Source organism: Vibrio aestuarianus (genome assembly GCF_028858425.1).
In the GTDB taxonomy this organism is placed as follows: domain Bacteria; phylum Pseudomonadota; class Gammaproteobacteria; order Enterobacterales; family Vibrionaceae; genus Vibrio; species Vibrio aestuarianus.
In genome coordinates this window covers 690,752-748,422 of the sequence record NZ_JAKNYQ010000001.1, presented here as the reverse complement: position 1 = coordinate 748,422, position 57,671 = coordinate 690,752, and the positions used below count along the sequence as shown (strand labels likewise).

Sequence of the window (57,671 nt, the reverse complement as noted above, 5' to 3'; positions counted from 1 at the left end):
TTCGATTATCATCAACGAGTGCCCACACAGATTGATAGGTTTATATTGTTAAAGAGCGTTCTTCATTTGGTTGCCGTGGCTTCCTTGGAAGAGGCGGCCATTCTAGCGAGATAATTTTTTGTGTCAAACACTTTTTTAAATTATTTCGTCTTACCGATTTGACCTTCTGATTGACTGGCTAGTGGGGCTTGAACCCTTACTGGCTGTGCCGTGTCAGTGAGGCGGCATTATAGGGAGATAAAATATGATGGCAACTTATTTCTTTATAAAATTGCCTACCCAGCACTCAAGCGAACAAAAAGCCAACAAATCACTTGTTTTTGCTCAATTAACCACCAGAAAGTACTCATCCAACACTAGTTAAGCCAGCTTCAAATTCGAAATTAGTCATCACTGTCAAAGAAATATGAAATCCGAGAACGAGGATTTAAATATTCCCGTATTTTGTCAGGCAGTTTATGAGGCAAAATCGCATTAACGATTTTCAAATCCCTATCCGCCAAATCGATGATTGGGGCTTGCGTTCTAGGTACCGAAGGATCATAGATCAAGACATTTGGATATAGTAAATGCCGGGCATTCACGGAAATAACCAATCCAACCATATTATTGGATAGCTGCACTACAGTTCCGGGCGGAAAAACCCCCATAAACTTGATCAGAATGTTGAGGTTTTCGTTGCTGTAGAGGTGTTTACAATGTTTATACATATAAGAAAGAGCAATGTATGGGATTTTTTGTTCAGCAACAATGCTAGGATGGCAAAGATTATCAAAGGCATTGGCTACCGTAATAACTTGTGACAACTCATCAATATCTGCTTCTTTTAAACCGAGTGGATAACCGCTGCCATCGTTTAACTCATGATGCTGCTCTATCACTTTTTTTGCGCTGTCAGGAAAACTCTCAATATGGCTCGCTATCTCTAAGCCATATTTAGTATGCAACTTAAGATAGTTTAGCTCGGGTTCAGTCAGCTTTGTTTTCTTTCTTACGATAGCGGTTGGAACTTTAATTTTCCCCATATCATGGAACAAAGCTGCGAATGCCAATTCCTTGATTTTTTGAGCATCGTAACCTTTGGCTTTACCAATCAGCATGGCAATGACAGAAACATTCAATGAATGGAAGTAGATATCTTCAAACTCACTTTTGCCATTCATTAGATGTAAAGTGACGTTATCCTCACTTAAAAGTTTATCAACAATGTCCTCAACCAAAAGAGAAGCTTCATCTACTGCATCTTCTGGACGATTACGAATTTTATTCATCACAGCTCGCATGCGAGCCAATGAACGTTCAAATTCTTTCTCGCAATTTAAAATGCGACGTCGATAAGCATTGAGCTTTTCAATTCGTTTTTGCTTCTCTTCCCACAGTTTCTTAGCTTCACTATCAACATAAGAGGGTTCTTCACCCACCTCTTCTGGTTGGCTATTAACTGGTAATGGCTGTGTATCACTTTGAGCGGGATTAATATAGACGTGCTGAATACCCAAATGCTTAATCAATTGAATTTGCTCTTGAGACTTAATTTTAAAGCTATTGAAGAGGAAGGGGTGTTCATTCCATTTAACTGGCAACCTAATATGTAAGCCAGGTTGCAGTCTATCTACAGTAATTTTTATGCTTGCCACAATCTACACAACACCTTAAGTCAAATGGTTATAACATTTAAAAAAGAAGATACTTACACGCTCATCAGCTACATGTTAAGTCTCAACCCATCATTTGTGTATATAAATGTGGTAGCTAAACGCAACAATATAAAATGAGAAACGAGAAGTGGACCCCAATGGTTGAACACACAAGCTCATTTATTAAGTGGTTGACCCAGCTCATGCTGCGTATCTTTGCCTACCGAAGTAGGCCTCATCAGGAGTGAGGTGATGCCGACAACTTTAATAGACATATTAGTTACTCCTGATCTCACTGGTTGCACCATAAGTTTGGTACAACGACGCTAGAAGGGAGGTGCGTCCATCACATCAAAGCCAAAGAGAGTCCACAATGTGACTCTCTTTTTTGTGTATGTTGTGGTTAGATGCTACTTAAAGCCGAACTTACCATTACCGTTCTTCCACTCTGACTTCGGTGGAATCGCTTCAATCGTGTCCCAATGCTCTACAATCTTGCCATTGTCGACACGGAATAAGTCATAGAACGCGACGTGTTGATTCATGAATTGACCTTCACTCACTGATAACATGAAGTTCCCTTCACCGATAATCACATGGTTCTTGCTGTATACCATCGGCATGCCGGCTTCCGCTAGTTGCTTAAGTGCAACACCCAAACCACTCAAGCCGTCGGCCACTGCAACGTTGTGTTGGATGTAGTCACTGTCTTTATCACCGATGAACTTACTGATCTGAGACATGTCCCCTTTCATCAGAATGGTTTGTACAAAATCAGAGACGATCGCTTTGTTCTCATCCGTTTTGTTTACATCTGTGATTTCTGTTGCACCGTCAAATTGAGTGCGACCACTTGGATTAGGTTTCGCCACATCTTGTAAGTTATCCCAGTGTTCGACGATCAAACCATCTTCAAAACGGAAAATATCAAAGCCCGCTTTTGGTCCGAAAAAATCGTATTCCGTGTGCAATGCCACGTATTCGCCATCTTGAATGGTGCGAATCACTTTCGCTTTAGCACTGCCTTCTGGCAGCATCTTCATTACTTCACCAAAGCCTGCTAAACCATCTGCAACCGCAAGATTATGCTGAATGTACTTATTTGGATTGATGTATGAAATCGCGTTTTGGTCACCAGTTTCAATGCTTGAGATAACCGCGACGGCTTTATCACGATTCGACAATTCCTCGGCATTCACGGCGAAAGAAGCGCTAGCAAAAACAGTGGATGCGATAACAGAGCTAGCGAAAAAGTGAGTCAATTTGTTCATATTATTTTCCTCTTATTGGCTTGAGAACAATAATAGGAATGAATCAAAGACTCGTCTGTGTGGATGTGCGTCGAAAAATGGTCAATATCGAACATTAATACAAAAAGGCGTTCATACTCAACATCATAACTGTGGTTCAGCGTACTGCTTCTGGAATTGGCTTGGTGTCATATTGGTTTGATTTTTAAAGTATCGAACAAAATTACTCGCATCTTGAAAACCAAAGTCAAAAGCTAACTGTTGCGTCGTAACGTTACTCACCACCAAGCGACGCTTTATCTCTATCGTGACAAACGCATCGATCATTTGTTTCGCGGTTAAGTTCGTTGCCAGCTTGCAGATAACATTTAACGTTTTGTACGTTGACCCCATCTGCCCGGCATACCAGTTCGCATCACGGATATGTTCATAATTGGCTTGGAGCAAATCAAAGAAACGCGCAAGCTTGTAGCTCTGCTCTTTGGTTAACTTATCGTGCCGCTCCTCAGGGCGAAGGCGATGCAACATTAAAGCGAAAGAAGAGAAAAGATACATGACGATCAACGGGTCGGAATGCTGACTTTCAATTTCCTTGATAACCTCACCAATAAGCAGTTTGGCACTCTGGCACGTAGCTTCGTCTAAGCTCAATAGTGGCGAACGAGCTTGGTTTAAATGCGTTGGCGTGTAATTAGGTAAACGCATGTTGGCATGCACTTGGTCTAAAAACGCTTGGGTGAAAATGATCACTTTACCGCAGGGCTTGTTGGACAAATCGAAAGCTTGCACCTGCTCACGACGAACAAAGAGGATGCTACCAGATTCAAACGGATACTGCTTAAAATCCACCATGTGCACGCCACTGCCTTTTTCGATGTAAACCATCATAAAGAAGGTAATGCGATGCGGTTTTTGAGGTGAATGGCTTTTGTACTCTTGGCCATGCAAGCTTTCTAGATCGAAGATTTCAATCTCTGCTTGATTCGATTTCTTATGGTCAAAGTCTACGGTTGGTATTTGCATTAACCCTCCACTCGTTACTACTTATATTTTGGTCAATTTCAGCAGGAATGCGAATCGAACTGTATCACATCGCGCAACCAAGGTAGCGTTTGAGGTGGTGAATGTCTGTCTAATCTCCCTAAACCAACATGCTGCTTAAAATAACCGAGTCCATAACACAACTTGGCTCTTAAAACACAAAGGCAAGCCGAAGCCTGCCTTTATTCATTTATCTATGCAATGAGAGTCTAAGACGTCTTTTTACCCTCGTTCGCTTTTGCATTACTCGCATTTTGCTCGGTGGCAACCACATCATCAAACTCAGATAGTCGTGCTAAGAATGCAGGTTTGTCTTTGTTTGGAATCGAACTCGCCAACGGTAAATCTGACCTGTCGGATAGTCAGATAAGAACAGGTACAACGACTTTTCACAAACAAGCTTGACTGAATCGGACTTAGAAAAAACAAAGACTTTATCAACAACAGAAGCGTTAATTTTTTCTAGCTCCTTCAGTCCTACATTTTCAGCATCGACGAAAATCATCTTCATAGTTGGTCAAGCTCCATTTGTTCACCACTATAAAGAAGATTACACAGTTGCATATCGATATCAACTTGGAGTTAATTCATCTGTGTGATTGATTGTAGATGTATTACCCCAACGCGCTTACTACACACACCACAAAACCTCCTATCTCAAACCGACTTTTCGACTATCCATCAAAACGATCAGTTGTTCCATAAAGGCAAAGCTAAAACCTCATAGCACCGTAAATTCACCATGGTCGTACCATGGTTCTTCTCGCTCGAAGCCCTTGGTAATACTGGCTTGTGCGACGACTGCTTTTTGCATTTATTGGATTTACTGGGATTGCCTTGCGCACAGAATCGTCATGCGATGAACCATATATGAACCATGGGAGAAATTTTAAGGAGGATAAAGAGAGCTTATTGGAGCGAAAAAAGATGTGATAACAGAAAAGGAAAACTGAGGTAAGCACCTGAAAAGTCGAACATTTAAAAGCGCTTAAAACGACGAAAGGCCGCTATAAAAGCGACCTTTCTATGTATGGTACCGGTGGGCGGACTTGAACCGCCACGCCCGAAGGCAACGGATTTTGAATCCGTCGTGTATACCAATTTCACCACACCGGCATCTTGGGGCTTCGCCCTTTGATGTTTGGCATTATACGTAAGAAACGCAGAGGTGCAACAGCAAAATATTGAAATACAAATCGTTTGCCGATATTTTAGCCACAAATATTAAAGCTGTGCGTTTGTTCTCTTTTCAGCGCAACTTTGAGTCTATATGCTTGCTGCAATTTTGGAAAACTCGAAAGACCTATGAACGTTATGAGTAGTAAATCCTCCCTCCCCCCTGCTGGTTTAATGCGCCGCTTTGGTGCACTTTTTTATGATGCACTAATTATCATTGCACTTGAGATGATGGCAGCAGGCATTGTAATCGCGATATTAGAAGCCCTCGTGGCTTTCGGTGCAATGAGTTACGGCCCATATGATGATGTCAGCGATTTGCTGACCCATCATCCTATATGGAGCTATGTTTACACTTTCTATTTAGCCGCTGTTTGGGTTTATTTCTTTGTCTTTTTCTGGACAAGAGCTGGGCAAACTTTAGGTATGAGAGCTTGGAGATTGTTGATCGTCAATGACGATGACACGCAAATTAGTGCCACTCAAGCCTTAATACGCTTATTTACCTCTGGCTTTGGATTATCAAACTTAACAGTACCGTTTGATCACGAAAAACGAGGGTTTCAGGATATATGGGCTAAAACGAAAGTTGTGGTACTTCCTAAAGTTAATTGAAGCACACCAAGTAAGCAGATAAAAAAAGGAAGAGCACATGCTCTTCCTTTTTCTTTATCTATAACTTTCTTCTCAACAACATTACGGCTATCACAAGAAATACAACACTTGGAGCAATTGCTCCCAATGCGGGGGGAAGCCCGTATACGATGCTAAGTGGTCCAAAAAATTCACTGGATATATAAAACGTAAACCCAGCAATCACCCCTGACAGTATTCTTGCCCCCATAGTGACACTACGTAATGGACCGAAAATAAATGAAAGTGCCATCAGCATCATCACTGCAATAGAAAACGGTTGAGTGATCTTACGCCACAACGCCAAATCATAACGAGATGAGTCCTGCTCAGAAGCTTTTAGATAAGAGACATAATCATATAACCCACTTAAAGAGAGTTCTTCAGGTTTAACGGTTACAACCGCTAACTTATCGGGAGCAAGCGATGTCGTCCATTGATACTCTGGCAATTGCTGCTTAGAAATGACAATTTCATCGCGCATATCGGTAATTTGAACATCTTTCATTATCCATTGATTATCTTTGTCATAATCGGCTTCTTTGGCAAAAAAGATGTTCTGTAATTTCTTATTGTTATCAAAGCGCCACATGTTCAATCCATAGAGCTTATCGTTATCTATTTTGCCAATAAAAATAAAATCGTTCGCATCACGAGCCCAAACACCACTTCGTACCGAAACGATACTGCCACCTGAAATCGCAAAAGAGCGAGAGTCTCGAGCTAACTTCTGAGCTTGAGGTGCCCCCCATTGCCCAAGAACAGTAATTATGATCATCAACGGAACGGCTGTTTTCAAAACAGAGAAGCCGATATCAAGTTTTGACACTCCTGCCGCCTGCATCACGACCAATTCGGAGCTTGCCGCCAGCATCCCTAAGCCGATCAAGGCTCCAAGTAAGGCCGCCATCGGGAAAAACATCTCAATATCACGGGGGACACTCAAAATAACAAAGAACAGCGCTTGCAACAGGTCAAACCCGCCTTTACCTACGTGTCTCAAATTATCAACAAATTTGATAATGCCCGATAAACCAACAAAAACAATCAGCACTAAAGAGGTGGTTACAATGATAGTGCGGCCAATATATAAATCTAAAATCTTAAACACGACTTATACCACCCTCTTCTGTCTGAGCTTATCTTTAAAGCGCCTCACTGGCACACTATCTAGTGTATTCACCAAAATTGCAGCAATAAGTAATGCGGCATTAATTGGCCACATACCAATAACGCTAGAAAGTGAACCATCTTCAATCGCTGATTTTGTGGCACTGAGCGTCAGGAAGTAGGCAAGATAAATTAAAATCGCAGGTCCCATTTTTGCAAAACGACCTTGACGAGGATTTACGGCAGAAAGTGGCACAACCAACATCGTTAGCAGCGGAATACAAACAACAAGCGAAATTCGCCATTGTAGTTCCGCTTGCGCTTTTGTATTTGAGCTCGAGACTAACTTTAACGTAGGCAAAGCTTCCCAATCACGACCTTTAGGTTTTACTTCACGTTGCCCGATAAGCCCTTCGTATTCATCAAATTCCGTAATCATATAGTCAATACGAGTCGGCACCCCCTCATAGCGAGTTCCCTCATACATAGTAATCATTTGACGACCATCACTCAGTTCTTTGACGTCGCCTGAATTCGAAAACATCACACTTGGTAAAATAGAATCACGTGGAGCCAGTTGAGCAACAAACACGTTGTACAGCTTCTTATTTTCAACACTATCGATAAATACAACAGAAGAGCCGTCAGGGGTACGTTGGAACTGACCTTGTTGTAATAAATCAACGCTGTTTTCCGCTGCTAGTTGTTCTATCAATTGAGCGTACTTATCTTGGCTCCATGGTGCCAACCAAAACGCATTAAATGCAGCAGTACCCGCGGTAATAACAGCAAGATATAATGCCCCCTGAATCAAGAACTTATTGCCAATTCCGGTGGCATTCATCACGGTAATTTCGCTTTCCGCGTATAAACGACCAAAAGTCAGTAATATGCCGATATAAAGGCTTAAAGGCAGCATTAATAGCCCCATCGCAGGCATTTTTAACGCCACAATAGAGAAAATCATCCGGGCAGGAATTTCACCAGCAGAAGCATCAGCCAAAACTTCTATAAATTTTTGGCTCAGAAACACTAAAAAAAGCACAAAAAAGATCGCAAATTGGCTCTTGAGTGTCTCGCGGATCAAATATCTAACAATAATCACGCTGAAATTACCTATACAAAACTTGTTTTTTTGATTGAATCACTATAATTTCCCGTTGAACCTTTTATTTTTAAAATTTTCACTAACTGTTAGCCCGTTCAATTAATAGTAGATCCAAACATGGATTCAACAACTAAGAGCGCATTATCTAACATTTAGTTCTATTTGTCTTCAGGATGTAGGAGTACGCATGGAGTTCAGTGTAAAAAGTGGCAGTCCAGAGAAACAACGTAGCGCATGTATCGTTGTGGGAGTGTTCGAACCACGCCGCCTTTCTCCAGTAGCAGAGCAGCTTGATAAAATCAGCGATGGCTATATTAGTTCACTACTTCGTCGTGGTGATCTCGAGGGTAAACCAGGCCAGATGCTACTGCTGCATCAAGTACCAGGTGTTCTTTCTGAGCGCGTTTTACTGGTTGGTTGTGGTAAAGAACGTGAATTAGGCGAACGTCAATACAAAGAAATCATTCAAAAAACTATTAGCACACTTAATGAAACGGGTTCAATGGAAGCTGTCTGTTTCCTCACGGAACTGCACGTCAAAGGCCGTGATACTTACTGGAAAGTACGCCAAGCCGTTGAAGCAACGAAAGATGGCCTATACACCTTTGACCAATTTAAGAGTGCAAAACCAGAAACTCGTCGTCCACTGCGTAAATTGGTCTTTAATGTACCAACTCGCCGTGAGCTTAACTTAGGCGAACGTGCCATTTCGCACGGTCTAGCTATCGCTTCTGGTGTGAAAGCATCTAAAGATCTTGGCAATATGCCACCAAATATTGCTAACCCAGCCTATCTTGCTTCTCAAGCTCGTCGCTTAGCTGACGATTACGAGACAGTATCAACCAAAATTATTGGTGAAGAAGAGATGGAAAAACTAGGTATGAGCTCATACCTAGCGGTTGGTCGTGGTTCAAAAAATGAATCGATGATGTCGGTCATTGAGTACAAAGGCAACCCAGACCCAGATGCGAAACCAATCGTATTGGTGGGTAAAGGTCTAACGTTCGATTCAGGCGGCATTTCATTGAAACCAGGCGAAGGCATGGATGAAATGAAGTATGACATGTGTGGCGCGGCTTCTGTCTTTGGTGCAATGAAAGCACTCGCGAAATTAAACCTACCATTAAATGTTGTGGGTATATTGGCTGGCTGTGAAAATATGCCAGGCAGCAATGCTTACCGCCCAGGTGATATTCTTACTACTATGTCAGGCCAAACCGTTGAGGTACTCAATACCGATGCCGAAGGTCGCCTAGTGCTTTGTGATGCACTCACTTACGTTGAGCGTTTTGAACCCGATTGCGTAGTCGACGTAGCAACGCTGACTGGTGCTTGCGTCATCGCACTAGGTCATCATATCAGTGGTGTCATTTCAAACCACAACCCGTTAGCACACGAACTGGTTAACGCTTCAGAGCAAGCAAGCGATCGCGCATGGCGTCTACCTATGGCAGACGAATACCATGAACAGCTGAAAAGTCCATTTGCCGATATGGCAAATATCGGTGGTCGCCCTGGTGGTACGATTACCGCTGGTTGTTTCTTATCTAAATTTGCTAAGAAATATAATTGGGCGCACTTGGACATCGCTGGTACAGCGTGGAAGTCAGGTGCGGCTAAAGGCTCAACGGGTCGCCCGGTCTCATTGCTCGTCCAATTCTTATTGAATCGCAGTGGCCAAGAGGCTGAGGAATAAACCTCAAAATTTGAAAAGGGCCGCAAGGCCCTTTTTTGTTGATGAGTAACTGATCATTAGGCAATAAAATGCAACGAGCTACTTTTTACATTGTGAATGAAAATAGTCCTCAGGCTCAGCTGGAGGGGTTCGAACAATACGTCTTGTTCCTTACTCATCACTTTGCCAAACAAGGCGCTAAAGTGTATTTGCATTGCCATGATAAAACTCATGCTGAACAATTTGCAGAACACCTGTGGCAAGTATTACCAGAAAATTTCGTCGCGCATAATCTAGTCGGAGAAGGCCCTAAATACTCAACCAATATTGAAATTGGCTATCAAGGGGTAAAACCCAATTGGAATCGCCAACTGGTAATAAATGTGGCGGATAATCATACAACCTTTGCGAACGCCTTTACAGAGGTGGTAGACTTCGTCCCCTGCGAAGAAAAAGCAAAGCAACTGGCTCGCGAAAGGTATAAAATCTACCGACAAGCTGGCTATCAGCTGCAAACAATCGAGATCCAACATCCATAAGTTAAACCTTATAGTTAAGGCGATCTTAAACAAGATTCTTCACTTATAAAGTTTGACTAAGATTAATCATTCACAGTACCCATTTAAGAGCACTATGGAAAAGACATATAACCCAACAGCAATCGAACAAGCTCTGTATCAGACTTGGGAAGAGAACGGCTACTTTAAGCCTCACGGTGACACATCAAAAGAAGCGTACAGCATCATGATCCCGCCACCGAACGTCACTGGTAGCCTTCATATGGGTCACGCATTCCAAGACACCATTATGGATACTTTGATCCGCTGTGAGCGTATGAAAGGCAAAAATACCTTATGGCAAGTGGGTACAGACCACGCCGGTATTGCTACTCAAATGGTGGTTGAACGTAAAATTGCCGCAGAAGAAGGCAAAACCAAGCATGACTACGGTCGTGAGGCGTTCATCGACAAAATCTGGGAATGGAAAGGCGAATCTGGCGGTACCATCACCAAACAGCTACGTCGTCTAGGTGCATCTGTAGACTGGGATCGCGAGCGCTTCACAATGGATGAAGGTCTTTCAAATGCGGTTCAAGAAGTCTTCGTTCGTCTTTATGAAGATGATTTAATTTACCGTGGTAAGCGTCTTGTTAACTGGGATCCAAAATTGCACACTGCGATTTCTGATCTCGAAGTTGAAAACAAAGATAAAAAAGGCCACATGTGGCACTTCCGCTACCCATTAGCGGATGGCGTAAAAACAGCCGATGGTAAAGATTACATTGTCGTTGCAACCACACGTCCTGAAACCATGCTTGGTGATACTGGCGTAGCGGTAAACCCAGAAGATCCTCGTTATCAAGCACTGATTGGTAAAGAGATCATCCTGCCTATCGTTGATCGTCGCATCAAAATTGTCGGTGACGAACATGCTGATATGGAAAAGGGCACGGGTTGTGTGAAGATCACTCCAGCTCACGACTTTAACGACTATGAAGTTGGTAAACGCCACCAACTACCAATGATCAATATCCTAACTTTTGATGCCAACATCCGTGACGCAGCAGAAGTTTTCACCACCAATGGTGAAGCAAGCGATGCATACAGCAGCGAGCTCCCAGCCAAGTATCAGGGGATGGAGCGTTTTGCTGCGCGTAAAGCTATCGTTGCTGAATTTGAAGAGCTTGGTCTGCTTGATGAAATTAAAGATCACGACCTAACGGTTCCTTATGGCGACCGTGGTGGTGTGGTTATCGAACCAATGCTAACCGACCAATGGTATGTGCGCACAGCACCACTAGCGGAAGTCGCAACCAAAGCTGTTGAAGATGGTGAAATCCAATTCGTACCAAAACAGTACGAAAACATGTACTTCTCTTGGATGCGTGATGTTCAAGACTGGTGTATCTCTCGTCAACTTTGGTGGGGTCACCGCATTCCTGCATGGTACGACAACAATGGTAATGTGTATGTTGGCCGTACTGAAGAAGAAGTTCGCGCTAAACACAACCTTGCCCCAGTGATTGTACTAAACCAAGACAATGACGTACTCGATACCTGGTTCTCGTCAGCACTTTGGACATTTGGTACCCAAGGTTGGCCAGAAAATACTGACGCATTAAAAACATTCCACCCATCAGACGTCCTTGTTACTGGTTTCGACATCATCTTCTTCTGGGTTGCTCGTATGATCATGATGACCATGCACTTCTGTAAAGATGAGAACGGCAAACCACAAGTTCCATTCAAAACCGTTTACGTTACCGGCCTTATCCGTGATGAAAACGGCGACAAAATGTCGAAATCAAAAGGTAATGTGCTTGATCCTATCGATATGATCGATGGTATTGACCTTGAATCTTTAGTTGAAAAACGTTGTGGCAACATGATGCAGCCTCAGCTCGCCGCTAAGATCGAGAAAAACACACGTAAGACCTTTGAAGACGGCATCGAAGCTTATGGTACTGATGCACTACGCTTTACCTTGGCTGCCATGGCTTCAACTGGCCGTGATATCAACTGGGACATGAAACGCCTAGAAGGTTACCGCAACTTCTGTAACAAATTGTGGAATGCAAGCCGTTACGTGTTGATGAATACCGAAGAGCAAGACTGTGGTTTCGCCGCAGGTAGTGAACTTGAGTACTCACTAGCAGACAAATGGATTGAATCGCAATTTGAACTAGCAGCAAAAGAGTTCAATAACCATATCAACAACTTCCGTTTGGATATGGCAGCGAATACAATTTACGAATTCATCTGGAACCAATTCTGTGACTGGTACTTAGAACTGACTAAACCAGTACTGTGGAAAGGCACCGAATCGCAGCAACGTGCTACACGTCGTACCCTTATTACGGTTTTAGAGAAAACATTGCGTTTAGCTCACCCTGTGATTCCGTACATTACAGAAACTATCTGGCAAAGCGTCAAACCAATGGTTGATGGCGTGGAAGGCGATACCATTATGCTGCAAGCACTGCCTCAGTATGATGAAGCTAACTTCAACCAAGAAGCACTTGATGATATCGAGTGGGTGAAAGCGTTTATTACCAGTATTCGTAACCTGCGTGCGGAATACGACATCAACCCAGGTAAGCCTCTAAACGTGATGCTAAAAGCAGCAAGCGAGCAAGAAGCGGCACGCTTACAAGCTAACAAAGCGGTTCTATTGTCACTGGCTAAGCTAGAAGCATTGCGCGTTCTAGAAAACGGTGAAGAAACGCCAGCTTGTGCAACAGCGCTAGTCGGTAAATCTGAACTGATGATCCCGATGGCAGGCTTGATTGACAAAGATGCTGAGCTTGATCGTCTTGCAAAAGAGATCGCCAAAACTCAAGGTGAGATCAAACGCATCGAAGGCAAACTTGGCAACCAAGGCTTTGTCGCTAAAGCACCAGAAGCTGTCGTTGCAGCTGAGCGTGGTAAGCTTGACGGCTATAAAGAGACACTGGTTAAACTGGAAGAGCAAAAAGCAACCATTGCAGCCCTATAATAGCAGGCTCACTAACCATTAAATCGCAAAAGGTCGGTATAGAAATACCGACCTTTTTTATGGCGCTAATACCAATCACGCCAATCGATTCAGTTTCTCTCCACGCTCAAACGCAGCAATGTTATCCATTAAGATATTAACCAACTGTTGAATAGCTGAATCACTGCCCCACGCAACGTGCGGTGTTAATAATAGATTCGGCAGTTCCAAATTAGCTAGTAACGGATTGCTTTTATCTGCGGGCTCACGACTGAATACATCCACCCCTGCTCCAGCGATCTGCCCTGTTTTAAGCGCCGCAACCAACGCGTTTTCGTCCACTAAGCCACCACGGCCAGCGTTAATCAACAATGCGTTAGGTTTCATCATCGCCAGCTCATGTTCACCAATAAGGTTAAGGGTTTGATCGGTCAGTGGGCAATGCAAGCTCACAACATCCGCCTCAGCCAGCATTTGCTCGAAGGGCATAAAACCTTGTCGGCATAATTCAGCACCTTTTCGTTCAGCAAATATCACCTGCATACCAATCGCTCGTGCCAACGTCGCTGTCGCTTGTCCAAGCGCACCACTGCCGACCACACCAAGTGTTGAACCTGCGACATCCCCTATCGGGTGAGTAAAAAAGCAAAATTGTTTATTACGCTGCCATTCTCCATTGGCAATATCTTGATGGTAGGCAAACAGGTTGCGTCTTAACCCATAAATCATCGCAATAACATGCTCTGGCACTGAACGGGTCGCATAACCCTGAACATTAGTCAGCGCTATTCCCGCTTCACGGCAATATTCAACATCAACGTTATTCACCCCAGTTGCAGAGACTGCAATGAGGCGCAATTTAGGGCACTGACAAAGTAAGGATTTATCGAGTATCACTTTATTGGTGATCACGATATCGGCTTGTGACAAGCGTTCTAGCACTTGCTCGGTAGAGGTAAAGTCGAACTCAAGCCATTGGTGAGCAAAAGGCAGCGTTGGCAAGTGAATCTGCGCAGGAATTGTCGCTCTATCGAGAAACACAACAGTGGGTAATGACATATCAACTCCTTGTCGCTACCCACCGCAAATTATGGTCGAAGCAGCGTTTTATAATCAGGTAATTTTCGCTCAGGATCAAAGTGTTGCAAAATTTGCTCTTGTGCATCGGGATAAAAATCACAGCCGACAAAAATGTTGCGTAGCCAATGACTCTTCGGATGATAAAAACTCAGCTCCGCGGCATGCAATTCTAAACGATCAGAAAATGCTTTTGCCTCTTCTGTTGCATAAAATTCATCACCCACGATTGGATGACCTAATGCTTGCATATGAACACGCAATTGATGTGAACGTCCAGTAACAGGAAGAAGGCGTACAATTGTCGTCTTTTCTTCCCTTTTCGCTACTTGATATAAGGTTTTCGATGGTTTTCCATCCTCAAAGCATACTTTCTGTTTAGGACGATTTGGCCAATCGCAAATCAAAGGTAATTCGATCACACCTTCATCAAGTTCGACATTTCCCCACACTCGTGCGTAATAGATTTTATGCGTTAAACGATACTGAAATTGTTTTTTTAATGCGCCTTCGGCGTACTTATTTTTTGCCAGTAACATCAGACCTGATGTCGACATATCTAAACGATGCACGACTTGTATATCCGGATATTGTTCAGCTAAGCGACTCCACATACTGTCGTGATGTTCTGGCAATCGACCGGGAACCGAAAGTAGCCCAGAAGGCTTATTCACCGCTAGGATATGATCATCTTCATAGACGATATCGATCCAAGGATCGGTCGGTGGTGTGTATTCAAGCATCGCCATAAGAGGTCTCCAAAAAAAATCGGCGCATTATATAACGAAACTGACTCAAGATGCTTGTATCAATCCCCCTCGCTAAAAATCGGTCAAGGTAGAAATGAGCCATAGGGTGTAATTATAAATTGACAGATTAAATCAGTGTGATATTGAATGTGTATCTTGACATTAAACGCAAGACAAAAGTCGAAAACAATAAATCATAATCGACCAAACAATGAAAAACACAACATTACTCAAGGAACAAGAATGGAAAACGCCGTCCCTTATCAAGCAGTTAAAAGTTTGACCTTACCGCAATTGCTCCGCTCTCTCGGCCCCGGAATTATGATGGCAGCGGCCGCTGTTGGCGGTTCACACCTTGTCGCTTCAACCAAAGCTGGCGCAATTTACGGTTGGCAATTAGCCATTATGATCCTGCTTGTTAATCTCTTGAAATATCCTTTTTTCCGAGCAGGTATCCAGTACACAATGGGCACAGGTCAAAGCCTAGTACAAGGATATGCAAAACTAGGGCGCGCTTATCTGTGGGTATTTATGGTACTCAGCGTTGTCTCAGCCATCATCAACACCGCTGCTTTATTACTGTTTAGTGCCAGTTTACTTGCCTACTTTGTACCGTTTGAGCTGAGTACTGTCATTTTATCTACCGTGGTGCTAGTCACTTGTTTAGTGATTCTCTTTGCTGGCCATTTCCGGGCGCTTGATTCACTGTCAAAATTTATCATGGCAGTATTGACCATTGCCACCTTACTTGCTGTTGTTATTGCAGCCGTTAACCCAGCGCAAGTTGTGGTCGAAACAACCTCACCTTCTCCTTGGACCTTAGCGGCGATTGGCTTTTTGGTGGTCACTATGGGTTGGATGCCTGCGCCAATTGAAATTTCAAGTATCACGTCAGTTTGGCTCAAACGTCAGTGTCGTGAGCAACAAGTCACGCCGCAATCAGCGCTATTTGATTTCAATGTCGGCTACATCGGTACCGCTATTTTGGCCATTGTTTTTTTAGCATTAGGGGCTTTGGTTCTACACGGTACTAGTGTAGAGCTCTCGCAGTCAGGCGTTGGTTTCTCTCATCAATTAGTCGGGCTCTATGCCTCAACGATCGGAGAGTGGGCGCGCTATCTGATTGCCGTGATCGCTTTCTTCTGTATTTTTGGCAGTACGATTACGGTAATTGATGGTTATTCGCGTGTGATTGCTGAAGCTCAGCGTTTACTGCAAAACCAGCAAACGGAGAGCCCACGTCATTATCAAGTGTGGGTTATCATTGTCTCTGCATTGGCGTTGGGAATTATTGCATTTTGGGCATCAGCATTAATGCCAATGCTAAATTTTGCGATGATCATGGCCTTCATGACCACACCAATATTTGCGCTATTGAATTACATTCTAGTCACTAAAACACCACTACCAGCCGCGCTAGCCGTTGGTAAAAAGCTCAAATGGTTATCGATTGTAGGTTTGATCTATCTATTTGGTTTTCTGGCCGTCTTTATTTGGTGGAAATGGTTAATGTAACCGGCGAGATAAAATAATACCAATCACAGTAAATAAGTGATCAGAAATAGCGCAGGAAAAAGGCTTGAGAACAAGGCAGGATTTTTCGATGAGTAGTTATTCTACAATCAAAAATTCTAACGCAGTTATCGAGCATTTTAACCAGCTAGGATGAACAGTTATTTACTACGATTGGTATAAACCCCCAAGAAAAAACAAAGGCCTTATAAATAAGGCCTTTGTTATATCGAACAAACTCAATCAATTGTGCGCGACCACTATCAAACGTAAGGAATCAAGCTGGAACTGAGCTTTGCTAATATAGCCTGTCAATTCTTTGATTTGCTCTTCAATCGCTTCGATTTCTTCATCACGAATATTCGGGTTCACCGCTTTCAATGCTAACAAACGCTCAAGTTCTGCGTTCAAATTGGCCTGCATCTCTTGCTGAGCTTGCTCACGGATAGTTTCAACACGAGCAACTACTTGGCTTTCACTGGCGGCAATTAAGTTATGGACATCGTTTTGAACTGAAGTCACCAACTTGCTCGCTAAATGACGATTCACTGGACTTAGCTGACGGTTAAAGCTTTCAAACTCAACCTGAGCAGAGAGATCATTACCGCGAGCATCCATCATCAAACGGATTGGCGTTTGTGGAAGGAATTGACTAATACCACTGCGTTTTGGTGCTTGTGCGTCCACAACGTAAACCAATTCCAGCAAAATAGTACCAACTGGTAGCGCCTTGTTTTTCAGCAACGAAACCGCCGAAGTCCCCACCCCCTCACTCATTAGAAGATCAATTCCTCCTTGAATCATTGGGTGTTCCCAACTGATGAAGTTCATGTCTTCACGAGAAAGTGCTGTGTCACGATCAAAAGTAATCGTCGCACCTTCATACGGCAAACCTGGGTAGCTTGGTACCATCATATGTTCCGATGGCGTTACGACCAGTGCATTTTCACCGCGATCATCTTGGTTTAAACCAATCGCATCAAATAAACTCAATGCAAAGGTTACTAAATTAGTATCACCATCAGTTGAGGCGATATCAGCAACGATCTTTTGTGCTTTTTCACCACCGTTGGAATGCATCTCTAGTAAACGGTCACGGCCTTGTTCGAGTTGTGTTTTTAAGGTTTTATTTAACTTAGCCGACTCATCAATGATCTCATCCAATTGTTCAGTATTACCTGATGCAAGCATTTCAATTAGAGTCGTTGCGTATTTATCGTAAACAGCACGCCCGGTCGGGCAAGTTTCAGCAAAGGCATTTAAACCTTCATCAAACCAGCGAGCTAAAATTGCTTGTGAAGTCCCTTTTAGGTAAGGCACATGTATATCGATATCGCGCTGTTGACCAATACGATCTAAACGACCAATACGCTGTTCAAGCAGATCAGGGTTAAATGGTAAATCAAACATCACCAATTGGTTAGCAAACTGGAAGTTACGACCTTCAGAGCCAATTTCACTACAGATCAAAACCTGCGCTCCGCCCTCTTCTTGAGCAAAATAGGCTGCGGCTTTATCACGTTCTAGAATCGACATCCCTTCGTGGAAGACAGTGGCACGAATACCTTCACGCTCACGCAATGCTTGCTCCAATTGCAAAGCCGTACTAGCGCGTGAGGCAATAACTAAGATTTTTTCGCTGCGTTTTTCTTTAACTTTTTCGATCAGCCAATTCACGCGTGAATCAAACTGCCACCAGCTTGCATCGTCACCTTCAAACTCTTGGAAGATCTCTTCTGGATAGAGCATTTTCATCGCACGAGCTTCCGCGCTGAGTTTGCCGCCGATCATGCCAGCAACACGCATTGATGTCGTATATTGCGTTGGAATTTCCATTGGCATCAAGTGTACATTACGCACCGGAAAACCTTTAATGGCAGCGCGTGTATTTCTAAATAGCACACGACCCGTACCATGACGATCCATCAAGTTATCGATTAGCTCTTGGCGGGCTGCCGCTTTGCTATCTTCGTCTGAATTGCTTTCAATAATGCGGAACAGTGGTTCAACATCTTGCTCTGAAAGTAGCTCTGTAATTTGGTTTTTTGCCTCATTTTGCAGCTTTTCGCCAGAAAACAGTGCGGTCACAGAATCGGCGACTGGAGCATATTGCTCTTCTTCTTTGACAAAAGCCTCGTAGTCATAGAAACGATCAGGATCGAGCAAACGTAGGCGTGCAAAGTGGCTTTCACGGCCAAGCTGCTCTGGCGTTGCAGTCAACAGCAATACGGCTGGCGTATTTTGTGCAAGCCCTTCCACGATTTGATAAGCACGACTTGGCTTATCTTGGCTCCACTCTAGGTGATGAGCTTCATCGACCACCAGCAGATCCCACTCCGCATCCATCGCTTGCTCAAAGCGTTGACGACTCTTGCGTAGAAAATCAAGCGAGCACAACACATATTGTTGAGTATCAAATGGGTTGTGCGCTTCAGCGAAGGCTTCAACACAACGCTCTTCATCAAAAATGGAGAAATGAAGGTTAAAACGGCGCATCATCTCCACTAACCATTGATGCTGTAATGTTTCAGGTACCACAATCAAAATGCGTTCAGCGCGACCAGACAATACCTGTTGGTGGATGATCATACCCGCTTCAATCGTTTTACCTAAGCCCACTTCATCGGCCAATAAAACACGAGGGGCGTGACGACGACCCACTTCGTGCGCAATGTACAGCTGATGCGGAATCAAACCAGCGCGCATCCCACACAAACCACGCATTGGGCTCTTGTGCTGCTGGTATTGGTTCATCAAAGCGCGGTAGCGCAATACAAAGTTATCCATGCGGTCTATTTGGCCTGCGAACAACTTGTCTTGTGGTTTATTGAAACGAATTTGATGGCTTAAGAAAATTTCGCGCAGCGCAACACCGCTTTCGCCCGTGTCTTCACGCGTACCAAGGTAAGTCAGCAAGCCTTGATCTTCGACCACTTGCTCAACCTTGAGTGACCAACCTTCCTGGCTTTCAACCACATCACCAGAATTAAACGTCACTCGGGTTACCGGGGCATCACTGCGTGCGTACACGCGGTTTTCCTCTGATGCTGCAAACATCAAAGTGACGGTTCTTGCGTCTAACGCAACAACTGTACCTAAACCAAGATCACTTTCTGTATCGCTTATCCAGCGTTGCCCCAAAGCAAAAGTCATGTATCGACTACCTCATTTATTTAGAATGAATTATATCGGTCTGTCACCAAGTGGAGATAACTCCTAATTATGATTGTTGTTGGAGTATGGCGCAGAAAAAGGTCGCTAATCTTACTTGATGGCGTGATACAGGTCACGTGTTAAGCGAACGAATGCTCAGTTTTTTTTCTGCAACTTTTGGCTGACATCAAACTGTAAGAAATCAATGGCATTTGTAGTTAACAAGGTTGCTATACTCATTATGAAAACGCATGCTTTATGAATCAAAATCATGACTTTGGCATAAAACATGCTGCATCAAACAGACAATGAGTATCAACACGAGTTTGCAGCAGTATCGAGCGATCGAACCACAACCATGCACACATTGCTCGTCACATCTCTGCAAGCATCTTTATGTTAAGCACGCTGCACTGCAGCAAGGAGACGCTTATGGGCGATACCGACCGGAAACTGTTTGTACTGGATACCAATATCCTGCTTCATGAACCTCTAGCCATATACTCCTTTCAAGAACATGACGTCGTTATTCCAATGACTGTCCTAGAAGAACTTGACCGCATCAAAGACAGCAAGCGCGATGTAGCACGTGATGCAAGGGTTGCCATTCGCGCCCTAGAGCACTTATTTCACGATGCAACACCGGATGAAATCACCGAAGGTATTCCTTTCTCAAAAGAAGCGACTTCAACTGGCACCATTTCTATTTTGGCCGATTTTGAGCTGCAAGAAACCGTTAAAGCCTTTGCTGATAAAGCGGGTGATAATCGCATTCTCAATGCTGTACTTTACCTACAAGCCAAACGAGCACCGCGCTCTGTCGTGCTACTCACTAAAGACATCAACATGCGCTTACGCGCGAAAGGTGCAGGTGTGCGCTATGTTGAAGACTATCGTACCGATCAATTAATTGACGACGTACAGTATCTCACTAAAGGCTTTCAAATTCGTGAAGGTAATTTCTGGGATAGCGTCGATGAGGTAGAAAGCAAAACCTTAGGCGGAAAAACTTTCCACACATTAGATAAAGCCCCTTTTGACCCGACGTTTATCAATCAATATGTTATTGATGAAGAGAGTGAATTTGCGGCCCGCGTACACCAAATTGATGGTGACAAAATCACCCTGCTCGATATCAGCCGAGAACGAATGCTGCACCGCAAAGCTTGGGATATTACTCCGAAAAATATTTATCAAGGGATGGCATTAGATGCCCTACTCGACCCAAGCATTGACTTAGTTATCCTCACCGGGGCGGCCGGTAGTGGTAAAACGCTACTCGCCATGGCAGCCGCACTTGAGCAAACCATAGAGAAAAAAATGTTCGATAAGATCATTGTCACCCGTAACACACCTGATATTGGCGAATCGATTGGTTTCTTACCCGGCACAGAGGAAGAGAAAATGATGCCGTGGCTCGCCGCGGTCACCGATACCCTCGAAGCTCTGCACAAAAACGATCACTGTACGGAAGGCTCGCTCAAGTACATCTGCGATAAAGCCAACATCCAGTTTAAATCGATCAACTTTATGCGTGGTCGCTCAATTCAAAATGCCTTCGTTCTGCTCGATGAGTGCCAAAACTTAACCGCGTCGCAAATCAAAACCATCATCACACGCTGTGGTGAAGGCACCAAAATTGTCTGCTCTGGCAACCTAGCGCAGATCGATTCCCACTACTTAACCCCAGTTACTTCGGGTTTAACTTATATGGTTGAACGATTCAAAAACTTTGAAGGAAGCGCCAATATTCACTTAAATGGCGTAGTTCGCAGCCGCTTAGCTGAGTTCGCCGAAGAGAATTTATAATCACATTTGGCGAGATGTCATTAATATTTCGCCATTTATTTAAAATAATTATTCACAAATTCAGCATTTATATGTTTTACTAAAGCCATTCTTCATTCACATCTTAGGACTGAGATATGGCTTTTAATTTACGTAACCGCAACTTTCTCAAACTGCTCGACTTTACGCCGAAAGAGATTCAATTCTTACTCGACTTATCAGCCGAACTGAAAAAAGCCAAATATGCAGGCACCGAACAGAAAAAGCTGCTCGGCAAAAATATCGCACTCATTTTTGAAAAAGCCTCGACTCGGACCCGATGTGCCTTTGAAGTGGCTGCTTTTGATCAAGGTGCACAAGTCTCTTATATCGGCCCTTCGGGATCTCAAATTGGCCAGAAAGAGTCAATGAAAGATACCGCTCGCGTACTAGGTAGAATGTACGATGGCATTGAATACCGTGGCTTTGGACAAGAAATAGTCGAAGAGTTAGGTACACATGCAGGTGTTCCCGTTTGGAATGGCTTGACTAATGAATTCCACCCAACTCAAATTTTGGCTGATTTCCTGACTATGCTTGAGCACGGTCGTGGTAAACAATTGCATCAAATGTCATTTGCTTACTTGGGTGATGCGCGTAACAACATGGGCAATTCCTTAATGGTAGGTGCAGCTAAAATGGGCATGGACATTCGCTTAGTGGCTCCAAAACAGTTTTGGCCCGAGGAAGCGTTAGTGGCAACTTGCCAAACCATTGCCAAACAGACTGGTGCTAAAATAACCCTCACCGAAAATGTCGAAGAAGGTGTGAAAGGGTGTGATTACCTTTACACCGATGTTTGGGTTTCGATGGGCGAAGCTGCTGATGCATGGGATCAACGTGTCACTCTGATGACGCCTTATCAAGTAAACATGGATGTGATCAAACAAACTGGCAATCCACACGTCAAATTTATGCATTGTCTACCGGCTTTTCATAACGATGAAACCGCAATTGGTAAAGAAGTGTCTGAAAAATACGGAATGAAGGGCTTAGAAGTTACCGAAGAGGTCTTTGAGTCAGAATACTCGATCGTATTTGATGAAGCAGAAAACCGCATGCACACCATCAAAGCGGTAATGGTTGCCACGCTCGGCGCTTAAAAAACTAGGCAACAATGGAGCGAAGCCTGATGAACTTACATTCGTAATGTGTGATTTAGGTGAGTGAAAGCAGCTAACGCAGCGACAGTGCTAATGATGAAGAGGATTGTGAGGTAATCGCTTGCTCTCACACAACGAAAGCGTATAATTCCCTGCGATTTATCTGAGGGGTAGCTATGAAGCTGAACGTTGTTATTCACATCTACAACGCAATTCGATTCAACATGAGTAAGTTCTTTTGCTTACTGGGCTTACTATTTTCACCCTCTTTTGATTTTTAAAGCCTCCCTTATTGGGGGGCTTTTTTGTGGCTGTTAGAAAATTATAGGGAATAAGATCATGGCGAATTCGCTTTATCAAAAGCACATTATCTCGATTCCAGAACTGTCTCGTAATGAGCTGGAACTGATTGTCAAAACCGCTGGCCAACTGAAAGCAGAACCCAACCCGGAACTTATTAAAAATAAAGTGGTGGCGAGCTGTTTCTTTGAACCGTCGACACGTACTCGCCTCTCTTTTGAAACGGCAATTCAGCGCATTGGTGGCAGTGTGATTGGCTTTGACAATGGCGGCAACACTTCATTGGCTAAGAAAGGTGAAACGCTGGCTGATTCAGTGCAGGTAATTTCATCTTACGTGGATGCCTTTGTGATGCGCCATCCACAAGAAGGCGCAGCTCGTTTAGCTTCTGAGTTTTCTCATGGTGTGCCGGTTATCAATGCTGGTGACGGTGCTAACCAACACCCAACACAAACACTGCTTGATTTGTTCACCATTGCCGAAACTCAAGGCCGTTTGGATAACCTCAACGTTGCTTTCGTTGGTGACCTAAAATATGGCCGTACAGTGCATTCTCTGACTCAAGCCTTAGCCAAGTTTAATAATATTCGCTTTTTCTTTGTCGCTCCTGAAGCGCTAGCTATGCCGGATTATATTTGTGAAGAGCTTGATGAAGCAGGCATCCAGTACAGCTTGCATACTGATATTGAGAGTGTGATCCCTGAGTTAGATATCCTGTATATGACTCGTGTTCAAAAAGAACGCTTTGATGAATCAGAATATGCGCATATTAAGTCGGCATATATCTTGACCGCTTCAATGTTAAAAAATGCTCGTAATAATATGAAGGTGTTGCACCCTCTACCTCGTGTTGATGAAATCACCACCGATGTCGATAAAACCCAACACGCTTACTTCTTCCAACAAGCAGAGAATGGTGTTTACGCCCGCGAAGCTTTGCTTGCTCTTGTGCTTAATGACACCCTGTGATCGAGGAGACCTATCATGACTAAAGAAACTCAGTTACAGGTTGAAGCCATTAAAAATGGTACCGTGATTGACCATATTCCTGCTCAAATTGGCATCAAGGTTCTAAAATTATTTGATATGCATAATTCAAATCAGCGTGTCACTATTGGTTTGAACTTGCCATCTTCTGCACTTGGCGCCAAAGATTTGCTGAAGATTGAAAATATCTTCATCAATGAAGAACAAGCCAGCAAACTGGCGTTGTATGCCCCACATGCAACCGTCAATCAAATAGAAAACTACCAAGTCGTAAAAAAATTAGCACTTGAACTGCCAGAGCAAATTAATGATGTGTTCTCTTGCCCAAATACCAACTGCATTACACACGATGAACCCGTAGAAAGCAGTTTTAAGATTTTTGAGAAAAATAACGATATTCGTTTGAAATGTAAGTACTGTGAAAAAGTGTTCTCACGTGAAATCGTGACTGAACGTGAATAGTAAGCTGGCTTGATTAGCCGCTATCAGTGCCCCATCGTTGTGGGGCATTTTGCACTTTACCTACCGTTTTTTTAGAGGCAAACTGAGGCCTCTAATTCCTATAAAACAGATGGAACATCATAATGACTAAAGTACTTCATACTGAATCAGCACCGGCTGCTATTGGCCCATACGTGCAAGGCGTTGACCTTGGTAATATGGTTCTTACTTCAGGTCAAATTCCTGTTAATCCAGTAACTGGTGAAGTATCCGCAGATATCGCAGTACAAGCGCGTCAATCTTTAGATAACGTGAAAGCGGTTGTTGAAGCCTCTGGCCTAACCGTTGCTGATATCGTGAAAATGACGGTGTTTGTAAAAGACCTTAATGATTTTGGTACCGTCAACGAAGTGTATGGCAAGTTCTTCGACGAGCACAATGTTGCTAACTATCCAGCGCGTTCATGTGTTGAAGTGGCTCGTCTTCCAAAAGATGTCGGCATTGAAATTGAAGCTATCGCGGTTCGTAAATAACCTCGTTGCTAAAAGTGACCTATGAATCATAGAAAAAAGGGCTGAAGAATTAAATTCTTTAGCCCTTTTTATGTTTGTGACCATTAACAATTAATGAGATGTCACTTGCTTGCCATTCAGCATTGCAACTTCTTCATCTAACTCAGCCAATTTGGCGATCATTTGCTCTCGGCATATTGTCGACAGTTCACGCGTATTTTCTTTGCTATAACCTTCAACACTAATTGGTGGCAGCATTTCAACAATGACGTGGCCGTTGTTCCAACGGTTCAGTTTAATGTCGTTGGTTGAACTGCATACGATAGGTATGATAGGCACGCCCGCGCCAATAGCCGCATGGAAAGCACCGGTTTTAAACGGCAATAAACCTCGTCCACGAGAGCGTGTTCCTTCAGGGAACATCCACACTGACACGTCACTTTTCTTGATACTATCAACTACTTGATCGATAGTACCTTTCGCTTTACTGCGGTTTGCACGATCAATCAGTATATTTCCGGTGATCCAATAAAGCTGACCAAACAGTGGCATCCACACTAAACTTTTTTTACCAACCGTTACCACTTTCGGTGTCACCGCAGATGATACAGTAAACAAGTCCCAGTTATTTTGGTGGTTAGCAATGTAAATATGCTGACCACGGTTATACGCATTTTCTGGAATACGTAAGTCTAATTTAATGCCCATCACACGGGACATTCGGCCAAATAGACGACCAAAAGTAAATACGTGTTTTGGGTTACGAGGGCTCAGTAGGCAGTAGCCACACCCAAATACAAACATTACGACAGCAAAAATCGCAACGGCAAATAAACGCAAGAGTGCAATCATTCTTGTGCTCCAAAGAAATCGATAAAAAAAGCCGAAACCTTTGTTTCGGCTATAGAAACTGAATCAGTTCGGCTCTCGTATACGTTCAATATTCGCGCCAAGAGCAGAAAGCTTATCTTCAATCTTTTCGTAACCACGATCAATGTGGTAAATACGATCGACCGTCGTTTCGCCTTTGGCAATACAACCGGCAATCACAAGACTTGCAGAAGCTCGTAAGTCCGTTGCCATCACTTGTGCGCCACTGAGTGATTCAACGTCACCACAAATAACGGTGTTGCCTTCAACTTCAGCTTTGGCGCCCATGCGCATCAGTTCAGGAACGTGCATAAAACGGTTTTCAAAGATCGTTTCGGTGATCTTACCGCCGCCTTTGGCCATCATGTTGAGCAAAGTAAACTGTGCTTGCATGTCGGTTGGGAAACCAGGGTGTGGCGCAGTGCGAATAGAAACCGCCTTCAACTCTCGCCCCGTCATATCAAGACTGATCCAGTCTTCTCCCGTTTCAACCTTGGCTCCGGCTTCTTCTAACTTCGCCAGTACCGCTTCAAGTAAGTGAGCATTGGTATTACGACATATTACTTTACCGCGAGAAACAGCCGCTGCAACAAGAAACGTTCCCGTTTCAATGCGGTCTGCAACCACTGAATGCTGGCCACCACCTAGGCGCTCAACACCTTCAATGGTAATGGTATCAGTACCTGCACCAGAGACTTTCGCCCCCAACCTGTTCAAAAACAGAGCGGTATCGACAATTTCCGGCTCACGAGCCGCATTATCTAAAATCGTTTTGCCTTCAGCTAACGTTGCAGCACACATGATAGTGATAGTCGCACCTACGCTAACTTTATCCATGACAATATGAGCACCTTGCAAACGACCATCAACACTGGCTTTTACATAACCGTCTTCCAGTGTAATAGTGGCACCCAACTGTTCTAAACCGTGGATATGTAAATCAACAGGGCGAGCACCAATAGCGCAACCACCAGGCAATGATACTTGGCCATAACCAAAACGAGCCACTAATGGACCTAGTGCCCAGATTGACGCGCGCATGGTTTTCACCAAGTCGTATGGTGCGCAATATTCATTGATTTCACTTGGATCAACATGCACTGAACCATTACGCTCTACTTTTGCGCCCAAACGCTTAAGCAGTTCCATGGTGGTATCAATATCACGCAGGTGAGGGACGTTCGCCACATCAACGGGCTCAGAGGCCAGGATAGACGCAAATAAAATAGGTAGTGCAGCGTTTTTTGCACCTGAAATGGTCACTTCACCTTGTAATGGCTGGTCTGACCCAATAACTCGAAACTTTTCCATCAATAAACCTTACAGCGACATCAACTTTTTATCACGAGCCCACTCATCTGGTGTGAACGCTTTAATAGAAACTGCGTGAATGTCATTTCTTTGAATGTACTCCATCAGTGGAGCATAAATAAGTTGTTGTTTCTTAACTCGGCTCATGCCATCAAAACAAGCATCAACAGCGATCACTTCGTAGTGACTACCTTCACCTTTGACATGAATTTCTTGAAGGTTAAGAGCCTCATCTAACAACTGTTGTACTTTTGCGCTATCCACAATGTTCCCCTGCTTAATTCTTTATGTGTTGAGCTATCAGACTTTCGACGTTACTCAATTGGAATAGTGTGCGCAGTTGCTCTGGCACGAAACTGAACATTATATGACAGTTTCGTTTTTTTGCATGCTCTATTAGGTGGATTAACATCACCATTCCGGCAGAGTCTATACGTTCAACCTGCTTTAACTCAACATCAAGCGTCGATCCAACTGGTGTCCACTGTTTGATAAATTTCCATAAATCAGGCACATGCTCTCTATCTAAAGCACCAGATAGTGCGACAGATTGAGAACTCAACGGCTGCCATTGGCTATGATTCATTGTTGTTTACTCTCGAAACGAATCGGTTGTTCTGCAAGTTGTTGTAATTCCTTTGCAACAGATAAAATGCCTTCTTGGCGAATTTTCCCACTCCATTCCGACTGTTTGCTCGATAATAAGCTGATCCCTTCCGCCGACATATCAAAAGCTAACCAATCACCATTCTTTTCTTTACGTAAAGTAAATTCGAGTTTGATGTTAGGACGCGGTGTATCAATGATATCCACTTTGACATTCGTAATTCGCTTATCATTGGCAATGGGTTGCTCTGGTTCAAACTCAATGGTTTGATCACTATACTGCGTCAACACTTGAGCGTAAGAGCTCACCAAATAAGAACGGAACGCGGTAATAAATACGGCAACATCATCACGCTTTGCGCCTTTGAGGTTCGGACCTAATAATTTGAGCGCTGCATATTGCTCATTGATATAGGGCATAAACTCTTGTTCAACAATCTCTTTTAGATAATCTGGATTATTGTGAATAGCTCCTTGTTCCGCTTTTAAGCGCGCAAAAGCAGTTTCAGATACCTGTTTCATCATCGTATATGGTTGCGTTTTATCAATACTAGCCGCTTGAATACACATAGAGCTCATCAGAGTGAATAACAAAATTAAAGTTCGCTTTAGCATTTATATTACTCCTTGCTCTTGTTGTCAGAGCTACCACCAACGCTATACAGCACTTGACCTATTAAATCTTCCAACACTAAGGCTGATTTTGTATCTTCAATCAAATCACCCTCTTTTAGCATTTGTTCGTCTTCAAACACAAAGCCGGGAACCAGCCCAATGTATTGCTCACCAATCAAGCCTGAGGTGAGAATTTTGACGCTCGATGTTTCAGAGAACTGATCGTACTGGCTATTGATCGCCATAGTCACAACTGGTAATAAACTCTCTTTATCTAGAGATATGTTTGAGACTCGCCCCACAACAACACCACCAACTTTGACGGGTGAGCGGACTTTCAAACTACCGATATTGTCAAATTCAGCTTTTAAAGAATAAGTATCGTTTGAGCCCAATCCTTTTACGTCAGCAACCTGAAAAATCATTACCAGAATTGCGCAAATTCCTGCCAGTACAAAGCTGCCGACCCAAAGTTCTATTTTTCGTGTTTGCTGCATGATTAATTCCCAAACATCAATGCGGTAAGTACAAAGTCTAGCCCTAATACAGCTAAAGACGAATGTACCACGGTTCGTGTTGTGGCACGGCTGATCCCTTCAGAAGTCGGAATCGCGTCGTAACCATTAAATAATGCAATCCAAGTGACAGTAATCGCAAACACTGCGCACTTGATCATGCTGTTACCAATATCTTGTCCTAGCTCCACCGATGACTGCATCGCCGACCAAAAACTGCCGTGATCAATGCCTTTCCAATCAACGCCAACAATCTGACCGCCCCATATGCCAACAGCCATAAAAATCATTGCCAGTAAAGGCATCGAGATCAACCCTGCCCATAGACGTGGTGCGATCACTCGTTTTAGTGGGTCAACAGCCATCATTTCTAAGCTAGAGAGCTGCTCTGTTGCTTTCATTAAGCCAATTTCGGCGGTCAACGCTGAACCCGCCCGTCCAGCAAACAAAAGTGCTGTCACGACAGGCCCCAATTCACGCAGTAACGAAAGCGCAACCATTTGGCCTAAACTGCCTTCCGCACCATAGTCGACTAAAATGACATACCCTTGCAGGCTGAGTACCATGCCGATGAACAACCCCGAAACCACAATGATTGCAAGTGATTGAACGCCAACGCTGTAGAGCTGTTTCATTAATAGAGGGAAATTTTGAATTGGCCTAGGACGCCCAGAAAGTGCGCCAAATAACATCAAGCTCGCTTTACCAAACGCCTGGCAAAACTGAAGCGTACTACGCCCAAGCCCTTCAACCCACTGAACAAAACTTGTCATCATTAAAATAAGTCCTTTTCTAGGCTCTGAGCCGGAAAGCGAAATGGAACAGGACCATCCGCCTCACCTTGTAGAAATTGTTGTACGCGTGGATCACTATTTTCTAGCAGTTGTTGCGGAGTTCCTTTGGCGATCACTTTTCCATCAGCTAATAGATACACCCAATCAGCGATACTCATCACCTCAGGTACATCATGCGATACGACGACAGAGGTAACTCCCAAGGCTTGATTAAGATTACGGATAAGCTCAACAAGCACTCCCATGGTAATAGGATCCTGACCGACAAAAGGCTCATCGTACATGATCAGTTCAGGATCAAGCGCAATCGCTCGGGCTAATGCTGCCCTTCTTGCCATACCACCAGACAATTCACTTGGCATTAAGAATGCCGCGCCGCGCAAACCAACGGCCTCGAGTTTGAGCAACACTAACGTTTTAATCAGTGGCTCATCTAATTGTGTGTGTTCACGTAATGGGAATGCGACATTATCAAAAACATTTAAATCGGTGAACAGCGCCCCAGACTGAAATAGCATGCTCATTTTTTTACGAGCTTGATAAAGCTTCTTACGGCTCAGCGTTGGTATATTTTCACCATCAAACCAAATTTCACCTTGTTCAGGGAATAGCTGCCCACCGATTAAACGCAATAAAGTGGTTTTACCAATACCGGATGGCCCCATAATGGCAGTAATTTTTCCTTGTGGAACATTGAGGCTCACATCATCAAAAATTACCCTCCCCGAACGAGAGAAGGTCAAATGATTTATCGTGACAAGGTCGGTCATTGACATAATTCGTGTTTCACTATTTTATTCGCCTCAAAAATGATGGGCAATCATAAGCATAAGACAGCGGAATTAAAAGCACTGTTCAATTACATCCTAAAGGAAAGGTTAACCTTTCGCCAAAATAATCTTTTACATAATTTAATGATGGATACACAAGTAAACAGCTCATTGAACGTAATTAATTAGATCTTCGACTTCCCTTTTAGTAGCCAACACGTCAAAATTAGCGGTTAATTGTCTCGTTTTTTCATTCATTTCATTAGTTAGGTATCATCATGATCGAAGCCATTGTGTTTCTCAGTGTAGGTTTGGTTTTCTTAGTTTGGAGCGCAGACAAGTTGGTATTTGGTGCAGCAGCCTTGGCGCGCAACGTGGGAATATCACCTTTAGTTATCGGTATGACGATTCTTGCGATGGGCTCTTCTGCACCTGAAATGATGGTATCTGCCACTGCGGCATTAGAAGGCAAAACAGATACCGCCGTCGGCAATGTACTAGGCTCCAACATTGCCAATATTGCTCTTATTCTTGGTATTACCGCATTAATTAAACCGCTGTCAGTAAGTTCGCCCGTTATTCGTCGTGAACTACCACTGATGATTGGAGTCACATTACTGTCTGGCGCTCTGCTTTGGGATAATCATTTAGGCTTTTACGAAGGCGCACTACTGTTCGTTCTTTTTGCTGCGTTTATTCTTGCGATGCTGCGCATTAGCCGTAACGAACAAAAAAATGGCGACACGTTATTAGATGATCAAGAGTCAGAGATTCCACAAGGTGTCAGTAATTTAAAAGCGGCAATGTGGGTCGTCGTTGGCCTTATTATTCTCCCGATTGCCGCAAGCGTCCTGGTCGATAACGCGGTGATCATTGCGAAATACTTCGGTATGAGTGATCTAGTTATTGGTTTAACGATCATTGCTGTCGGAACGAGCTTACCTGAGCTCGCCGCTTCGCTAGCTAGTGTGCTGAAGGGCGAAGATGATATGGCGGTAGGCAACATTATTGGCTCCAACGTTTTCAATATTCTAGCGGTGATGGGCATACCAGGTCTTATTAATCCTTCCATGCTCAGTGAATATGCTATGGGGCGTGATTTTTGGGTCATGCTTGGCGTATCCTTGCTACTTGTTATTATGGCTTTAGGTAAATCTCGTAGTATCAACCGCTTAGAAGGTGGCGTTTTGCTACTGACCTTTATCGGGTACCAAGCTTACCTACTTATGAATATGACCGCTTAACCAATTCTGGAGTTTAGGATGTCGAATCAGTTTGATTATCGCAGTGTTGCCAAGCAAGTACTTGCCACTGAAGTTGCCGCCTTACAACAGTTAGAGCAGTACTTTAATGACGAATTCTGCCATGCCTGTGAGATGATTTTGGACAACAGTCACGGTAAAGTTGTCGTCATGGGGATGGGGAAATCAGGTCACATCGGTAAGAAAATAGCCGCTACGCTCGCCAGTACGGGCACATCTGCTTTTTTTGTGCACCCAGGAGAAGCTTCACACGGTGACCTTGGCATGATCGAGCGTGGCGATATCGTTATCGCAATTTCCAACTCTGGAGAATCTTCAGAAATTTTATCGCTCATCCCGGTCTTAAAGCGCCTCAATATTCGTATTATCAGCATGACAGGTAACCCACAGTCAAACATGGCAAAACTGGCTGACCTGCACCTACAAATTACCGTGCCAGAAGAAGCATGTCCGCTCGGCTTAGCACCGACCTCTAGTACTACCGCAACACTTGTAATGGGTGATGCACTCGCCGTTGCACTATTACAGGCACGCGGTTTTACCGCTGAAGATTTTGCGCTGTCTCACCCGGGCGGAGCATTGGGACGTAAGCTATTACTAAAACTATCCGATATCATGCATACAGGTACAGCCCTTCCCATCGTTCAGCCACAGGCATTGATTCGAGATGCACTGCTAGAGATCAGCCAAAAGGGCTTAGGTATGACCGCAATTGTCGATGCAAAGATGCAGCTTATCGGGATTTTTACCGATGGCGATTTGCGCCGTATTTTGGATAAACGCATTGACATTCATAGCGCGACTATCAGTGAAGTCATGACACAAAAACCGACAGTTGCCGAACCCAATATGCTTGCAGTTGAAGGATTAAACTTGATGCAAGATAAACGAATTAATGGTTTGATGCTGTGTGAAAACGGTAAACTGGTGGGGGCGCTGAACATGCATGATTTACTAAAAGCGGGAGTCATGTAATGACAACGATGGTTAATACTCCCTATGGTACGGTATCTCAAGACATCTTGAATATCGCCAAACAAATCAAACTGCTGATTTGTGATGTGGATGGCGTATTCTCTGATGGTTTAGTGTATATGGGTAATCAAGGTGAAGAACTAAAAACCTTCCATACTCGTGATGGCTACGGTGTGAAATCGTTGATGAATGCGGGGATCGAAATCGCAATAATCACTGGTCGGCAGTCGCAGATTGTCGAAAACCGCATGACTGCTTTAGGCATCAAACTGATCTATCAGGGCCAAGATGATAAAGTAAAAGCCTATCAAGATATTTGTCAGAAGCTGAATATATCACCAGAATATACTGGCTATATTGGTGATGATCTGATTGATTGGCCTGTAATGGAAAAAGTCGCACTTAAGGTTTGTGTGGCTGATGGACACCCATTACTGCTCCAAAAAGCAAACTACATCACTACAATTAAAGGTGGTCATGGTGCGGTACGTGAAGTGTGCGATTTGATTTTGCAAGCACGTAACGAGTTAGAAGTACACAAAGGCTTAAGCATATGAGTTTGTCTCGAGTCCTCTATGTGATATTGATTTTTATCACATCTTGGTCTGCATATTATTTACTCGATAAAGAGCAAAAACCTGATATTCAAGTTGCACCCAACTTGGAACTGCCTTTGTTTAGCGGAAAAAACCTCGACAATGTCTCGTACAACGAGCAAGGTATTCGCAGCTACGTAATCCTATCTACGCATTTAGATCATTACTCAAAAAGTGGCGATACTATTTTTCAATATCCGATCTTAAAAGTGTTCCGTGAAGGCACTACTCAAGAATGGGAAATTACCGCTAAACGTGGTGTGTTAGATGAAGAGCATGTACTAACACTTTATGACGATGTGCTTGCAAAAAACCTATTACCTGATTCTGGTTTTGATACGCTCTCTACCATTAAGATGAGTATTCAACTGGATAATCGAGATTTTTGGGCTGATAACCAAGTCGACTTGGTTGGACCGCAATTTGAAACAACAGGACAGGCGATGAAAGGCAATTTTGCTGAAAACGACGCTGTTCTTTATAACCATGTACAAGGTAGATATGAAACTCTCACACCTTAGTCTTATTGCTTGTTTCGCTATTTCTGGCAACGCCTTGGCACTGGCAACAGACAGCCAACAACCAGTTTATATTGATTCTGACAGCCAACAACTCGACATGAAAAGTAATCGCGTTACTTTTCTTGGTGATGTGAAGCTTAAACAAGGCAGCATCAATATGAATGCGGACAAAGTGATTGTGATCCGTGATCCAAAAGATGGCACCATTCAAGAAATTGAAGGATACGGTGATCTCGCTACATTTTCACAGTTAACCGATGACGGTAAAACCTTGTACGGTGAAGCGAAAGAGCTGTATTACAAAATGGTTGATGACCAACTAACCATGATAGATCAAGCAATGCTTTCACAAGATGATAGCATCATCCGTGGCACCAAGATTCGTTACAAAATTTCATCACAAAAACTGATGGCTGACGGTAACTCTAACGAAAGAGTTTCGACGGTACTTCAACCACAAGCGACGAAAACTCAAGAATAATTATGGCCATACTCAAAGCAGAACATTTAGCGAAAAGCTATAAAAAACGCAAAGTGGTTTCCGATGTAAGTTTACAAGTGGAATCAGGGCAAATCGTGGGGCTGCTTGGTCCTAACGGTGCAGGGAAAACGACATCGTTCTACATGATCGTCGGCCTTGTCGCGCGCGATGAAGGCAAAATTAGCATTGATGATCAAGACATTAGTATTCTACCAATGCATAGCCGTTCACGCTTAGGGATAGGCTACTTACCACAAGAGGCCTCTATTTTCCGCAAATTGTCGGTGGAAGATAACATCATGGCTGTATTAGAAACTCGTGAAGAAATGACCCGCGAGCAGCGTCAGGACAAACTAGAAGACTTACTTGAAGAGTTCCACATTCAACATATTCGTCACAGCGCAGGTATGGCGTTGTCCGGTGGTGAACGTCGTCGTGTTGAAATTGCGCGTGCTCTCGCTGCAAACCCACAATTCATTTTGCTTGATGAGCCTTTTGCTGGTGTTGACCCTATCTCGGTTATCGATATTAAAAAGATCATCGAACATCTGCGTGATCGTGGTTTAGGCGTTCTAATTACCGACCATAACGTTCGAGAAACATTGGATGTATGTGAAAAAGCCTATATTGTAAGCCAAGGACGTTTAATCGCAGAAGGCACGCCGAATGACGTGCTTAATAATGATGAAGTAAAACAGGTTTATCTCGGCGAACAATTCCGTCTCTGATTCAAATTCCGTCTATGATTAAGTAGAGAGTGACATCAATTCTAAAAATAACAAGGTAACCAACGCTGAATGAAACCCTCATTACAACTAAAGCTAGGCCAACAATTAGCAATGACACCTCAGTTACAACAAGCGATTCGTTTGTTGCAGCTGTCAACGTTAGATCTGCAACAAGAGATCCAAGAAGCCCTTGAATCAAACCCATTATTGGATGTTGAAGAGACTTATGACGAAGGTGCAACGGCTGAAGCTCAACGTGGTGAGGAGACAGAAGTCAGTGCTGAACCTGTTGAAGTAGAGACTCAAGACAGCTCAGATTTGATTGAAAAATCAGAAATTAGTAATGAACTGGAAATCGACACTACTTGGGATGATGTATACAGTGCCAATACCGGTAGCACAGGGATTGCTCTTGACGACGACATGCCTGTTTATCAAGGTGAAACCACTCAAACTCTACAAGACTATCTACTTTGGCAGCTCGACCTAACCCCGTTTAGTGACACCGACAGAAGCATCGCCTTAGCACTCATTGATGCTATTGATGACTATGGTTACCTTACCGTTTCTCTTGACGACATTTTAGAAAGTTTTGCCGGTGAAGAAATTGAGTTAGATGAAATTGAAGCGGTTCGTAAACGCATCCAACAATTCGACCCATTAGGGGTTGGTTCGATCAATCTACAAGACTGTTTGCTTTTACAACTCGCCACTTATCCAACCGACACACCTTGGTTAGAAGAAGCCAAACAGCTACTCACTCAACATATTGATTTACTTGGTAACCGTGACTATAAGCTGATCTTAAAAGAGACCAAACTAAAAGAAGATGAACTACGCGACATCTTACAACTGATTCAGCAACTCGACCCAAGGCCAGGTAACAACATTTCGACTGAACATGCAGAATACGTCGTACCCGATGTCTCTGTGTATAAAGACCATGGGAAATGGGTAGTCACCATCAACCCTGACAGTGTGCCAAAACTGAAAATCAATCAACAATATGCTGCTTTAGGTAAGGGAAATAGTGCTGACAGCAACTATATTCGCAGCAATTTACAAGAAGCAAAATGGCTCATCAAGAGTTTAGAGAGTAGAAATGAAACACTACTCAAAGTGGCCAAATGTATTGTTGAACATCAACGTGATTTCTTTGAGTATGGCGAAGAAGCCATGAAACCGATGGTACTCAATGACGTTGCTTTAGCGGTAGAAATGCATGAGTCCACCATTTCTCGGGTGACAACACAGAAGTACATGCATACTCCGCGCGGTATTTTCGAATTGAAATACTTCTTCTCCAGTCACGTCAGTACCGACAATGGAGGAGAGTGTTCATCAACTGCAATAAGAGCGCTCATTAAGAAATTGGTGGCAGCTGAAAATACAGTAAAACCATTAAGCGACAGTAAAATTGCAGATCTACTCGCTGACCAAGGAATTCAGGTAGCTCGAAGGACGATAGCTAAATACCGTGAATCATTGGGGATTGCTCCATCGAGTCAGCGCAAACGCCTACTATAAGGCACAAAAAAGAGAAGGAAAGTCTATGCAAATCAATATTAATGCCCATCACATTGATCTAACCGATTCAATGCAAGACTATGTTAACTCGAAGTTTCAAAAACTTGAGCGATTTTTTGATCACATAAACACCATTCAGGTCGTTTTACGTGTTGAAAAAGTAAACCAGATCGCTGAAGCTACGCTCCACATAAATCAAGGTGATATCCACGCCACGGCTGATAACGAAAGTATGTATGCCGCCATCGATAGCCTCGTGGATAAACTTGTCAGACAACTCAACAAGCATAAAGAAAAGCTAAGTAGTCATTAATCATGCAATTACGCGAAGTACTTTCATTGGACTGCACAAAAAGTGCAGTCCAATGTACCAGTAAAAAAAGAGCCTTAGAAATCATCAGCGAAATCGCTGCCGAACATTCAGGCCAAAGCTCCACCGAACTCTTTGAATGTATGCTCAGCCGAGAAAAAATGGGCAGTACAGGCATTGGTAATGGCATCGCTATTCCTCATGCTCGAATGACGGCCAGTGACAACGCTATCGCTGTACTTTTACAATGCGATACGCCTATTGAGTTTGATGCTATTGATAATCGTCCTGTCGACCTACTTTTTGCTCTACTTGTTCCTGAAGATCAATGTAAAGAGCATCTAAAAACCCTTTCGTGCATGGCAGAACGTTTGAATGACAAACAAGTTTTAAAGCAGCTACGAAGCGCTCAAAGCGACCAAGAGCTGTACGACATTATGACTAACCATTAATCATCGAGCCCAAAACTATGCGTTTAATCGTTGTCAGTGGTCAATCTGGCGCAGGTAAAAGTGTTGCACTACGTGTATTGGAAGATCTCGGCTACTACTGTGTCGACAACCTGCCAGTAAACTTGTTAGATCCCTTTATTCAAGCCGTCCAAGATAGCAAACAAAATGTGGCGGTGAGCATTGATATCCGCAACCTTCCCCAAGAGCCGACTCTAGTCAGCGATGTGTTAGAGAAGCTTAAACAAAATAACGATGTCAGTGTTCTATTTCTCGATGCGAGCAAAGAAACCTTATTAAAACGCTACAGTGAAACACGTCGTATTCACCCGCTGTCACTCAACTCAAATAAACCATCTTTAGCTCAGGCCATTGAGCTAGAGAAAGAGTTACTTGCACCACTAAAAGAACAAGCAGATTTAGTTCTTGATAGCAGTAATCAATCTTTACACGAGTTAAGCGAAACCGTTCGCATGCGCATTGAAGGGCGTGAGCGAAAAGATTTAGTCATGGTGTTTCAATCTTTCGGCTTTAAATATGGTTTACCGAGTGATGCTGATTATGTGTTTGATGTGCGATTCTTACCAAACCCACATTGGGAACCCGCACTCAGGCCACTCACAGGTTTAGATGCCCCTATCAAGTCTTTTCTTGAAGGTCACAGTGAAGTGATGGAGCTTAAACAGCAAATCCAGAAATTCGTTGAATACTGGCTGCCTATGCTAGAAAAAAATAACCGTAGCTATTTGACCATTGCCATAGGTTGTACTGGTGGTAAACATCGTTCTGTGTATCTGACACAACAGCTTGGGGAATATTTCTCTCAATTAGGTCATCAGGTACAGATCCGCCACACTTCCTTAGAAAAACAGCAGGACTGATCGCATGCCGCTACTGAGTAAAACTGTTTTAATCCAAAATCGTTTAGGTCTCCATGCTCGTGCGGCAGTAAAGCTGGTCGAACTGTCTCAATCTTTTGATGCTGTTGTAACACTCAAAAATCAAGAAGGCAAAGAAGCCACCGCCGACAGCGTTATGGGGTTATTGATGCTAGAATCGGCTCAAGGACAACCGATAACCGTCAGCGCAGAAGGCTCACAAGCGGAGCAAGCACTGGAAGCCGTCAGTTCTTTAATTGAGCATAAATTTGATGAAGATGAATAAGTAACTCGGACTCACTATTTTGTATCCCTCACCATGATTCACCCTTTCCAAACAAAAATAAATTCAGCGCTTAATAAGAACTTATTAAATAAGGCCTAGAATTAAGTTACTATTCAACACATTGTAAGAATACCAAGTAGGGGGAAACCATGGCCGAGCAAATTGAATTTGATCAAGCTCACCTTACCCTCCAAGAAGTCAGCGAAGCGCTAGAAAATGGTCGTTTTGTCCATGTCCGTCGTCAACTCCAGGACATGGAGCCAGAAGATATTGCTCACCTGTTAGAAGCCTCACCGCGTAAAAGTCGTGAAGTACTGTGGCAACTGACCGATCCCGAAGATTATGGTGAAATTCTCGACGAGCTAAACGAAGACGTCAAAGATGCTTTAGTATCGAAAATGGCTCCGGAAAAACTCGCTGAAGCCACCGAAGGTATGGATACCGATGACGTTGCGTACGTCTTACGTAGCTTACCTGATAACCTATCTCGTGAAGTTCTTTCACAAATGGATAGCGCCGATCGTGAACGTGTCGAAACGGCGCTCTCATATTCTGAAGATACTGCCGGTGGCTTAATGAATACCGACGTAATTACCATTCGTGGTGACGTCGATATTGATGTAGTACTGCGCTATTTGCGTATGCACACAGAATTACCAGAAAGTACTGATGCACTTTATGTTATCGATGAAGATCGCAAACTGATTGGCCACTTATCTCTCATCACCCTATTAACCTCGCAGCCAGACGTTAAGGTTAGTGAGGTGATGGACGATGCCGATGAAGCCATCTCGGTGAATACTAGTGATTCTGACGTGGCGAGCCTGTTTGAACGTCGTAACTGGGTATCAGCGCCAGTTGTTGATGAAAACCAACACCTTGTCGGTCGTATTACCATCGATGACGTGGTCGACGTCATTCGTGAGGATGCCGAACACTCGATGATGAGTATGGCCGGTATGAATGATGATGAAGATACCTTCGCTCCTGTGGTTAAGTCAGCACGTAAGCGCAGTATTTGGCTCGGAGCCAATGTATTGGCAGCACTGGCAGCCGCTTCTGTTTCTAATATGTTTGAAGCAACTCTTGAACAAATGGCAGCAATTGCTGTGTTAATGACTATTGTTCCTTCGATGGGTGGCGTTGCGGGTAATCAGACCGTTGCCTTGGTGATTCGTGGTTTAGCACTCGGTCATATCGGTGACAGTAATAAACGAGAATTGCTGTTTAAGGAAGCCGCGATCGGTTTCTTAAACGGGGTGCTTTGGGCTTCAATCATTGGTGGCATTGTCATCGTTTGGAAAGGTAATTGGCTGCTTGGAGGAATAATTTCGGCGGCGATGATGACCAACTTATTGATTGCAGGTATTGCTGGCGTGACCATTCCAATCTTACTGAAGAAGATGAAAATTGACCCCGCTCTTGCAGGTGGCATGGCATTAACAACCGTAACGGATGTGATTGGTTTATCGGTGTTTTTAGGGTTAGCCACCGTTTTGATGTAATCATCAAATTCACCCACAAAAAAAGCTTGGTCGAAATACCAAGCTTTTTGTTTTTTTATCCGCGATTACTCACCGGCAATCTTCATCGATTCAAGCAAAATCGAACCCGTTTGGATCTGCGAGCGAGTTTCAACATCACTACCAACCGCCACGATTTGGTTGAACATATCTTTGAGATTACCTGCAATCGTGATCTCAGAAACTGGGTACTTAATTTCACCATTTTCAACCCAAAAACCAGCTGCACCACGTGAATAATCACCAGTAACCGTATTAACACCTTGACCCATTACTTCAGTAACCAATAAACCTGTACCTAGCTCTTTGAGCATCTGTTCAAAACTCTGGCCTGTCGATTTCACAAACCAATTATGAATGCCACCAGCATGACCAGTTGGCGTCATGTTCATTTTACGAGCCGCGTAGCTACTCAGTAAATAGGTCGATAACACACCGTCAGTAATGATTTGGCGATCTTGAGTAAAGACCCCTTCACTATCAAATGGGCTTGATGCCAAGCCGCGCAGCACATGCGGTTTTTCAGCAATATTAAACCAATCTGGCAGGATTTTTTCGCCCAGTTTATCGAGTAAGAATGAAGATTTACGGTACAAGTTACCACCACTGATCGCCATCACTAAATGCCCAACCAAACCGGTGGCAACATCAGCAGCGAACATCACTGGCACTTTGCCTGTTTTCAGCTTTTGCGCATCCAAACGACTAATGGTTTTCTCTGCCGCTTGTTGACCGACAAGTTCTGGTGCCCATAAGTCATCACGGTGACGAGCAACGGTGTAGCTGTAATCACGTTCCATCTCACCATTTTTACCTTCACCAATCACACAACAACTGATGCTGTGACGGCTTGATGCATAACTGGCCAATAGACCATGGCTGTTACCGTATACTTTGACACCGTAATGGCTATCATAGCTTGCGCCATCACTTTGCTTAATTTTGCTGCTGTAAGCTAACGCTTTTTCTTCTGCGGCAATGGCAATTTTTGCCGCCATGTCAGGGTTTGGCTCATCAGGGTGAAACAGATCCAAATCTGGAATATTCTGCACCATTAATTCTTTGGGTGCCGGCCCAGCAAACGGGTCTTCTGATGTGAATAGCGCAATATCAAGCGCAGCGGCAACCGTTTGTTGAATTGCTTTTTCACTTAAATCAGATGTTGATGCACTGCCCTTGCGTTGACCACGATAAACAGTGATACCCAAAGCACCATCACTATTAAATTCAACGTTCTCGACTTCGCACATGCGAGTAGAGACACTTAAGCCTGTGCTTTTGGTAATCGCCACTTCGGCGGCATCAGAACTCACGGCAGCTAGCTCTAAAGCTTTGGCAACCGCAGCTTCAAGCTCAACACGTTGCTGAGCGACTTGCTGTTTTACGTCCATATTTCATCTTTATTTAGCAATCAATGTCGTTAGGATAACAAGAATTTCGCTTTCTCCCCACGATTCTTGCTAAAATAGCAGACATACATAACTCAATAGATGAAGAATATGGCGCGTAAGAATCAAAAAGCTCCTTGGGAAGAAGAAGAGGAGATCATTTGGGTTAGCAAAACCGAAATGAAAAATGACATGATTGAGCTGCAAAAGCTTGGTGAAGAGTTAGTTGAGCTGAAACCATCTCAACTGAAGAAGATCCCAATGTCTGAAGATCTAATGGATGCAGTTAAAGATGCACAACGCTTCAATATGGAAGCACGTCGTCGTCAGTTGCAATTCATTGGTAAGATGATGCGTACGATCGATCCAGAGCCAATTCAAGCCGCACTGGATAAATTACGCAATAAGCACTCACAAAATACCGCTGTATTGCATAAGCTAGAGCAACTGCGTGACCGTATTGTTGAGCAAGGTGATAGTGCCATCGAAGATGCTCTAGAGCTTTACCCTGAAATGGATCGTCAACGCTTACGTCAATTAACACGTCAAGCTAACAAAGAAAAAGCAAACAATAAGCCACCAAAAGCGTCGCGTGAAATCTTCCAAATATTGAAAGAGCACAACGACGAATCTTTTTAAGTTCTAGTCTGCTTTACGTTAAAAAAACCTCGCGACAATGCGAGGTTTTTTATTTCGGTCAATCACTTAGGCTATTGCCCTGCCCGCACAAAATCGCTCAGTAAGGGATGCGAATGCTGCGCAGAAAGCTCAGTAATCTCACCACAGACTAATACCTTTCCTTGCGCCATAAACGCAAAATGACTGGCTATCGCTTTTGCATCGCTGACATGGTGCGTTACCATTACGACAGTAATCTTCCGCTCAGTGGCTAGTAGCTTAACTAGCGCGAGCATCTCCTCTCTCAGTAGAGGATCCAGCGCTGAAAACGGCTCATCCAGCAACCATATCGGGTGAGATTGAACAAAACAACGTGCTAATGCTACGCGCTGACGTTGACCACCAGAAAGCTGCTCCGGCAAACGCTCCAACAGACTCGCAATTCCCACCTGTTGTGCCGCTTGCTCTATCAAAAGCTGTTGCTCAGCAGATAACTTCAAACCGGGGTGTAACCCAAGACCAATATTTTCGCGCACAGTAAGATGCATAAATAAATTATGCTCTTGAAATAGCATAGAAAATGGCCGTAAGTGAGGCGCTTTACCTAACACCGATTGAGCGCTTACTTCAATCTCGCCACGACTCGGCTCAATAAACCCCGCCACCAAACTCAATAAAGTCGATTTACCTGCACCACTAGGCCCCATTAAGGACACTATCGCTCCTCGCGGCACCGTCAGTGAAAACTCGAACCATTCCTGTTGATACTCATATTGCACATCTTTTAGTACTAACATTAACGACCTCTTGAGTTGACGCTAAATAAGCGTTCGATAATGGCAAAACAACCGACACTCAACACCAATAGAGCGAGAGAAACCACTGCTGCCGCCTGCATTTGATAACTGCCTAGCAATTGGAATAGATAAAGCGGTAGAGTTCTAAATTCTTGGCTACCAAAAAGTGCAATGGCACTTAAATCCCCCATTGAGACCAAAAAGCTGATCGCAAAAGCATGAGCCAGAGGTTTTCTTAATGCTCTGAGTTCAATCACTTTAAAACGCTGCCAACCTTTCATACCAAGGCTGGCACACAGCAGTTGGTATTGCTGCGCGCTATGCAGCATTGGCTGGGCTAATGTTTTCAACACATAAGGCAATGCCATTAAGCCATTCACCAGCAGCACCACCCAATACGCCATACTAAAAGCATCGGTGAACGTTCGTAGTAACAAAAACAGCCCAGTGCTAATCACCAGCCCAGGAGTGACCAAAATAATAGTGCCCACTAATTCAAGATGATCGGCTCGGCGATTACGCAGCTTTAAACGCCAAACGCGGGTGGTAATTAAAATGGCCACCCCAGCGCAAACTGCTACCATACTCGCCAATGACGCCACTTGTAACGAAGCCAATAGCGCCTGCCAAAACTTTTCGTCACTCAGCACACTAAAAAGCTGCGCATTCAAACCGCTCAGCACCACCATCATCAATGGCGGAAGCACTAAAAGTAACGATAGGAGGATCCACGCAGCATCCCAATATTTCGCTTTTCGGCTATCTCGGCTCACTACATAGTCGACAGGCTTGCGGCCTGCACTTATCGCCAAAGGCTTTGCCAGTCGAGAAATAGAAAGATATAGCACACTGCATAACAGCATTTGCCATAAAGCTAATAACGCACCAGCTTGCAGATCAAAATCAAACTTAATCGCTTGGTAGATAGCCAGCTCTATAGTGGTTGATTTTGGTCCACCACCTAACGCCATTACCGTAGCAAAACTGGTAAAGCAAAGCATAAACACCAGGCCACACACATGCGGAAGCTGTTGTCTTAAACGTGGCCATTCAACCCATTTAAACTGATGCCAGTGGCTCATACCGAGATGCGCGCACAGCTTATGTTGTTCTGCTGGAATTGTTTCTAACGCTTGCAGCAACAAACGGCTGGCATAAGGAAGGTTAAAGAACAGGTGAGCCAGTAAAATCCCGTTTAAACCGTAGATGGAAAACGGCAATTTTGTATCAAACCATGCCAGCAACGAAGCTAATACGCCGCTATTGCCATAGATAGCCAACAAACCAAAGACCCCTACCAGTACCGGAAGCACTAAGGTTGTGGCAAACAGTTTGAGGATCAAATCGCGCCCCCAAAAGCGGCGGCGGTAAAAGGCATGTGCCACAGGAATCGCCAATCCCACACTGAGCAACATTGAGAGTGAAGCTTGGTAAAAACTGAACAGGGTAACATGACGATAATAAGGGTCATGCCATACTTGCAACACATTGAGACTCGGCGCGTGTAGCAGCAGTGCAGCAAGCGCACAAATAACAAAGGTCGCGACCACGATCGCGACCCCAATGCCGATTTTAGGAATCGAATTCAAACCTTATGTGACCTTAATTTAAGCTTATATAGCCTTAAAATGTTAATGCGTTTTGCCATTCTCGTATCCACGGCTTACGCATTTCAGACACCTCTTGCGCGCTAAATGTAAGTGCTTTTTGTGGTACGTTGAGAGTTTCAAACCCTTTAGGCAACTCAACCGATGTGACTGGATACATCCAGTTTCCGGTTGGGATTACCGATTGGAATTGATCACTTAAAATAAACTGCATGAACTCATCAGCCAATTTCTCGTTTGCAGTACCTTTCACTTTTGCAGCGACTTCCACTTGCATGTAATGACCTTCGGTAAAATCGGCTGTCGCGTATTTGTTATCATTTTCAGCAATTAAATGGTAAGCCGGAGATGTGGTATAAGACAGTACCAGATCAGACTCACCTTCTAAAAACATCGAATATGCTTCCGACCAACCTTTAGTCACCGTCACGGTTTTCTTCGCTAACTTTTGCCAAGCTTCACTTACATCATCACCGTAGACGGTTTTCATCCACAGCAATAAGCCTTGTCCTGGTGTTGAAGTGCGTGGATCTTGATAAATGACTTTCAAATCATCACGTTGTTCAACCAGTTCTTTTAAGCTTTTCGGTGGGTTAGTCATCTTCTCTTTGTTGTAAACAAAAGCAAAATAACCATAATCGTATGGCACGAACGTATCATCGCTCCAACCATTCGGTAAGGTTACGTTACTGGTATCAACACTGTGTGTGGTGAGTAGCCCCGTCTTCTTGGCTTCTGCCATCAGGTTGTTATCCAAACCGAGTACGATATCAGCTTTAGTATTGTTACCTTCAAGACGTAAGCGGTTAAGAATAGATACGCCATCATCAAGCGCGACAAAGTTAATATCACAGCCACATTGTGCTTCAAATGCTTTTTCAATTGCAGGACCTGGGCCCCAATCGGCAGCAAAAGAATCGTAGGTATATACGGTTAACGTGTTTTCAGCAGCATGCACTGAGAAAGAGGTGATGGTAGCAAGTGCAATAGCACTTAAAGTGGTTTTCACTGGTCGCTCTCCTTGGTTGAGCGGCACAGGCTTGAGGAGGATGAGAATATTCCGTTATTCCTATTCTGAAATCCTAACCCAATTCCTACGCCAGCATTATCTGGTTCAGGTTTACGGGTCCCAAGCTCGCACTTGATCTCAGCTTCATTCACTAAATGAATGATTTGCTCCCCGTTGAGTAAGGTGGATTGTAATTGCAATTGCTCGAATAAGCTACTCTCTACATCACTAACAACCTTCTACACTTCAGCAAACTATGCACCGCGTTGATCGTATCCCCAACGCGGAACTAAACCTTGTTCAACCCCCAGATGATCCAAAATACGGGCAACCATAAAGTCGACTAAATCCTCGATGGATTGGGGTTGATGATAGAACCCCGGCGCAGCGGGCATAATCGTTACCCCCATTTGCGACAGTTTGAGCATATTTTCAAGATGCAAAGTTGAGAATGGGGTTTCGCGTACCACCAGCAACAGTTGTCCACGCTCTTTCATGACCACATCGGCAGCGCGTTCGATCAAATTATCCGACATACCATGAGCAATCGCGGCCACACTGCCTGCAGAGCAAGGACACACCACCATCTGTTTTGGCGCAGCAGAACCAGAAGCTACGGGAGAAAACCAGTCTTCTTTACCGCAAACAATCAACTTATCAGCGTCACAATGAAGATGTTCAACCAATGCCGCTTTCGCAGCTTCAGGCCCACTAGGTAACTTCAAACCATGTTCTGTCGCCAGCACAACCCGCGCCGCGGATGAGATCAGCAAATAAACTTGGTAATCTGCGGCAAGCAAGCACTCAAGTAAACGCAGCCCGTAAGGAGCCCCTGAAGCGCCAGTAAAAGCCAATGTGATAGTTTTCTGTTTTGTTGTCATAGCTCTATTTCATTTGTGCGACTGATATTAGATGACTTGCTTCAGAGCAAGCAGTAACTTGTTATGAATACCTTCAAAACCACCATTACTCATCACCAATATTTGGTCACCCGGCTTAGCTTCATGAGCGATTTGCGCCACGAAAGCATCAATATCATCATTGACATACGCAGGTTGTGAGCATTGGTCTGCAACATCCTGCACCGACCAAGGAATATTATTAGGCTGATAGAGATAAACGGAGTCCGCTTGTTGCAACGATGCCGCCAAGGTTTGTTTATGTACGCCCAACTTCATTGTCGCCGAACGTGGCTCTAAAACTGCGATAATTTTCTTATCGCCAACCTTGTTACGTAAACCGCCCAAGGTAAGTTCAATCGCCGTTGGGTGATGAGCAAAATCATCAAAAACGCTAATCTCATTCACTTCGCCTTTGAGCTCTAAACGACGTTTGGTATTAATGAACTTAGATAACGCTTCACAAGCAAGATCAGGGGTGACACCAACGTGACGCGCAGCGCCAATCGCCATTAAGGCATTATCGACATTGTGATCACCAACAAGATCCCATTTGACTGTGCCCACTAATTCATTGCGCAAGAAAACGTTAAATTGAGAACCATCACGGATAATTTTCTCTGCCTTCCATTCACCTTGTTCACCCGTGAACTCGGTTTCGCTCCAACAGCCACGAGCTAAAACATCCGATAATGCGCTATCTTGTTGAGGTGCAAAGATACGACCATTTCCCGGAACTGTACGCACTAAATGATGAAATTGACGCTTGATCGCTTCAAGATCATCAAAAATATCAGCATGATCAAACTCAAGATTATTCATAACCAAGGTTCTAGGGTGGTAGTGAACAAACTTAGAACGCTTATCGAAAAAAGCACTGTCATATTCGTCGGCTTCCACTACAAAAAACATGCTATCACCTAAACGGGCAGAAATGCCAAAGTTACCTAGCACCCCGCCGACCAAGAATCCCGGTTGGTAACCGCACGCTTCTAAAATCCACGCGAGCATACTGGAAGTCGTGGTTTTACCATGTGTTCCAGATACCGCCAGAACCCAGCGATCATGCAGTAAGAACTCTTGTAACCATTGGGGGCCAGAGGTATAGCGCAGGTTGTTATTCAGCACATATTCAACACAAGGGTTACCACGGCTCATCGCATTGCCAATCACCACCAGATCTGGCTTTGGCTCTAATTGGACAGGATCAAACCCTTCGATAATCTCAATACCTTGAGACTCTAATAAAGTGCTCATTGGGGGGTATACATTGGCATCACTACCCGTGACTTTATGGCCTAATTGACGAGCCAAAACCGCAGCGCCTCCCATAAATGTACCGCAGATCCCAAGAATATGAATATGCATAAAACCTAGCCTCGCACATTGCGTTGTGAGTTATTGCCCCATTATCACCATCCAACCAAGAAAAGCGAGCTCGTTTGCAACTTCAAAAAAGTCGACAAACAAATTGAGATCTCAATCTGTTAGTTCATTACCATTAAAAAGATCTAACCTTTAAAATCGCATTGTTACCCGAACGTTATGAAACGGGTCACCCGTTTCGAGCAACATTCCAGTAAGAGGATGGGCGACGAAACAAAATACCCCCAAAAATATCTATGTTAAGGAAATAACATGCCTGAGATTCGCACCCTTGGCGAGTTTATTGTTGAGAAACAACATGACTTCCCCCACGCAAGCGGTGATCTTTCATCCCTTTTGTCATCTATTCGTTTGGCAGCAAAAATAGTCAACCGAGAAATCAATAAAGCGGGTCTTGTCGATATTACTGGTGCCGTTGGTACCGATAATATCCAAGGTGAAGAGCAACAAAAACTGGATGTTTATGCCAACGAAAAATTTAAAGCGGCTTTAGAGGCTCGTGACCAAGTATGTGGTGTCGCGAGTGAAGAAGAAGATGAAGCGGTTGCATTCAATAAAGAACTCAACAAAAATGCCAAATACGTAGTGTTGATGGACCCTCTCGATGGCTCATCAAATATCGATGTTAACGTATCGGTGGGCACTATTTTCTCTATCTACCGCCGAGTTTCACCGGTCGGCACTCCACCGACACAAGAAGACTTCTTGCAACCGGGCCATAAACAGGTAGCGGCAGGCTATGTAGTATACGGCTCATCGACCATGTTGGTTTACACCACGGGTAATGGAGTCAATGGCTTTACTTATGACCCTTCACTGGGCACCTTCTATTTGTCTCATCCAAATATGATGACTTCTGAAGATGGTAAAATCTATTCCATCAATGAAGGGAATTACATTCGTTTTCCAACCGGTGTGAAGAAGTACATCAAGTACTGTCAAGAGAATGTACCAGAGGAAAATCGTCCTTATACATCACGTTACATTGGTTCGCTAGTCTCTGATTTCCACCGCAACCTATTGAAAGGCGGTGTTTATCTCTATCCTAGTACCCAAAGCCACCCTGACGGTAAGCTACGTTTATTGTATGAATGTAATCCAATGGCTTTCTTGATTGAACAAGCTGGCGGTATCGCTTCTGACGGTGTGAATCGTATTTTGGATATCAAACCAACAGAATTGCATCAGCGCGTTCCTTTTTTCTGCGGCTCAAAAAACATGGTCAGAAAAGTAGAAGAGTTTATAGAACGCTACCGCGATTAATCATCAAGACGAACAAGCGCCTAGTATCAGGCGCTTTTTTTCTACCCAAAATCATCGAGACCCAAACTATTTGGAGTTGCAGGTAGGCGAGCGTAACACTACGACAGCCTCATCGAAAAATGGCACAAAGCTCTTGTTTATGGGTTTACACTATTTCGTGTTTACCGCTACAGTTTAAACGCAACCATCTACGTTATTTCTATTAACATTTAGCGATTCAAGTCCAGTAATACCAATCACAGTAAATAAGTGATCAGAAATAGCGCAGGAAAAAGGCTTGAGAACAAGGCAGGATTTTTCGATAAGTAGTTATTCTACAATCAAAAATTCTAACGCAGTTATCAAGCATTTTAACCAGCTAGGATGAACAGTTATTTACTACGATTGGTATAATTGAAAAGGAAATATCAAATGAGCTTAAACAACGTACCTGCGGGTAAATCATTACCTGATGATCTTTACGTAGTGATTGAGATCCCAGCCAATGCTGACCCAATCAAATATGAAGTAGATAAAGAATCTGGCGCTGTGTTTGTTGACCGCTTTATGTCAGCCCCGATGTTCTACCCATGTAACTACGGTTATGTGAACCACACATTGTCATTAGATGGTGACCCAGTCGATGTCTTGGTTCCAACTCCTTACCCGCTAATGCCTGGTTCAGTAATTCGTTGTCGCCCAGTGGGTGTGTTGAAAATGACCGATGAATCTGGAGAGGACGCAAAAGTTGTCGCGGTGCCTCATTCAAAATTATCCAAAGAGTACGATCATATTCAAGATGTAGACGACTTACCTGCTTTACTGAAAGCACAAATCACCCAATTCTTTGAACGCTACAAAGAATTAGAAGCCGGAAAATGGGTCAAAGTGGATGGCTGGGAAGATGCCGCCGCTGCTCGCGCTGAAATTCTATCGTCTTACGAACGCGCACAACAATAATTTGTAAGTGAAGCGCTGCGTATCAGGAAGGCAAGAGCCAGCAGTGACTGGCTCTTGAAGATACTAGAATCGACCAGCGGTTGATTGACGACCCGATATGTAATCTTGTTGGAAAAATACATTGTCTTTATCACACACACCCAAGTACGGTTTACCGATAACCCCAAGTATATAAGCATTTTGTTGGCAATACATCGCTCTTCCTTGCTCGTATCCGTCGCTATAAGCGAGATAAAGCTCATCCGATGTGGCTAATTTTTCAACTGAGAGTTTCAATAGTCCTCTCTCTCCCTGTTCCTTACCAAATTGCAACCAATCGCTATTCACTGATGTTGTCGGAGTTGGTTGAACTGCACAACCAAATAACACAAATGTAAGTAGTAACAAAATAGGCTTCATAAAACACCTCCTTGACACAGACACCATAATAATACGGATTCACTTACCAATTAGTTCACACTCTTTGACACCAATCCCCAGAATCAATCTGCGAATTTAAGTCACCGACTTGTTGATAGATATACACCCAAGCACGGCCAAAAGGGGTATCAATCATTTCTCGTCGATATTCCACAGGAACATCTTCTAAAATATCGAGCTGCTTGAGCGTTGCTTCATCGATCATATACACTTCACCAGTAATCGATTGATGGCCTTTTATAAGACCAGGATACGCGCCTAAATCATACAATGCATATTCAGATGCTGTTATAAAGGATCCTAGCATTTGACCAGACTGCAAAAAATGATGATTGCTTTCACCTTGGCGCAACGTGCCATATACAAAGACCAAATGCTGCATTTTACTTTCCCTAGTAAGTTAAGATTTATCTAACAGGCTAAAACTCGCGGCACTTCCATACCGAAGAACTCGGAACTCAGCAGGCTTAGTCAAACTCAAACTGATATAAAATATCAACCGCACTATCTAGGCCAGAGACCGCTTCTAAGTAAAGATCCTGCATCAAGCGGTAACGCACCGTAAATTCACCAACCGAGCTGAAAATGCCCACTCCATATTTTACTTGCAAGCCGGGTAAAATATAACCACTGACAGTCACTTGTGAATCATCGCCTGTTCCTGCGGTATCTAATTGCAGATCTTGTACACCAAATGCTTGGCCAATTTCGCCAACGACTCGACCGCTTTTAGCTAAACTCAAGCCGATCAAAGCAGTCGTCATTGCGTTACCACCAGCTTCACCGTCGATGTCTTGTCCACGTAGTAAATAAGACAAAGCATTTGCTTGTGGCATAGCAGGTTCAGAGAAAATGGATACTTCTGGCTCATCAGCAGGACCTGTTACTTTAACACCAGCAATCACATCATCGGCGGTATTGTCAGGGTTACGGATCGCTTTGATAGACACATAAGGTTGGTCAGCAGGGCCGTTCATTAAGATCTTACCCTCTTCAATAACCAGATCCTGCCCAAATGAACGATATGAACCATCTTTGATATTAATCTCGCCAGTGATGAATGGACCTTTGTCTTTTTGCGCCACATTCAGACGACCGATTAAGCCACCTTGTAAACCAAAAGCGTTGAGTTTGAAATCATCACCAATTGAGATATTAATATCAGTTTCGATGTTAAACGGAATAGCGTTAAAATCATCAATGGGCTGTAAGGAGGCATCAAGAATGACTTGATCTTTCGAGACACTGACTGCACTTGACGGCAACTCTTCAACCAAAATTCGACCCCACGGTAAATTGATATTCCCCGTAATCTTTGCAAGAGTTGGCTTAACGTTAATCGTCATATCGGGAACCACTTTAATTTTGACCATCGGCGGTAAGTCGACCATCAACTCCTCTGCAAATACTCGTAAATTGGCGTGCCAATCTTCTAAACGTTGCCAGTCTGCATCACCCACTAAATCAAGTTCACCATCGGGGGTTTGAATTGCTGCGTTTAGTGCAGCTTGATAACCATTGAAATCAACCGCTAAACGCCCCGAATTGACATCTACAGGAGAAATATCTCCCTTGATAAGCATCTCATCGACAACTAAGCTACCGATCACTTTAGGATGTAACATTGGCCCATTAAATGTCAGATCGGTGGTAATGTTTGATTTAACTTGGCTGTACTCACCGATAATTGGCTTAAGAAAATCAAGATTGAATGTGGAGAGTTTTAACGTTCCATCAATTGTTTTGTCTTTCGCTATGACATTAGGAACGGTCAACTGCCCAGAAATATCGCCATTGTCCGTAACATCTAGTAGCCATTGAGCCAACAGTTTGTTTTGATCTAAATTCGTTTCCAGCGACACACTTTCCCAGCCAAGCGTCACCGGATGTTCGAGGTGCTGTGTGACATGCCCTTTAGATAAATTCAGTGTGGCCTGTGCTTGAGGAGCGCTATTTTCCGCCCACTTAGCCGTGATATTGGCATCCGCTTGCCCTTGGATTTCAGTTTCAGCAGGTACAAACATGGAAATTTGCTTGAAATCGAACTGGTTAATCGAAAGCTGCGCTGCACCATTTTGACCAACTGTCGCCTCTTTATCTAAGCAGAGAGAGGAATCATTTTGTAACCAACAGTGCGCCGCAATCGTCGCTTGCTGTTTATCTACATTAACTACGATTGGAGTAACTTGATTCAGTTCCCAAGGCCCTTGCTGAGTAGAAAACTGCACGCTATCTAGCGCACCTTTCCATATCATGGCAGGTTTATCTTCAAAAGCACCACTGATAGCTAAGCTAGTTGAGAGTAAATCTGACACCATATCTAAGCTCAGGGTATGTTGCTGCTGAGTCCCAGCAAAATTTAGATCCAGACTTTCAACACTGTGTTGTTGGTATTCCAGTTGACGAGCTTGTAAGCGTATTTTGGCTTGTGGCGTTGGTAGCGGTATGACACCCCCCTGTAAAGTCACATGCTGCAAGGTGGCTTCTTTTTGCCACGCTAAAGAATCAGCATCTAATCTCAATTTGATTTTTGGTTGTTTGAGATCGCCACCTAACTGAATATCACCGATTAATTTACCAGCAAGATCGGGAACACTTTTGGCTAAATCAGGGAAATCGACAGACAATCCCATGCGCCAATTCTTATCCAGTACACCTTTCGCCGTTATTTGGTTTGGACCGTGAGCGAGCGTTAAACCACTTGTCGATACTTGAAATTCACCGTTACCAGTAGGATCTGAGGCATCGAGTTGACCTTCAATATTGAGCGGATAATCACGCAATGTCCCATCAATATCTAAAAGCGGTAACGCGACCTTCCACCCACCTTGCGAAGTTAACTCGCCGCTTGTTTCCAGTTTACCGCTGATCACCCCTTCTGCTTCTGACCACTGTAAACCGGGCTGAATATCTTGCATGGTTAATACGGCTTGCCAATTGATTGGAGCTTGCCAATTGGCCATCGCTTGACCACGTACGCTGCCACCTAACGTTTCAACCAACAAAGATTCAAGAGCAATCTGTTCCAACGTCCCTTTTCCTGCCACATCCAACGACACATCGGGTAGATCTTTACCTTTAAGCTGTGTCTGCAAGGTTAGGTTATACCCCTGCAATGAGCCTTGTGTTTTCAGTGTTGGAACAGAAATAAAATAGTCACCTTGCCCGATGAGTGGCCATTGGGCCTGTACATCATCCAACACGATATCAAATGGGAGTTCAGGATCTAAAGGCGATAATTGTGCATGCAGCGTCGCTTGCGCCAATCCACCAAACTTAGCATCAAGGGTTAAATCATTAACACTGCCAAAAGCATCGAGAGCAACAGTCTGCCCATTAGCTTCAGCCTGTTTAATAGTGCTTTTTAACGATAAATTTAATGGGTACTCGCCTTGTAATCTCACATCTGCTTTTAGGTTTGCCACCAACAGTGGAAGATCCAACTCTAGCGCTTTTAATGAGACGTTATGTTGATAGGCATTCGCCACTAAACCTAAATGATTGACCACAATAGGTTCTGCTTGTTGCAGAGTGAAATTATTGATGTCAAAACGCATAAGCTCGACTTGCAGTGGGATCGTCACATCCGGTAGCACGATCGGTTGTCTCTCTGACTCAGCTGCGGTAGGCATTGCTGATTCAGCTTCATTTGGGGCTAATGATAGTTGGAGATCATTCCAACTGGTTTTACCTATTTTTAAACGATTACCGAACATAGAAGCGTTGGTCGAGAAGCTCTGCCACGCTATTTTATTGCCCAATATATCCAGTTTAATATCGTTTAACACTACTCGCCCAATGGTAATAGGCACAGGAGTAGAGATGGCGGTTACCGGCTCAGATTCGGCCACTTGCGTCTCATCGCTTTCTGGCGGTAACTCTGGCATAGCAAAGTCTAATCCTATGACCGCAAGTTCTTGCACGCACAATGCAGGCTCGAATAAACAATTAGCATTGACGGCTAACGTTACTCTTTTGGCTTTCAAATCAAGATGTAAGTCATCATCGATAAATGTCACTTGATTAAGAGTAAAGCGTGGAAATAAGGCACCTTGCGTAGTAGCGACTTGCAGTTGAGGTACGGCTTGTTGCGCCCCCCACAACAGTACATTCAATCCTGCATTAGTGAACAACAAGCCAATAATAGCAATGAGAAATACCATCAGCAGGACAGATAAAATCGTGGCTATCCACTTGGTTATCTTCAACATAGCCTTGGTCATAATTCAGGCCCCAACGTAAAGTGCAATTTAAATTCATCTCCTGGGGCCGAATCAAGCCCCCAAGCAAAATCTAGACGAACAGGGCCAACAGGTGACGCCCAACGAATGCCTACACCAACACCAGTTTTCCACTCAGGGGAATCATTAAAAGCATCGCCGTAATCCACAAATGCCGCTCCCCACCAATCTCCAACCACACGATATTGATATTCCAATGACGTCGTCGCAATATATTGGGCCCCAGTTAAAGCACCACTTGCATCTTTGGGTGAAATAGATTCATAGCCATAACCACGCAAATTATTGTCACCACCAGCAAAGAAACGCAGTGAAGGAGAGAGCTTATCGAACTCATCGGTAATATTGGCTCCTCCATCGAGACGAAATAGACCACGATGGTTCCGACCAATACCCCGCAGCCAAGCTGTACTAGCTAAAACACGAGCTACTCGAGTTTCCGACGCAAGACTAGGGTCTGCGTATTCTAAGGTGATACTCTGCTTATCTCCCCACATGGGCATCGAACCTCCCCTCACTCGGGTACGGGTGTAAGTGACACCTGGCAATACAAAATGACCAACATCGCTTTGCAAACCTTGTTCATAATTTTCCATCAAATAACGGACAAATAGTGTGCGATGCCAACCAGTATCTAGCTCCCAATGACGTTCAACAGATAAATTGGATTCTAAACTTTGAGTATCACGACTATCGACATTCTTCATTCCATACTGAATGCGATAATACTGACGCAACACATCTTCTAACGGAATTTTATAACCGGCAGTAATAGTTTGCTCAGGCGCAGAAATCGAGACACTGCTATCAAAACTATGACCTCTACTATTCACCCAAGGTTTATTCCATTTCAATGAACCTCGCACACCAACGTCGGTTGAATAACCCAGACCAGTTTCAATTTTATTGCGAGCTTGTGGAGCAAGTGACACCTTCATTGGCACCTCTCGCCCATTACCTAATTGGCTTAAGTCAGGCTCAACAAACACAGAAGAGAACCAATCGGTATTGGAGAGGTTTTGGTTGTATACGCCAACCTTAGACACCAAATAAGGTTCACCAGTCTCGTAAGGTTGCAGTGAGCGAACTCGCTCTTCTTTAATCTGACTGCCCGTGATGGTTGATGCACCGAAATGATAACGTATCCCACTGTCGAAATGCAGGCGAACAAATGCTTGGTTCAGATCTGGTGCAACTTCCAATCGGCTGAGTGTAAAATCACCGTTAAAATAGCCTTTCTGCAACGCCAAATTGCGAATGCCTGATTTCAGTGTATCGTATTGACCATGGTTGATTGGCGCGCCAACTTGCAACACATTTTTAGAAATTAGCTCTCTAAAATCACGATCAGATTTGGCCTCACCACTGATGACAACATCAAACTCTTGTACTGTCATCACTTCACCGGGGGTAACATTAACCACTAACTTCTGGCCATTAGCCTCAACGATAAAGTCAAATTTAGGATGGTAGTAGCCTATAGCACTCAACGCCTCAGAGATGCTTTTTTCTAAACGAGATTGAAAACGTAAGTCTGTCGAATAATCGCTTTGTGGGATGGACGATAGATAACCATCAACGTTTGTTTTTTGCTCTCCTTGCAAGCCATTAATGGCCAAATCCACTTTCGCATCAACCGAAGTAGAGAGCAGTAACATCGTCAATAGCACTGGTAATGATTTTCGTCTCATGCTTAATTAGGGCGCAGTTGAGTTAACAGATCTTGAATAGATTGAAATCATACCGTCAATAACAACTTTCGTCTGTATGAAATCAGTCAATTATTCAGTCTTAATCTTAGTAAATAACTCAATAATAAAAAATAAAGTATCAATCAGTTTATAAAAGGAAAGGTTATGTTTGACAAGCAAGCCATGGTCAACGCTGACACTGCTCTACCTGGACGTAATACCACAATGGAAATTGATGCTGCTCATTATGTGAATAACAGCAACTTAAATGCACAGCCCACTGATGATGAACAACAAATCCTCATTGGCATGGGCTGCTTCTGGGGTGCAGAACGCCTATATTGGCAACTCGATGGCGTTGTATCGACTTCTGTTGGTTATGCAGGGGGATTTACGCCCAACCCAACATACGAAGAGGTCTGTACCGGGAAAACAGGGCACACAGAAGTGGTACGCGTTATCTTTGATCCAAAACGCTTGCCATTAGCAACACTACTCAGTCATTTTTGGGAAAAACACGATCCAACTCAAGGGATGCGGCAGGGTAATGACAGGGGCACTCAATATCGCTCTGCTATTTACACCTTTAACGACGAGCAACAACGAATCGCTGAACAGTCAAAATTAAACTATCAGCAAGCTTTATCTGAACATGATAAAGCTGCCATCACGACCGAAATTCTACCAGCGGGTCACTACTATTTTGCTGAAACATATCATCAACAATATTTAGCTAAAAACCCGAACGGCTACTGTGGATTAGGCGGAACAGGCATCTGCTTCCCACCACAATCCAATCAATAACTTGTACTAAAATGAGGCTCTCTTGGCATTTTACCTAATGCCGTGAGTGCCTATTTTCGTTGTTTCTATCATTCTGTGCTATACCTTTGTTGCTCAATCAAAGGGAATAATACAATGAAAAATAAAACACTTATCGCCATTCTATTGGCGTGCTCTCCAACACTCGCTTTAGCGCACAATATCACTTTGGGTCAATCTGTACCTAAAGTTGAGGTTGCGAAACATGGCGAAATCATCCTGCAAGGCGATAAAGCCGAATACCAAGCTTGGAGCAGTGATCAGCTCTTAGGTAAAGTTCGCGTAATTCAAGCTATTGCAGGGCGCAGCAGTGCAAAAAAAATGAACGCGCCGCTCATGGCTGCGATTACTGCAGCCGGATACCCACAGGAAAATTACCAAACGACCTCGATCATCAACCAAGATGATGCTATCTGGGGGACGAGCTCTTTTGTGAAATCATCAGCTCAAGACAGCAAAAAAGAGTTCCCATGGTCTTCAATGGTTCTGGATGAAGCAGGAAATGTTGCTAATACTTGGGATTTACAAGCCGAATCTTCAGCCATTATCGTTCAAGATAAACAAGGCAAGGTGCTGTTTGTTAAAGAAGGTATCCTTACAGAAGACGAGATTCAAACAGTATTAGGATTAATCAAGCAGAGCTTATAGCGCTCGCAAACTCACCATGATTGGGTGATGCCTATCGATAGATATTCTCACCCAATATAAAAAAGAGTATTCTTTGCTCTCTTTATATTGTTATATTATAACAATTGTTATTTTCACGACTGTCTTCATTTAATGCTCAATCGTCCGTGTTTTTCCTATTC

General features: G+C 43.7%; 55 protein-coding genes, 1 tRNA gene, 1 pseudogene and 1 riboswitch (1 of these 58 cut by a window edge). Of the genes and pseudogenes, 28 read left to right on the top strand and 29 right to left on the bottom strand.

The genetic code is table 11. The features are described from left to right. Positions 1–383: 383 nt before the first annotated feature. The 6 genes and pseudogenes from MCT08_RS03645 to MCT08_RS03620 form a co-directional block, all read right to left on the bottom strand. Positions 384–1,637 carry a cyclic di-GMP phosphodiesterase gene (locus MCT08_RS03645; RefSeq protein ID WP_274677904.1) on the bottom strand — a complete coding sequence of 418 codons (1,254 nt, stop codon included), beginning with the start codon at positions 1,635–1,637 and terminating at the stop codon, positions 384–386. 410 nt (positions 1,638–2,047) lie between these two features. Further along, a complete protein-coding gene (locus MCT08_RS03640) occupies positions 2,048–2,908 on the bottom strand; it encodes a nuclear transport factor 2 family protein (protein WP_168520990.1) in 861 nt (286 codons plus the stop codon). Positions 2,909–3,031: 123 nt separating this feature from the next. Then, positions 3,032–3,910 (bottom strand): AraC family transcriptional regulator, encoded by an 879-nt coding sequence (locus MCT08_RS03635; protein WP_168520988.1) that lies wholly within the window; start codon positions 3,908–3,910, stop codon positions 3,032–3,034. 227 nt (positions 3,911–4,137) lie between these two features. Further along, a pseudogene (locus MCT08_RS03630) lies at positions 4,138–4,281 on the bottom strand (peptidase M23); the annotation flags it as partial. Further along, positions 4,224–4,439 carry a hypothetical protein gene (locus tag MCT08_RS03625; protein ID WP_168520621.1) on the bottom strand — a complete coding sequence of 72 codons (216 nt, stop codon included), beginning with the start codon at positions 4,437–4,439 and terminating at the stop codon, positions 4,224–4,226. The pseudogene MCT08_RS03630 and the gene MCT08_RS03625, both read right to left, overlap by 58 nt. A gap of 520 nt (positions 4,440–4,959) precedes the next feature. Further along, a tRNA-Leu gene (locus MCT08_RS03620) sits at positions 4,960–5,044 on the bottom strand. Positions 5,045–5,242: 198 nt separating this feature from the next. On the opposite strand from MCT08_RS03620, the gene MCT08_RS03615 reads away from it, so the two are divergent. Further along, complete coding sequence (locus tag MCT08_RS03615; protein ID WP_053309794.1) at positions 5,243–5,719, top strand: RDD family protein; 477 nt, start codon at positions 5,243–5,245, stop codon at positions 5,717–5,719. Positions 5,720–5,777: 58 nt separating this feature from the next. On the opposite strand, the gene lptG is transcribed toward MCT08_RS03615, so the two are convergent. Next, positions 5,778–6,848, bottom strand: coding sequence for an LPS export ABC transporter permease LptG (gene lptG, locus MCT08_RS03610; protein ID WP_168520946.1), 1,071 nt, complete (start codon positions 6,846–6,848; stop codon positions 5,778–5,780). A gap of 3 nt (positions 6,849–6,851) precedes the next feature. Further along, a complete protein-coding gene (gene lptF / locus MCT08_RS03605; RefSeq protein WP_168520944.1) occupies positions 6,852–7,952 on the bottom strand; it encodes an LPS export ABC transporter permease LptF in 1,101 nt (366 codons plus the stop codon). A gap of 190 nt (positions 7,953–8,142) precedes the next feature. On the opposite strand from lptF, the gene pepA reads away from it, so the two are divergent. From pepA to MCT08_RS03590, 3 genes are all read left to right on the top strand, one after another. Next, on the top strand, positions 8,143–9,651 hold the full coding sequence (gene pepA / locus MCT08_RS03600; RefSeq protein WP_053309443.1) for a leucyl aminopeptidase: 1,509 nt from the start codon (positions 8,143–8,145) through the stop codon (positions 9,649–9,651). A gap of 68 nt (positions 9,652–9,719) precedes the next feature. Further along, complete coding sequence (locus tag MCT08_RS03595) at positions 9,720–10,169, top strand: DNA polymerase III subunit chi (RefSeq protein WP_053309444.1); 450 nt, start codon at positions 9,720–9,722, stop codon at positions 10,167–10,169. 94 nt (positions 10,170–10,263) lie between these two features. Continuing rightward, entirely contained in the window at positions 10,264–13,125 is a 2,862-nt protein-coding gene (locus tag MCT08_RS03590) for a valine--tRNA ligase (protein ID WP_274677903.1), read from the top strand. A gap of 75 nt (positions 13,126–13,200) precedes the next feature. Here the strand turns inward: MCT08_RS03590 and MCT08_RS03585 are convergent, their stop codons facing one another. Further along, positions 13,201–14,163, bottom strand: coding sequence for a D-2-hydroxyacid dehydrogenase (locus MCT08_RS03585; protein ID WP_274677902.1), 963 nt, complete (start codon positions 14,161–14,163; stop codon positions 13,201–13,203). 29 nt (positions 14,164–14,192) lie between these two features. Further along, positions 14,193–14,930 (bottom strand): bifunctional tRNA pseudouridine(32) synthase/23S rRNA pseudouridine(746) synthase RluA, encoded by a 738-nt coding sequence (gene rluA, locus MCT08_RS03580; protein ID WP_274677901.1) that lies wholly within the window; start codon positions 14,928–14,930, stop codon positions 14,193–14,195. 243 nt (positions 14,931–15,173) lie between these two features. On the opposite strand from rluA, the gene MCT08_RS03575 reads away from it, so the two are divergent. Beyond that, the gene (locus MCT08_RS03575) at positions 15,174–16,445 is read left to right on the top strand and encodes an NRAMP family divalent metal transporter (protein WP_274677900.1); all 1,272 of its coding nucleotides are present in this window, start codon (positions 15,174–15,176) and stop codon (positions 16,443–16,445) included. 240 nt (positions 16,446–16,685) lie between these two features. Here MCT08_RS03575 and rapA read toward each other — a convergent pair whose 3' ends face one another. Continuing rightward, the gene (gene rapA, locus MCT08_RS03570) at positions 16,686–19,595 is read right to left on the bottom strand and encodes an RNA polymerase-associated protein RapA (protein WP_274677899.1); all 2,910 of its coding nucleotides are present in this window, start codon (positions 19,593–19,595) and stop codon (positions 16,686–16,688) included. Between the two features lie 432 nt (positions 19,596–20,027). Between rapA and MCT08_RS03565 the strand changes: the two genes are divergently transcribed. The 5 genes from MCT08_RS03565 to MCT08_RS03545 all read left to right on the top strand — a co-directional run bounded on the left by MCT08_RS03565 (position 20,028) and on the right by MCT08_RS03545 (position 24,786). Next, positions 20,028–21,404 (top strand): PhoH family protein, encoded by a 1,377-nt coding sequence (locus MCT08_RS03565; RefSeq protein ID WP_053309450.1) that lies wholly within the window; start codon positions 20,028–20,030, stop codon positions 21,402–21,404. A gap of 116 nt (positions 21,405–21,520) precedes the next feature. Beyond that, positions 21,521–22,525, top strand: a complete 1,005-nt coding sequence (gene argF / locus MCT08_RS03560) for an ornithine carbamoyltransferase (protein WP_274677898.1) — start codon at positions 21,521–21,523, stop codon at positions 22,523–22,525. A 339-nt stretch (positions 22,526–22,864) separates the two neighbouring features. Further along, complete coding sequence (gene pyrB, locus MCT08_RS03555) at positions 22,865–23,794, top strand: aspartate carbamoyltransferase (protein WP_176312854.1); 930 nt, start codon at positions 22,865–22,867, stop codon at positions 23,792–23,794. A 15-nt stretch (positions 23,795–23,809) separates the two neighbouring features. Then, the gene (pyrI, locus tag MCT08_RS03550; RefSeq protein WP_053309453.1) at positions 23,810–24,274 is read left to right on the top strand and encodes an aspartate carbamoyltransferase regulatory subunit; all 465 of its coding nucleotides are present in this window, start codon (positions 23,810–23,812) and stop codon (positions 24,272–24,274) included. Positions 24,275–24,396: 122 nt separating this feature from the next. Then, positions 24,397–24,786: a RidA family protein gene (locus tag MCT08_RS03545; protein ID WP_053309454.1), complete on the top strand. Its 390-nt coding sequence runs from the start codon at positions 24,397–24,399 to the stop codon at positions 24,784–24,786. Positions 24,787–24,876: 90 nt separating this feature from the next. Here the strand turns inward: MCT08_RS03545 and MCT08_RS03540 are convergent, their stop codons facing one another. The 8 genes from MCT08_RS03540 to mlaF all read right to left on the bottom strand — a co-directional run bounded on the left by MCT08_RS03540 (position 24,877) and on the right by mlaF (position 30,252). Further along, a complete protein-coding gene (locus MCT08_RS03540) occupies positions 24,877–25,617 on the bottom strand; it encodes a 1-acylglycerol-3-phosphate O-acyltransferase (protein WP_053309455.1) in 741 nt (246 codons plus the stop codon). A gap of 63 nt (positions 25,618–25,680) precedes the next feature. After that, a complete protein-coding gene (gene murA, locus MCT08_RS03535; RefSeq protein WP_172531838.1) occupies positions 25,681–26,946 on the bottom strand; it encodes a UDP-N-acetylglucosamine 1-carboxyvinyltransferase in 1,266 nt (421 codons plus the stop codon). Positions 26,947–26,955: 9 nt separating this feature from the next. Further along, a complete protein-coding gene (gene ibaG / locus MCT08_RS03530) occupies positions 26,956–27,210 on the bottom strand; it encodes a BolA family iron metabolism protein IbaG (RefSeq protein WP_053309457.1) in 255 nt (84 codons plus the stop codon). 13 nt (positions 27,211–27,223) lie between these two features. Beyond that, entirely contained in the window at positions 27,224–27,532 is a 309-nt protein-coding gene (locus MCT08_RS03525; RefSeq protein WP_274677897.1) for an STAS domain-containing protein, read from the bottom strand. Further along, complete coding sequence (locus MCT08_RS03520; protein ID WP_172531839.1) at positions 27,529–28,167, bottom strand: MlaC/ttg2D family ABC transporter substrate-binding protein; 639 nt, start codon at positions 28,165–28,167, stop codon at positions 27,529–27,531. The genes MCT08_RS03525 and MCT08_RS03520 overlap by 4 nt, the downstream gene beginning before the upstream one ends. A 5-nt stretch (positions 28,168–28,172) precedes the next feature. Continuing rightward, positions 28,173–28,664 carry an outer membrane lipid asymmetry maintenance protein MlaD gene (mlaD, locus tag MCT08_RS03515; protein ID WP_053309460.1) on the bottom strand — a complete coding sequence of 164 codons (492 nt, stop codon included), beginning with the start codon at positions 28,662–28,664 and terminating at the stop codon, positions 28,173–28,175. Between the two features lie 2 nt (positions 28,665–28,666). Next, complete coding sequence (gene mlaE, locus MCT08_RS03510) at positions 28,667–29,458, bottom strand: lipid asymmetry maintenance ABC transporter permease subunit MlaE (protein WP_053309461.1); 792 nt, start codon at positions 29,456–29,458, stop codon at positions 28,667–28,669. After that, complete coding sequence (gene mlaF, locus MCT08_RS03505) at positions 29,458–30,252, bottom strand: phospholipid ABC transporter ATP-binding protein MlaF (protein WP_053309462.1); 795 nt, start codon at positions 30,250–30,252, stop codon at positions 29,458–29,460. Before mlaF ends, mlaE begins: the two co-directional genes overlap by 1 nt. 272 nt (positions 30,253–30,524) lie before the next feature. Between mlaF and MCT08_RS03500 the strand changes: the two genes are divergently transcribed. The 12 genes from MCT08_RS03500 (at position 30,525) to mgtE (ending at position 39,764) form a co-directional block, all read left to right on the top strand. Beyond that, positions 30,525–31,490 carry a calcium/sodium antiporter gene (locus MCT08_RS03500; RefSeq protein WP_168520921.1) on the top strand — a complete coding sequence of 322 codons (966 nt, stop codon included), beginning with the start codon at positions 30,525–30,527 and terminating at the stop codon, positions 31,488–31,490. 18 nt (positions 31,491–31,508) lie between these two features. Next, positions 31,509–32,483: an arabinose-5-phosphate isomerase KdsD gene (gene kdsD, locus MCT08_RS03495; protein WP_053309464.1), complete on the top strand. Its 975-nt coding sequence runs from the start codon at positions 31,509–31,511 to the stop codon at positions 32,481–32,483. Beyond that, the gene (kdsC, locus tag MCT08_RS03490; RefSeq protein WP_053309465.1) at positions 32,483–33,040 is read left to right on the top strand and encodes a 3-deoxy-manno-octulosonate-8-phosphatase KdsC; all 558 of its coding nucleotides are present in this window, start codon (positions 32,483–32,485) and stop codon (positions 33,038–33,040) included. The genes kdsD and kdsC overlap by 1 nt, the downstream gene beginning before the upstream one ends. Continuing rightward, on the top strand, positions 33,037–33,600 hold the full coding sequence (gene lptC, locus MCT08_RS03485; protein WP_053309466.1) for an LPS export ABC transporter periplasmic protein LptC: 564 nt from the start codon (positions 33,037–33,039) through the stop codon (positions 33,598–33,600). Before kdsC ends, lptC begins: the two co-directional genes overlap by 4 nt. Beyond that, positions 33,581–34,081 (top strand): lipopolysaccharide transport periplasmic protein LptA, encoded by a 501-nt coding sequence (lptA, locus tag MCT08_RS03480; RefSeq protein WP_053309467.1) that lies wholly within the window; start codon positions 33,581–33,583, stop codon positions 34,079–34,081. Before lptC ends, lptA begins: the two co-directional genes overlap by 20 nt. Before the next feature lie 2 nt (positions 34,082–34,083). Next, entirely contained in the window at positions 34,084–34,809 is a 726-nt protein-coding gene (lptB, locus tag MCT08_RS03475; protein ID WP_053309468.1) for an LPS export ABC transporter ATP-binding protein, read from the top strand. Positions 34,810–34,878: 69 nt separating this feature from the next. After that, positions 34,879–36,336: an RNA polymerase factor sigma-54 gene (locus MCT08_RS03470; RefSeq protein WP_274677896.1), complete on the top strand. Its 1,458-nt coding sequence runs from the start codon at positions 34,879–34,881 to the stop codon at positions 36,334–36,336. Between the two features lie 25 nt (positions 36,337–36,361). Further along, positions 36,362–36,649, top strand: coding sequence for a ribosome hibernation promoting factor (hpf, locus tag MCT08_RS03465; RefSeq protein ID WP_053309470.1), 288 nt, complete (start codon positions 36,362–36,364; stop codon positions 36,647–36,649). A gap of 2 nt (positions 36,650–36,651) precedes the next feature. Further along, complete coding sequence (gene ptsN, locus MCT08_RS03460) at positions 36,652–37,098, top strand: PTS IIA-like nitrogen regulatory protein PtsN (protein ID WP_053309471.1); 447 nt, start codon at positions 36,652–36,654, stop codon at positions 37,096–37,098. A gap of 17 nt (positions 37,099–37,115) precedes the next feature. After that, on the top strand, positions 37,116–37,976 hold the full coding sequence (gene rapZ, locus MCT08_RS03455) for an RNase adapter RapZ (RefSeq protein ID WP_053309472.1): 861 nt from the start codon (positions 37,116–37,118) through the stop codon (positions 37,974–37,976). Positions 37,977–37,980: 4 nt separating this feature from the next. Continuing rightward, entirely contained in the window at positions 37,981–38,259 is a 279-nt protein-coding gene (locus tag MCT08_RS03450) for an HPr family phosphocarrier protein (RefSeq protein ID WP_053309473.1), read from the top strand. 149 nt (positions 38,260–38,408) lie between these two features. Then, entirely contained in the window at positions 38,409–39,764 is a 1,356-nt protein-coding gene (gene mgtE / locus MCT08_RS03445; RefSeq protein WP_274677895.1) for a magnesium transporter, read from the top strand. A 65-nt stretch (positions 39,765–39,829) separates the two neighbouring features. On the opposite strand, the gene pmbA is transcribed toward mgtE, so the two are convergent. After that, positions 39,830–41,173, bottom strand: coding sequence for a metalloprotease PmbA (gene pmbA, locus MCT08_RS03440; protein ID WP_168520914.1), 1,344 nt, complete (start codon positions 41,171–41,173; stop codon positions 39,830–39,832). A 108-nt stretch (positions 41,174–41,281) separates the two neighbouring features. Between pmbA and yjgA the strand changes: the two genes are divergently transcribed. Continuing rightward, positions 41,282–41,809: a ribosome biogenesis factor YjgA gene (gene yjgA / locus MCT08_RS03435; protein WP_272956757.1), complete on the top strand. Its 528-nt coding sequence runs from the start codon at positions 41,282–41,284 to the stop codon at positions 41,807–41,809. A 71-nt stretch (positions 41,810–41,880) separates the two neighbouring features. Here yjgA and thiQ read toward each other — a convergent pair whose 3' ends face one another. The 5 genes from thiQ to mpl all read right to left on the bottom strand — a co-directional run bounded on the left by thiQ (position 41,881) and on the right by mpl (position 47,468). Beyond that, positions 41,881–42,585, bottom strand: a complete 705-nt coding sequence (gene thiQ / locus MCT08_RS03430) for a thiamine ABC transporter ATP-binding protein (RefSeq protein WP_176312856.1) — start codon at positions 42,583–42,585, stop codon at positions 41,881–41,883. After that, complete coding sequence (gene thiP / locus MCT08_RS03425) at positions 42,585–44,174, bottom strand: thiamine/thiamine pyrophosphate ABC transporter permease ThiP (RefSeq protein WP_274677894.1); 1,590 nt, start codon at positions 44,172–44,174, stop codon at positions 42,585–42,587. Before thiP ends, thiQ begins: the two co-directional genes overlap by 1 nt. 34 nt (positions 44,175–44,208) lie before the next feature. Continuing rightward, entirely contained in the window at positions 44,209–45,201 is a 993-nt protein-coding gene (gene thiB, locus MCT08_RS03420; protein ID WP_274677893.1) for a thiamine ABC transporter substrate binding subunit, read from the bottom strand. A 65-nt stretch (positions 45,202–45,266) separates the two neighbouring features. Next, a riboswitch (TPP riboswitch) is annotated at positions 45,267–45,385 on the bottom strand. A gap of 70 nt (positions 45,386–45,455) precedes the next feature. Further along, entirely contained in the window at positions 45,456–46,082 is a 627-nt protein-coding gene (locus tag MCT08_RS03415; RefSeq protein ID WP_053309480.1) for a flavin prenyltransferase UbiX, read from the bottom strand. A 27-nt stretch (positions 46,083–46,109) separates the two neighbouring features. Beyond that, on the bottom strand, positions 46,110–47,468 hold the full coding sequence (mpl, locus tag MCT08_RS03410; RefSeq protein ID WP_172531845.1) for a UDP-N-acetylmuramate:L-alanyl-gamma-D-glutamyl-meso-diaminopimelate ligase: 1,359 nt from the start codon (positions 47,466–47,468) through the stop codon (positions 46,110–46,112). A gap of 270 nt (positions 47,469–47,738) precedes the next feature. On the opposite strand from mpl, the gene fbp reads away from it, so the two are divergent. Both fbp and ppa read left to right on the top strand, forming a co-directional pair. Next, positions 47,739–48,749, top strand: a complete 1,011-nt coding sequence (fbp, locus tag MCT08_RS03405) for a class 1 fructose-bisphosphatase (RefSeq protein ID WP_053309482.1) — start codon at positions 47,739–47,741, stop codon at positions 48,747–48,749. 411 nt (positions 48,750–49,160) lie between these two features. Beyond that, on the top strand, positions 49,161–49,688 hold the full coding sequence (ppa, locus tag MCT08_RS03400; RefSeq protein ID WP_053309483.1) for an inorganic diphosphatase: 528 nt from the start codon (positions 49,161–49,163) through the stop codon (positions 49,686–49,688). A 63-nt stretch (positions 49,689–49,751) separates the two neighbouring features. Here the strand turns inward: ppa and MCT08_RS03395 are convergent, their stop codons facing one another. The 4 genes from MCT08_RS03395 to tamA form a co-directional block, all read right to left on the bottom strand. After that, a complete protein-coding gene (locus MCT08_RS03395) occupies positions 49,752–50,087 on the bottom strand; it encodes a DUF2799 domain-containing protein (protein WP_053309484.1) in 336 nt (111 codons plus the stop codon). Positions 50,088–50,142: 55 nt separating this feature from the next. Continuing rightward, positions 50,143–50,490, bottom strand: coding sequence for a gamma-glutamylcyclotransferase family protein (locus tag MCT08_RS03390; protein WP_053309485.1), 348 nt, complete (start codon positions 50,488–50,490; stop codon positions 50,143–50,145). A gap of 85 nt (positions 50,491–50,575) precedes the next feature. Further along, entirely contained in the window at positions 50,576–54,331 is a 3,756-nt protein-coding gene (tamB, locus tag MCT08_RS03385; RefSeq protein ID WP_274677892.1) for an autotransporter assembly complex protein TamB, read from the bottom strand. Beyond that, complete coding sequence (gene tamA / locus MCT08_RS03380) at positions 54,328–56,040, bottom strand: autotransporter assembly complex protein TamA (RefSeq protein WP_274677891.1); 1,713 nt, start codon at positions 56,038–56,040, stop codon at positions 54,328–54,330. Before tamA ends, tamB begins: the two co-directional genes overlap by 4 nt. Before the next feature lie 165 nt (positions 56,041–56,205). Here tamA and msrA point away from each other — a divergent pair, with 165 nt between their 5' ends. From msrA to MCT08_RS03365, 3 genes are all read left to right on the top strand, one after another. Continuing rightward, a complete protein-coding gene (msrA, locus tag MCT08_RS03375) occupies positions 56,206–56,844 on the top strand; it encodes a peptide-methionine (S)-S-oxide reductase MsrA (protein ID WP_274672825.1) in 639 nt (212 codons plus the stop codon). A 114-nt stretch (positions 56,845–56,958) separates the two neighbouring features. Then, on the top strand, positions 56,959–57,510 hold the full coding sequence (locus MCT08_RS03370) for a YtfJ family protein (RefSeq protein WP_274677890.1): 552 nt from the start codon (positions 56,959–56,961) through the stop codon (positions 57,508–57,510). Positions 57,511–57,642: 132 nt separating this feature from the next. Next, on the top strand, positions 57,643–57,671 hold the 5' end (the start) of the coding sequence (locus MCT08_RS03365) for a DUF2607 family protein (protein WP_080996304.1). 265 nt of this gene lie beyond the right edge of the window; only the first 29 of its 294 coding nucleotides appear in the window; its start codon is at positions 57,643–57,645; its stop codon lies beyond the right edge, outside the window.

What these genes read in the sequence shown, in the direction of transcription:
- mlaD (WP_053309460.1), bottom strand. Translation starts at nt 28,664, where the DNA reads ATGCAGCAAACACGAAAAATAGAACTTTGGGTCGGCAGCTTTGTACTG.
- MCT08_RS03540 (WP_053309455.1), bottom strand. Translation starts at nt 25,617, where the DNA reads ATGATTGCACTCTTGCGTTTATTTGCCGTTGCGATTTTTGCTGTCGTA.
- MCT08_RS03635 (WP_168520988.1), bottom strand. Translation starts at nt 3,910, where the DNA reads ATGCAAATACCAACCGTAGACTTTGACCATAAGAAATCGAATCAAGCA.
- rluA (WP_274677901.1), bottom strand. Translation starts at nt 14,930, where the DNA reads ATGGCGATGCTTGAATACACACCACCGACCGATCCTTGGATCGATATC.
- argF (WP_274677898.1), top strand. Translation starts at nt 21,521, where the DNA reads ATGGCTTTTAATTTACGTAACCGCAACTTTCTCAAACTGCTCGACTTT.
- MCT08_RS03450 (WP_053309473.1), top strand. Translation starts at nt 37,981, where the DNA reads ATGCCGCTACTGAGTAAAACTGTTTTAATCCAAAATCGTTTAGGTCTC.
- lptB (WP_053309468.1), top strand. Translation starts at nt 34,084, where the DNA reads ATGGCCATACTCAAAGCAGAACATTTAGCGAAAAGCTATAAAAAACGC.
- pyrB (WP_176312854.1), top strand. Translation starts at nt 22,865, where the DNA reads ATGGCGAATTCGCTTTATCAAAAGCACATTATCTCGATTCCAGAACTG.
- mlaE (WP_053309461.1), bottom strand. Translation starts at nt 29,458, where the DNA reads ATGATGACAAGTTTTGTTCAGTGGGTTGAAGGGCTTGGGCGTAGTACG.
- MCT08_RS03525 (WP_274677897.1), bottom strand. Translation starts at nt 27,532, where the DNA reads ATGAATCATAGCCAATGGCAGCCGTTGAGTTCTCAATCTGTCGCACTA.
- MCT08_RS03575 (WP_274677900.1), top strand. Translation starts at nt 15,174, where the DNA reads ATGGAAAACGCCGTCCCTTATCAAGCAGTTAAAAGTTTGACCTTACCG.
- thiQ (WP_176312856.1), bottom strand. Translation starts at nt 42,585, where the DNA reads ATGTTAGTACTAAAAGATGTGCAATATGAGTATCAACAGGAATGGTTC.
- rapA (WP_274677899.1), bottom strand. Translation starts at nt 19,595, where the DNA reads ATGACTTTTGCTTTGGGGCAACGCTGGATAAGCGATACAGAAAGTGAT.
- ppa (WP_053309483.1), top strand. Translation starts at nt 49,161, where the DNA reads ATGAGCTTAAACAACGTACCTGCGGGTAAATCATTACCTGATGATCTT.
- rapZ (WP_053309472.1), top strand. Translation starts at nt 37,116, where the DNA reads ATGCGTTTAATCGTTGTCAGTGGTCAATCTGGCGCAGGTAAAAGTGTT.
- MCT08_RS03625 (WP_168520621.1), bottom strand. Translation starts at nt 4,439, where the DNA reads ATGAAGATGATTTTCGTCGATGCTGAAAATGTAGGACTGAAGGAGCTA.
- yjgA (WP_272956757.1), top strand. Translation starts at nt 41,282, where the DNA reads ATGGCGCGTAAGAATCAAAAAGCTCCTTGGGAAGAAGAAGAGGAGATC.
- MCT08_RS03565 (WP_053309450.1), top strand. Translation starts at nt 20,028, where the DNA reads ATGGGCGATACCGACCGGAAACTGTTTGTACTGGATACCAATATCCTG.
- MCT08_RS03590 (WP_274677903.1), top strand. Translation starts at nt 10,264, where the DNA reads ATGGAAAAGACATATAACCCAACAGCAATCGAACAAGCTCTGTATCAG.
- MCT08_RS03395 (WP_053309484.1), bottom strand. Translation starts at nt 50,087, where the DNA reads ATGAAGCCTATTTTGTTACTACTTACATTTGTGTTATTTGGTTGTGCA.
- hpf (WP_053309470.1), top strand. Translation starts at nt 36,362, where the DNA reads ATGCAAATCAATATTAATGCCCATCACATTGATCTAACCGATTCAATG.
- fbp (WP_053309482.1), top strand. Translation starts at nt 47,739, where the DNA reads ATGCCTGAGATTCGCACCCTTGGCGAGTTTATTGTTGAGAAACAACAT.
- mlaF (WP_053309462.1), bottom strand. Translation starts at nt 30,252, where the DNA reads ATGTCAATGACCGACCTTGTCACGATAAATCATTTGACCTTCTCTCGT.
- MCT08_RS03595 (WP_053309444.1), top strand. Translation starts at nt 9,720, where the DNA reads ATGCAACGAGCTACTTTTTACATTGTGAATGAAAATAGTCCTCAGGCT.
- MCT08_RS03370 (WP_274677890.1), top strand. Translation starts at nt 56,959, where the DNA reads ATGAAAAATAAAACACTTATCGCCATTCTATTGGCGTGCTCTCCAACA.
- tamB (WP_274677892.1), bottom strand. Translation starts at nt 54,331, where the DNA reads ATGACCAAGGCTATGTTGAAGATAACCAAGTGGATAGCCACGATTTTA.
- kdsC (WP_053309465.1), top strand. Translation starts at nt 32,483, where the DNA reads ATGACAACGATGGTTAATACTCCCTATGGTACGGTATCTCAAGACATC.
- pyrI (WP_053309453.1), top strand. Translation starts at nt 23,810, where the DNA reads ATGACTAAAGAAACTCAGTTACAGGTTGAAGCCATTAAAAATGGTACC.
- pmbA (WP_168520914.1), bottom strand. Translation starts at nt 41,173, where the DNA reads ATGGACGTAAAACAGCAAGTCGCTCAGCAACGTGTTGAGCTTGAAGCT.
- mgtE (WP_274677895.1), top strand. Translation starts at nt 38,409, where the DNA reads ATGGCCGAGCAAATTGAATTTGATCAAGCTCACCTTACCCTCCAAGAA.
- tamA (WP_274677891.1), bottom strand. Translation starts at nt 56,040, where the DNA reads ATGAGACGAAAATCATTACCAGTGCTATTGACGATGTTACTGCTCTCT.
- MCT08_RS03500 (WP_168520921.1), top strand. Translation starts at nt 30,525, where the DNA reads ATGATCGAAGCCATTGTGTTTCTCAGTGTAGGTTTGGTTTTCTTAGTT.
- MCT08_RS03615 (WP_053309794.1), top strand. Translation starts at nt 5,243, where the DNA reads ATGAGTAGTAAATCCTCCCTCCCCCCTGCTGGTTTAATGCGCCGCTTT.
- kdsD (WP_053309464.1), top strand. Translation starts at nt 31,509, where the DNA reads ATGTCGAATCAGTTTGATTATCGCAGTGTTGCCAAGCAAGTACTTGCC.
- lptC (WP_053309466.1), top strand. Translation starts at nt 33,037, where the DNA reads ATGAGTTTGTCTCGAGTCCTCTATGTGATATTGATTTTTATCACATCT.
- MCT08_RS03585 (WP_274677902.1), bottom strand. Translation starts at nt 14,163, where the DNA reads ATGTCATTACCCACTGTTGTGTTTCTCGATAGAGCGACAATTCCTGCG.
- lptA (WP_053309467.1), top strand. Translation starts at nt 33,581, where the DNA reads ATGAAACTCTCACACCTTAGTCTTATTGCTTGTTTCGCTATTTCTGGC.
- mpl (WP_172531845.1), bottom strand. Translation starts at nt 47,468, where the DNA reads ATGCATATTCATATTCTTGGGATCTGCGGTACATTTATGGGAGGCGCT.
- MCT08_RS03640 (WP_168520990.1), bottom strand. Translation starts at nt 2,908, where the DNA reads ATGAACAAATTGACTCACTTTTTCGCTAGCTCTGTTATCGCATCCACT.
- MCT08_RS03545 (WP_053309454.1), top strand. Translation starts at nt 24,397, where the DNA reads ATGACTAAAGTACTTCATACTGAATCAGCACCGGCTGCTATTGGCCCA.
- MCT08_RS03415 (WP_053309480.1), bottom strand. Translation starts at nt 46,082, where the DNA reads ATGACAACAAAACAGAAAACTATCACATTGGCTTTTACTGGCGCTTCA.
- MCT08_RS03520 (WP_172531839.1), bottom strand. Translation starts at nt 28,167, where the DNA reads ATGCTAAAGCGAACTTTAATTTTGTTATTCACTCTGATGAGCTCTATG.
- MCT08_RS03390 (WP_053309485.1), bottom strand. Translation starts at nt 50,490, where the DNA reads ATGCAGCATTTGGTCTTTGTATATGGCACGTTGCGCCAAGGTGAAAGC.
- ptsN (WP_053309471.1), top strand. Translation starts at nt 36,652, where the DNA reads ATGCAATTACGCGAAGTACTTTCATTGGACTGCACAAAAAGTGCAGTC.
- murA (WP_172531838.1), bottom strand. Translation starts at nt 26,946, where the DNA reads ATGGAAAAGTTTCGAGTTATTGGGTCAGACCAGCCATTACAAGGTGAA.
- msrA (WP_274672825.1), top strand. Translation starts at nt 56,206, where the DNA reads ATGTTTGACAAGCAAGCCATGGTCAACGCTGACACTGCTCTACCTGGA.
- pepA (WP_053309443.1), top strand. Translation starts at nt 8,143, where the DNA reads ATGGAGTTCAGTGTAAAAAGTGGCAGTCCAGAGAAACAACGTAGCGCA.
- MCT08_RS03470 (WP_274677896.1), top strand. Translation starts at nt 34,879, where the DNA reads ATGAAACCCTCATTACAACTAAAGCTAGGCCAACAATTAGCAATGACA.